53 protein-coding genes and 1 other RNA gene (1 of these 54 running past the window's edge) are annotated in these 55,337 nt (G+C 65.0%); 25 read left to right on the forward strand and 29 right to left on the reverse strand.

What is annotated here, in order from left to right; translation table 11 throughout:
- Positions 1-209: 209 nt before the first annotated feature.
- The 4 genes from def to truA are packed head-to-tail and all read left to right on the forward strand — an operon-like array spanning position 210 to position 2,912.
- The gene (def, locus tag AC0QTX_RS06970; RefSeq protein WP_474603105.1) at positions 210-728 is read left to right on the forward strand and encodes a peptide deformylase; all 519 of its coding nucleotides are present in this window, start codon (positions 210-212) and stop codon (positions 726-728) included.
- Positions 725-1,657, forward strand: coding sequence for a methionyl-tRNA formyltransferase (gene fmt / locus AC0QTX_RS06975; RefSeq protein WP_474603106.1), 933 nt, complete (start codon positions 725-727; stop codon positions 1,655-1,657). Before def ends, fmt begins: the two co-directional genes overlap by 4 nt.
- Before the next feature lie 8 nt (positions 1,658-1,665).
- The gene (locus AC0QTX_RS06980; protein WP_474603107.1) at positions 1,666-2,160 is read left to right on the forward strand and encodes a GNAT family N-acetyltransferase; all 495 of its coding nucleotides are present in this window, start codon (positions 1,666-1,668) and stop codon (positions 2,158-2,160) included.
- Between the two features lie 2 nt (positions 2,161-2,162).
- The gene (gene truA / locus AC0QTX_RS06985; RefSeq protein WP_474603108.1) at positions 2,163-2,912 is read left to right on the forward strand and encodes a tRNA pseudouridine(38-40) synthase TruA; all 750 of its coding nucleotides are present in this window, start codon (positions 2,163-2,165) and stop codon (positions 2,910-2,912) included.
- On the opposite strand, the gene AC0QTX_RS06990 is transcribed toward truA, so the two are convergent.
- The 3 genes from AC0QTX_RS06990 to dapD form a co-directional block, all read right to left on the reverse strand.
- Positions 2,904-3,494 carry a hypothetical protein gene (locus AC0QTX_RS06990; protein WP_474603109.1) on the reverse strand — a complete coding sequence of 197 codons (591 nt, stop codon included), beginning with the start codon at positions 3,492-3,494 and terminating at the stop codon, positions 2,904-2,906. The genes truA and AC0QTX_RS06990 overlap by 9 nt on opposite strands.
- 103 nt (positions 3,495-3,597) lie before the next feature.
- Positions 3,598-4,761, reverse strand: a complete 1,164-nt coding sequence (gene dapE / locus AC0QTX_RS06995) for a succinyl-diaminopimelate desuccinylase (protein WP_474603110.1) — start codon at positions 4,759-4,761, stop codon at positions 3,598-3,600.
- Between the two features lie 4 nt (positions 4,762-4,765).
- The gene (gene dapD / locus AC0QTX_RS07000) at positions 4,766-5,611 is read right to left on the reverse strand and encodes a 2,3,4,5-tetrahydropyridine-2,6-dicarboxylate N-succinyltransferase (RefSeq protein ID WP_474603111.1); all 846 of its coding nucleotides are present in this window, start codon (positions 5,609-5,611) and stop codon (positions 4,766-4,768) included.
- Positions 5,612-5,763: 152 nt separating this feature from the next.
- Between dapD and AC0QTX_RS07005 the strand changes: the two genes are divergently transcribed.
- Positions 5,764-7,350 carry a sensor histidine kinase gene (locus AC0QTX_RS07005; RefSeq protein WP_474603112.1) on the forward strand — a complete coding sequence of 529 codons (1,587 nt, stop codon included), beginning with the start codon at positions 5,764-5,766 and terminating at the stop codon, positions 7,348-7,350.
- On the opposite strand, the gene recR is transcribed toward AC0QTX_RS07005, so the two are convergent.
- From recR to ffs, 4 genes are all read right to left on the reverse strand, one after another.
- Positions 7,351-7,956 (reverse strand): recombination mediator RecR, encoded by a 606-nt coding sequence (recR, locus tag AC0QTX_RS07010; RefSeq protein ID WP_474603113.1) that lies wholly within the window; start codon positions 7,954-7,956, stop codon positions 7,351-7,353.
- Between the two features lie 69 nt (positions 7,957-8,025).
- Positions 8,026-8,346: a YbaB/EbfC family nucleoid-associated protein gene (locus AC0QTX_RS07015; RefSeq protein WP_474603114.1), complete on the reverse strand. Its 321-nt coding sequence runs from the start codon at positions 8,344-8,346 to the stop codon at positions 8,026-8,028.
- 15 nt (positions 8,347-8,361) lie between these two features.
- On the reverse strand, positions 8,362-10,197 hold the full coding sequence (locus AC0QTX_RS07020; protein ID WP_474603115.1) for a DNA polymerase III subunit gamma/tau: 1,836 nt from the start codon (positions 10,195-10,197) through the stop codon (positions 8,362-8,364).
- A 29-nt stretch (positions 10,198-10,226) separates the two neighbouring features.
- An RNA gene (gene ffs, locus AC0QTX_RS07025) (signal recognition particle sRNA small type) lies at positions 10,227-10,323 on the reverse strand.
- Positions 10,324-10,572: 249 nt separating this feature from the next.
- On the opposite strand from ffs, the gene AC0QTX_RS07030 reads away from it, so the two are divergent.
- Both AC0QTX_RS07030 and nudC read left to right on the forward strand, forming a co-directional pair.
- Positions 10,573-10,983: an HIT domain-containing protein gene (locus tag AC0QTX_RS07030; RefSeq protein WP_474603116.1), complete on the forward strand. Its 411-nt coding sequence runs from the start codon at positions 10,573-10,575 to the stop codon at positions 10,981-10,983.
- Positions 10,984-10,986: 3 nt separating this feature from the next.
- A complete protein-coding gene (gene nudC, locus AC0QTX_RS07035; protein ID WP_474603117.1) occupies positions 10,987-11,889 on the forward strand; it encodes an NAD(+) diphosphatase in 903 nt (300 codons plus the stop codon).
- An 841-nt stretch (positions 11,890-12,730) separates the two neighbouring features.
- Here nudC and AC0QTX_RS07040 read toward each other — a convergent pair.
- The 3 genes from AC0QTX_RS07040 to AC0QTX_RS07050 are packed head-to-tail and all read right to left on the reverse strand — an operon-like array spanning position 12,731 to position 14,855.
- Entirely contained in the window at positions 12,731-13,264 is a 534-nt protein-coding gene (locus tag AC0QTX_RS07040) for an N-acetyltransferase family protein (protein ID WP_474603118.1), read from the reverse strand.
- The gene (locus tag AC0QTX_RS07045; RefSeq protein WP_474603119.1) at positions 13,261-14,115 is read right to left on the reverse strand and encodes a prephenate dehydratase; all 855 of its coding nucleotides are present in this window, start codon (positions 14,113-14,115) and stop codon (positions 13,261-13,263) included. The genes AC0QTX_RS07040 and AC0QTX_RS07045 overlap by 4 nt, the downstream gene beginning before the upstream one ends.
- Positions 14,112-14,855, reverse strand: coding sequence for a 3-deoxy-manno-octulosonate cytidylyltransferase (locus AC0QTX_RS07050; RefSeq protein ID WP_474603120.1), 744 nt, complete (start codon positions 14,853-14,855; stop codon positions 14,112-14,114). Before AC0QTX_RS07050 ends, AC0QTX_RS07045 begins: the two co-directional genes overlap by 4 nt.
- Positions 14,856-15,144: 289 nt before the next feature.
- On the opposite strand from AC0QTX_RS07050, the gene AC0QTX_RS07055 reads away from it, so the two are divergent.
- The 15 genes from AC0QTX_RS07055 (at position 15,145) to AC0QTX_RS07125 (ending at position 33,345) form a co-directional block, all read left to right on the forward strand.
- Complete coding sequence (locus AC0QTX_RS07055) at positions 15,145-15,762, forward strand: c-type cytochrome (RefSeq protein WP_474603121.1); 618 nt, start codon at positions 15,145-15,147, stop codon at positions 15,760-15,762.
- 227 nt (positions 15,763-15,989) lie between these two features.
- Positions 15,990-17,873 carry an extracellular solute-binding protein gene (locus AC0QTX_RS07060; protein ID WP_474603122.1) on the forward strand — a complete coding sequence of 628 codons (1,884 nt, stop codon included), beginning with the start codon at positions 15,990-15,992 and terminating at the stop codon, positions 17,871-17,873.
- The gene (locus tag AC0QTX_RS07065; RefSeq protein ID WP_474603123.1) at positions 17,870-19,735 is read left to right on the forward strand and encodes an extracellular solute-binding protein; all 1,866 of its coding nucleotides are present in this window, start codon (positions 17,870-17,872) and stop codon (positions 19,733-19,735) included. The genes AC0QTX_RS07060 and AC0QTX_RS07065 overlap by 4 nt, the downstream gene beginning before the upstream one ends.
- Before the next feature lie 39 nt (positions 19,736-19,774).
- Positions 19,775-20,143: a DUF4260 domain-containing protein gene (locus AC0QTX_RS07070; RefSeq protein ID WP_474603124.1), complete on the forward strand. Its 369-nt coding sequence runs from the start codon at positions 19,775-19,777 to the stop codon at positions 20,141-20,143.
- Entirely contained in the window at positions 20,143-21,255 is a 1,113-nt protein-coding gene (locus AC0QTX_RS07075) for a microcin C ABC transporter permease YejB (RefSeq protein WP_474603125.1), read from the forward strand. The genes AC0QTX_RS07070 and AC0QTX_RS07075 overlap by 1 nt, the downstream gene beginning before the upstream one ends.
- 1 nt (position 21,256) lies before the next feature.
- Positions 21,257-22,420 carry an ABC transporter permease gene (locus tag AC0QTX_RS07080; protein ID WP_474603126.1) on the forward strand — a complete coding sequence of 388 codons (1,164 nt, stop codon included), beginning with the start codon at positions 21,257-21,259 and terminating at the stop codon, positions 22,418-22,420.
- Positions 22,417-24,045 (forward strand): ABC transporter ATP-binding protein, encoded by a 1,629-nt coding sequence (locus AC0QTX_RS07085; RefSeq protein ID WP_474603127.1) that lies wholly within the window; start codon positions 22,417-22,419, stop codon positions 24,043-24,045. The genes AC0QTX_RS07080 and AC0QTX_RS07085 overlap by 4 nt, the downstream gene beginning before the upstream one ends.
- A gap of 17 nt (positions 24,046-24,062) precedes the next feature.
- Complete coding sequence (locus AC0QTX_RS07090) at positions 24,063-25,046, forward strand: cation diffusion facilitator family transporter (protein ID WP_474603128.1); 984 nt, start codon at positions 24,063-24,065, stop codon at positions 25,044-25,046.
- A gap of 70 nt (positions 25,047-25,116) precedes the next feature.
- A complete protein-coding gene (locus AC0QTX_RS07095; protein WP_474603129.1) occupies positions 25,117-26,337 on the forward strand; it encodes a phosphopentomutase in 1,221 nt (406 codons plus the stop codon).
- Positions 26,338-26,610: 273 nt separating this feature from the next.
- Positions 26,611-27,873, forward strand: coding sequence for a GTP cyclohydrolase II (locus AC0QTX_RS07100; RefSeq protein ID WP_474603130.1), 1,263 nt, complete (start codon positions 26,611-26,613; stop codon positions 27,871-27,873).
- Between the two features lie 145 nt (positions 27,874-28,018).
- On the forward strand, positions 28,019-29,272 hold the full coding sequence (locus tag AC0QTX_RS07105) for a URC4/urg3 family protein (protein ID WP_474603131.1): 1,254 nt from the start codon (positions 28,019-28,021) through the stop codon (positions 29,270-29,272).
- A 36-nt stretch (positions 29,273-29,308) separates the two neighbouring features.
- On the forward strand, positions 29,309-29,938 hold the full coding sequence (gene upp, locus AC0QTX_RS07110) for a uracil phosphoribosyltransferase (RefSeq protein ID WP_474603132.1): 630 nt from the start codon (positions 29,309-29,311) through the stop codon (positions 29,936-29,938).
- Positions 29,939-29,986: 48 nt separating this feature from the next.
- Positions 29,987-30,889, forward strand: coding sequence for a 2-dehydro-3-deoxygalactonokinase (locus AC0QTX_RS07115; RefSeq protein ID WP_474603133.1), 903 nt, complete (start codon positions 29,987-29,989; stop codon positions 30,887-30,889).
- A gap of 158 nt (positions 30,890-31,047) precedes the next feature.
- Positions 31,048-32,430: a leucyl aminopeptidase family protein gene (locus AC0QTX_RS07120; RefSeq protein WP_474603134.1), complete on the forward strand. Its 1,383-nt coding sequence runs from the start codon at positions 31,048-31,050 to the stop codon at positions 32,428-32,430.
- A gap of 63 nt (positions 32,431-32,493) precedes the next feature.
- Positions 32,494-33,345 (forward strand): C40 family peptidase, encoded by an 852-nt coding sequence (locus AC0QTX_RS07125; RefSeq protein WP_474603135.1) that lies wholly within the window; start codon positions 32,494-32,496, stop codon positions 33,343-33,345.
- A 161-nt stretch (positions 33,346-33,506) separates the two neighbouring features.
- Here AC0QTX_RS07125 and AC0QTX_RS07130 read toward each other — a convergent pair whose 3' ends face one another.
- From AC0QTX_RS07130 to AC0QTX_RS07175, 10 genes are all read right to left on the reverse strand, one after another.
- The gene (locus AC0QTX_RS07130; protein WP_474603136.1) at positions 33,507-34,448 is read right to left on the reverse strand and encodes a 2-hydroxyacid dehydrogenase; all 942 of its coding nucleotides are present in this window, start codon (positions 34,446-34,448) and stop codon (positions 33,507-33,509) included.
- On the reverse strand, positions 34,445-35,767 hold the full coding sequence (gene deoA / locus AC0QTX_RS07135; RefSeq protein ID WP_474603137.1) for a thymidine phosphorylase: 1,323 nt from the start codon (positions 35,765-35,767) through the stop codon (positions 34,445-34,447). Before deoA ends, AC0QTX_RS07130 begins: the two co-directional genes overlap by 4 nt.
- Before the next feature lies 1 nt (position 35,768).
- Positions 35,769-36,530: a deoxyribose-phosphate aldolase gene (gene deoC, locus AC0QTX_RS07140; RefSeq protein ID WP_474603138.1), complete on the reverse strand. Its 762-nt coding sequence runs from the start codon at positions 36,528-36,530 to the stop codon at positions 35,769-35,771.
- On the reverse strand, positions 36,523-37,344 hold the full coding sequence (locus tag AC0QTX_RS07145; RefSeq protein WP_474603139.1) for a purine-nucleoside phosphorylase: 822 nt from the start codon (positions 37,342-37,344) through the stop codon (positions 36,523-36,525). Before AC0QTX_RS07145 ends, deoC begins: the two co-directional genes overlap by 8 nt.
- Before the next feature lie 57 nt (positions 37,345-37,401).
- Positions 37,402-37,806 carry a cytidine deaminase gene (locus AC0QTX_RS07150; protein WP_474603140.1) on the reverse strand — a complete coding sequence of 135 codons (405 nt, stop codon included), beginning with the start codon at positions 37,804-37,806 and terminating at the stop codon, positions 37,402-37,404.
- 2 nt (positions 37,807-37,808) lie between these two features.
- Positions 37,809-38,714 carry an ABC transporter permease gene (locus AC0QTX_RS07155; RefSeq protein WP_474603141.1) on the reverse strand — a complete coding sequence of 302 codons (906 nt, stop codon included), beginning with the start codon at positions 38,712-38,714 and terminating at the stop codon, positions 37,809-37,811.
- A 4-nt stretch (positions 38,715-38,718) separates the two neighbouring features.
- Entirely contained in the window at positions 38,719-39,822 is a 1,104-nt protein-coding gene (locus AC0QTX_RS07160) for an ABC transporter permease (RefSeq protein ID WP_474603142.1), read from the reverse strand.
- Positions 39,823-39,825: 3 nt separating this feature from the next.
- Positions 39,826-40,254 carry a VOC family protein gene (locus AC0QTX_RS07165; RefSeq protein ID WP_474603143.1) on the reverse strand — a complete coding sequence of 143 codons (429 nt, stop codon included), beginning with the start codon at positions 40,252-40,254 and terminating at the stop codon, positions 39,826-39,828.
- Positions 40,254-41,777, reverse strand: a complete 1,524-nt coding sequence (locus AC0QTX_RS07170) for an ABC transporter ATP-binding protein (RefSeq protein WP_474603144.1) — start codon at positions 41,775-41,777, stop codon at positions 40,254-40,256. Before AC0QTX_RS07170 ends, AC0QTX_RS07165 begins: the two co-directional genes overlap by 1 nt.
- A 127-nt stretch (positions 41,778-41,904) precedes the next feature.
- Complete coding sequence (locus AC0QTX_RS07175; RefSeq protein ID WP_474603145.1) at positions 41,905-42,909, reverse strand: BMP family lipoprotein; 1,005 nt, start codon at positions 42,907-42,909, stop codon at positions 41,905-41,907.
- Positions 42,910-43,172: 263 nt separating this feature from the next.
- On the opposite strand from AC0QTX_RS07175, the gene AC0QTX_RS07180 reads away from it, so the two are divergent.
- Positions 43,173-43,952 carry a HesA/MoeB/ThiF family protein gene (locus AC0QTX_RS07180; RefSeq protein WP_474603146.1) on the forward strand — a complete coding sequence of 260 codons (780 nt, stop codon included), beginning with the start codon at positions 43,173-43,175 and terminating at the stop codon, positions 43,950-43,952.
- A 132-nt stretch (positions 43,953-44,084) separates the two neighbouring features.
- Here AC0QTX_RS07180 and pheT read toward each other — a convergent pair whose 3' ends face one another.
- The 6 genes from pheT to AC0QTX_RS07210 all read right to left on the reverse strand — a co-directional run bounded on the left by pheT (position 44,085) and on the right by AC0QTX_RS07210 (position 50,481).
- Positions 44,085-46,508: a phenylalanine--tRNA ligase subunit beta gene (gene pheT / locus AC0QTX_RS07185; RefSeq protein WP_474603147.1), complete on the reverse strand. Its 2,424-nt coding sequence runs from the start codon at positions 46,506-46,508 to the stop codon at positions 44,085-44,087.
- Between the two features lie 13 nt (positions 46,509-46,521).
- Positions 46,522-47,604, reverse strand: coding sequence for a phenylalanine--tRNA ligase subunit alpha (gene pheS / locus AC0QTX_RS07190; RefSeq protein WP_474603148.1), 1,083 nt, complete (start codon positions 47,602-47,604; stop codon positions 46,522-46,524).
- Positions 47,605-47,794: 190 nt separating this feature from the next.
- Entirely contained in the window at positions 47,795-48,163 is a 369-nt protein-coding gene (gene rplT, locus AC0QTX_RS07195) for a 50S ribosomal protein L20 (protein WP_036356571.1), read from the reverse strand.
- Positions 48,164-48,204: 41 nt separating this feature from the next.
- The gene (gene rpmI / locus AC0QTX_RS07200; RefSeq protein WP_036356568.1) at positions 48,205-48,405 is read right to left on the reverse strand and encodes a 50S ribosomal protein L35; all 201 of its coding nucleotides are present in this window, start codon (positions 48,403-48,405) and stop codon (positions 48,205-48,207) included.
- 203 nt (positions 48,406-48,608) lie between these two features.
- Positions 48,609-49,130, reverse strand: coding sequence for a translation initiation factor IF-3 (gene infC / locus AC0QTX_RS07205; protein ID WP_246742485.1), 522 nt, complete (start codon positions 49,128-49,130; stop codon positions 48,609-48,611).
- Positions 49,131-49,266: 136 nt separating this feature from the next.
- Entirely contained in the window at positions 49,267-50,481 is a 1,215-nt protein-coding gene (locus AC0QTX_RS07210; RefSeq protein WP_474603149.1) for a glycosyltransferase family 4 protein, read from the reverse strand.
- Between the two features lie 100 nt (positions 50,482-50,581).
- On the opposite strand from AC0QTX_RS07210, the gene AC0QTX_RS07215 reads away from it, so the two are divergent.
- Positions 50,582-51,337, forward strand: a complete 756-nt coding sequence (locus AC0QTX_RS07215; protein WP_474603150.1) for an alpha/beta hydrolase — start codon at positions 50,582-50,584, stop codon at positions 51,335-51,337.
- A gap of 79 nt (positions 51,338-51,416) precedes the next feature.
- On the opposite strand, the gene AC0QTX_RS07220 is transcribed toward AC0QTX_RS07215, so the two are convergent.
- From AC0QTX_RS07220 to argH, 3 genes are all read right to left on the reverse strand, one after another.
- Positions 51,417-51,683 (reverse strand): BQ00720 family protein, encoded by a 267-nt coding sequence (locus AC0QTX_RS07220; protein WP_474603151.1) that lies wholly within the window; start codon positions 51,681-51,683, stop codon positions 51,417-51,419.
- Between the two features lie 24 nt (positions 51,684-51,707).
- A complete protein-coding gene (locus tag AC0QTX_RS07225; protein WP_201862276.1) occupies positions 51,708-52,142 on the reverse strand; it encodes an Hsp20 family protein in 435 nt (144 codons plus the stop codon).
- A 176-nt stretch (positions 52,143-52,318) separates the two neighbouring features.
- Entirely contained in the window at positions 52,319-53,683 is a 1,365-nt protein-coding gene (gene argH / locus AC0QTX_RS07230; RefSeq protein WP_474603182.1) for an argininosuccinate lyase, read from the reverse strand.
- 241 nt (positions 53,684-53,924) lie between these two features.
- On the opposite strand from argH, the gene AC0QTX_RS07235 reads away from it, so the two are divergent.
- On the forward strand, positions 53,925-55,337 hold the 5' portion of the coding sequence (locus tag AC0QTX_RS07235; RefSeq protein ID WP_474603152.1) for an ABC transporter substrate-binding protein. The gene runs 183 nt beyond the window's last position; 1,413 of the gene's 1,596 nt are visible here — the first part of the coding sequence; its start codon is at positions 53,925-53,927; the stop codon falls past the right edge of the window.

Below are 55,337 nucleotides of genomic sequence, written 5' to 3' on the forward strand. Positions count from 1 at the left end.
GAGGGTGTTTTTAGGGGGGGTAAGGGTTCGGGTGGGGGGAGCAATAAAAAAAAAGTGTTTTGGGGAAGAAGGTGGGCCTCTCTTTTTCCCCACGAGGCACTTATGAATGATAAGCATCGGATCAGCCCCAAAAGTGGACCCACTTTTGGGTCCGATGCCTGAGACGAACGATTTGACCATCCTGACCCAAGCGCTTATCTCCCGCGATCATGACCATCAGACCTCTCGTCATCATCCCCGATTCCAAGCTCCGCCTGGTTTCCGAGCCCGTTAAGGAAATCACGGGCGAGATCCGCCGGCTTGCGGACGACATGCTGGAAACCATGTACGACGCCCCTGGCGTCGGCCTCGCGGCCATTCAGATCGGCGTGCCGGTCCGCATGGTGACCATGGACGTGTCGAAGTCGGAGGAGGAGCATCAGCCGATGGTGCTCATCAACCCCGAGATCCTCTGGTCCTCGGAGGAGAAGAGGGTTTACGAGGAAGGCTGTCTCTCGATCCCCGAATATTACGAGGAGGTCGAGCGGCCGGACCGGGTGCGCTTCCGCTACATGACCCTGCAGGGCGAAACCGTCGAGCAGGACGCCGACGGCCTTCTGGCAACCTGCGTCCAGCACGAGATCGACCACCTGAACGGGGTTCTGTTCATCGACTATCTGTCGAAGCTGAAGCGCGACCGGGTCATGACCAAGTTCAAGAAGGCAGCCAAGCGCGAGGCCGGCGCATGAGTCTGCGCGTCGTCTTCATGGGCACCCCCGATTTCGCGGTCCCCACCCTGTCTGAGATCGTCGGACAGGGTCATGACGTGGTGGCCGTCTACACCCGCCCGCCTGCGGCCGCAGGCCGGGGCATGGAGCTGAAACCCTCCCCCGTTCACAAGATGGCCGACCGGTTCGGCCTGCCCGTGCTGACGCCGAAAACCCTGCGCACGGATGAGGCCGCGGAGATTTTCCGCAGCCATGACGCGGATGTGGCGGTGGTGGTGGCCTATGGGATGCTGCTGCCGAAGGCCATTCTCGAGGCGCCGGAACTCGGCTGCCTCAACCTTCACGCCTCCCTGCTTCCCCGCTGGCGCGGCGCGGCACCGATCCAGCGTGCGATCATGGCCGGCGACAGGGAAACCGGTATAGCCGTCATGAAGATGGAGGAGGGCTTGGATACAGGCCCTGTTGCCATGGTCGAGAAGGTGGCGATCGCGCCTGATATGAACGCAGGCGAATTGCACGACAAGCTGATGGTGCTCGGCGCCGACCTGATGGTGCGGTCCCTCGCCGCCCTCTCGCGCGGCGGCTTGAGCTTCACGCCCCAACCGGAGGAGGGCGTCACATACGCCCACAAGATCAAGAACGAGGATGCCCTGATCGACTGGTCGAGGCAGGCGCAGGCGGTGCACGATCACATCCGCGGCCTGTCCCCCTTCCCGGGAGCCTACTTCACCGCCGATTTCGGCAAGGGGCAGGAGCGGGTGAAGGTATTGCGCGCCACCTTAGGAAAAGGCTCAGGTTCCCCAGGGACAATTCTGGACAATAATGGTATAATATCCTGTGGCGAGGGGGCCATCCGTCCCATACTGGTTCAACGAGCCGGCAAGGGCCCGGTGGCTTTTGAGGAATTTCTGCGCGGCGTGAGGCTTGGTCCGGGCGCCCGCCTTGGGTGAGGCCGCCTATGACGATCCGTCTGAAGGAATCCGCAGACTGGCAGGCGATCTATGCGATCTATGTCGCGGCCTTCGGACAATCGGCGGAAGCCGATATCGTGCGGATTATGCACAATGACGGAGACCTTCTCCTTTCCCTGATGGCCTATAACGATCAACCGGCAGGGCACATCGCCTATTCCCATCTGAGGCTGCTCGAGGCTCCTACCATCAAGGCCTGCGTTCTGGCGCCGCTGGCGGTGGTCCCTGCCTTTCGCCAGCAGGGCATCGGGGCACAGCTTGTGCGGCACAGCCTGGAGCGGCTCAGGAATGATAGCTACGATCTGGTCGTCGTTCTCGGCGAACCGCACTACTATGGGCGCTTCGGCTTCGACGCGAAGCTGGCGGAAAGGCTGAAAACACCCTATGACGGGCCTTATCTTCAGGCCCTTGCGCTTTCCGACCATGGGAAAGGCGCCCATGGCCCGGTCTCCTATGCCCGGGCCTTTGCAGAACTGAACTAGACATGCCTCGCTACAAGCTTGTCGTCGAATACGACGGCACGCCGTTCACCGGTTGGCAGCATCAGGCGAACGGCCTTTCCGTGCAGCAGGCGGTGGAGGATGCCATCGCGCGCTTCGCCGGCGCGCCGGTGCGCATCCACTGCGCCGGGCGCACTGACTCGGGTGTGCATGCCACCCATCAGGTCGTGCACGTGGACCTGGAAAAGGAATGGCGGCCGGATACGGTGCGTGATGCCACCAATTCCCACCTGAGGCCTGCACCCGTTGCGATCATCTCGGCACAGACCGTGCCCGAGACGTTCAATGCCCGCCTGTCCGCTGTGAAGCGCCATTACGTCTACCGCATCCTCAACCGGCGCGCGCCGCCGGCCCTCGAGGCGAGCCGGGTCTGGCACGTGGCATGGAAGCTCGATGCGGATGTCATGCACGAGGCTGCGCAGACGCTGATCGGGCGGCACGACTTCACCACGTTCCGGGCCGCCGAATGCCAGGCCAACAGCCCGATCCGCACCCTCGACCGTCTCGACGTGGAGCGGATCGGCGACGAGATCCGCATCCATGCCTCCGCCCGCTCGTTCCTGCACCATCAGGTGCGCTCGATGACCGGAACCCTGGAGCGGGCCGGCGCCGGGCGCTGGTTGGTGGAGGATGTGCGGGCGGCCTTGGAGGCGCAGGACCGCAAGCGCTGCGGACCCATGGCTCCGCCGACGGGCCTCTACCTGATCGGCGTCGATTATCCCGAGCTAGCCTAGGAGGCCCCGCATCGCGGTGCCGATGAAGGCATTGAGAACGATGCCGAGCACGACGATGCCCAGCGCCGGCAGGCTCGCGAGGCCCAGGGTCGACTTGGTGGCGAACCATTGCAGCCGGACGATGATGACCGCAAACGCCAGGCTGAAGAGGCTGGCGAGACCGGGCGGCGCCCAGCCCAGCAGCATGAGCATGGCCGGCACCGAGAGCACCATCATGCCGATGACGGAGATCCAGTTCGTGACGATCACGAACGGCACATAGGCCTTCTCGAGCCGGAGCCAGCGGGCGATCCAGATCATGGCGACCGGAGGCGCAAGGAAGCCCGCCACATGGCCGAAGGCTACGACGAGATCGAGCCAGACATTGTCCAGCAGCGGCCGGTCGGGCTGGAGCAGGCCGAGACGCAGGCGCTCGAAGGCCAGGGACACGATGTAGGCCGGAAGGGTCAGCCACAGGGCCGCGAAGGAGTGCCAGAAGCCACGCTCGCTCATGTCGAAGGCCTTCAGCCCCTCCGCCCTGCTGTTGAGCAGGTCCAGGGTTCCCCGGAACGACCGATTGACCTCATCCGCCGTGACGATCATGAGCAGCCTCAATGTGGAAGACGCTTGCTCACGAAAATGGATGGGCCTTGTCAAACGTTCCGCCCATTTTCCGACTTTAGTCTAAATAGTCAGGCTTCGTCTTTCAGGAGGCAGCGGCGAAGTAAGCGTCCAGCACCTTGCGGTAAATCCCTGTCAGACGAATCAAATCGGCAACCGGCACCCGCTCGTCGATCTGGTGCATGGTCTGTCCCACGAGACCGAACTCCACCACCGGGCATTCCTTCACAATGAAGCGAGCGTCCGACGTGCCGCCCGTGGTGGACAGCTTCGGCTGAAATCCGGTCTCGGCCTTGATGGCATCGGCGATGAAGCCCACGAAGGCGTTCGGCGGCGTCAGGAAGGCGACCGCATTGGTGGGGTCCATCGTGAGGCGGAAGCGTACCGTGTTGCCGGCGGCCTCGCGCAGGCGGCGGTCGATCTCCTCCTCCAGGCTTTGGGGCGTCCAGAGATCGTTGAAGCGGATATTGAAAGTCGCCCGCGCCTCGGCCGGGATGACGTTGGAGGCCGGATTGGCCACGTCGACCGTGGTGACCTCCAGGTTCGAGGCGTCGAAATGCTCCGTGCCATGATCGAGCGGCTCGCTCAGAAGCCCTGAGAGCAGGCGCAGCATGCCGGGGATCGGGTTATCCGCCAAGTGAGGATAGGCCACGTGTCCCTGCTTGCCCTCGACGACGACACGGCCCGTGAGCGACCCGCGCCGGCCGATCTTGATCATGTCGCCGAGCTGGTTGGGGTTGGTGGGCTCGCCCAGGATGCAGTGATCGAACCGCTCGCCCCGGCCCTTCGCCCATTCGAGGAGCTTGACCGTGCCGTTGATGGCGGGACCCTCCTCGTCGCCTGTGATGAGGAAGCCGATGGAGCCTTTGAAATCCGGGTTGTCGCGGATGAAGTCGAGCGCCGCCGCCATCATGCAGGCGATGCCGCCCTTCATGTCGACCGCGCCGCGTCCGTAGAGTTCGCCGCCATGGATCTCGCCGCTGAAAGGGTCCTGGGTCCAGCGGGTCGCATCGCCCGGCGGAACCACGTCGGTGTGGCCGGCGAAGAGCAGATACGGCCCGCCTTGGCCGTACCGAGCATAGAGGTTTTCCACGTCGGGCGTGCCGAACTCGGAGAAGACCGGCCGGTGCACCTCGAACCCTACCTCCTTCAGCACGCCCTCGATGAAGGCGAGCGCCCCGCCCTCCTCCGGCGTCACGGAGGGGCAGCGCAGGAGGGACTGGGTGAGAGCGAGGGGGGAGTGTTCCATCGGATCAGTCGCGCAACAACTCGTTGATCCCAGTCTTGGCCCGTGTCTGCGCGTCGACGCGCTTCACGATGACGGCGCAGTAGAGGGACGGTCCAGGGCTACCGTCCGGCAGGGGCTTGCCGGGAAGAGAGCCGGGCACGACGACCGAGTACGGCGGCACGCGGCCAACAAAAACCTCACCGGTGTTGCGGTCGACGATCTTGGTGGAGGCGGACAGAAACACGCCCATGGAGAGCACCGAGCCCTCGCCCACGACCACGCCTTCCACCACCTCGGAGCGGGCGCCGATGAAGCAGTTGTCCTCGATGATGGTGGGATTGGCCTGGAGCGGCTCCAGAACGCCGCCGATGCCGACGCCGCCGGAGAGGTGCACGTTCTTGCCGATCTGGGCGCAGGAGCCCACCGTCGCCCAGGTGTCCACCATGGTGTTCTCGTCCACATAGGCGCCGAGATTGACGAAGGACGGCATCAGCACCACGCCCGGCGCGATATAGGCGCCGCGGCGCACGGTGCAGTTCGGCACGGCGCGGAAGCCTGCGGCGCGGAAGCGGTTCTCGCCCCAGCCGGCGAACTTGGACGGCACCTTGTCCCACCAGGTGGCCTCCCCCGGCCCGCCGCCGATGACCTCCATATCATTGAGGCGGAAGGAGAGCAGCACGGCCTTCTTGAGCCATTGATGCACCTGCCACTCGCCGCCGGCGGCCTTTTCGGCCACGCGAGCCTTGCCGGAATCGAGCAGGCTCATGGCCTCCTCCACGGCCTCGCGCACGGCACCCGTCGTGGTGGGGCTGACATTGGCCCGGTCCTCCCAGGCGGCGTCGATCGTTCGGGCGAGGTCGGTGGTGGACATGAACAGCTCGGGGCAAGGGTTTCGTTGCCGTCTGATTAGCAACGGCGCTCCGGCCTGTCACCTGATCTATGTTGTGGACCGGCATAACGGCCTAGAATAGGGTCCTGTCTGCACCCGTTCCGCCCACAGCCTCGGACCTGAGCTCCCGCCGCATGATTCCCGTCCGCGATATGCGCAGCGTTCTCTACGCCACGGCGATCCTGTTCGCCGTAGCGGTGATCGGGATCAGAGGGGCGTTCCTGTGGCTTGAGTACCGCAGCGCCTTGAATCGCGCCGAGGCTTCAACGCAGGATCTCGCTCTTCTGATGGAGGAGTATGCCAAGCGGACGTTTGAGACGAGCGACCTCCTCCTCAATGACATCATCGCCTATGTGCGCCTGAGAGGCGGCGTCGGCGCCTTGAGCGAAACGACCGACGCCAGCCAGTACCTCGCCGGATTGACGCTGAGGTCCTCCGCCAGCGATCTGTTCCTGATCATCGACCGGGATGGCAAAGTGGTTGGGGTATCGATCCCGCAGTTGGGGGAGTCGGTGGGCTTTGCGGACCGGTCCTGGTTCAAGGCCCATCGAGCCGGTGCTGAAAGCTTTGTGGGCGGCGCCATCGTCGGCCGGCTTACCAAGGAAATCCTCTACACCTATTCCCGCCGCATTCCCGATCTGAACGGCGATTTCGACGGCGTGGCGCAAATTGCTCTCCGTCCGGCCTTCCTGCAGGAGATTTCACGGCCCGACATCGAGGACGACAACATCATTCTCGGTCTCTGGGGCCGGGATGGGCGCGTCATTGCACGCACCGGCCTCACGCCGAACCAGACGGACATGGGCGTCAGCCACACGGCGCTCTTCAACGAGATGGAGGGACAGCGCAGCGGAACCTACCGCGCCAACGACATGGGCGATGGAATCGAGCGGATCATCTCCTTCCGCCGGCTGGAACGCTGGCCCGTGACCGTCACGGCCAGCGTGCCGGTCGCAACGGCCTTGGCAGCCTGGACGACCGGCTTCTACTGGAGCGCCGGAATCACAGCGCTGGTGCTGGTCGCTCTCTGCTGGCTCACCTGGATCGGCGTCAGGCTCAGCCATCAGACCGAAACCACCCAGAAGGAGCTGCAGCGCGCCAACGAAAGCCTAGGCACCGCCCTTTCCGACAAGGTCATGCTGCTGCAGGAAATCCATCATCGGGTGAAGAACAACCTGCAGGTCACATCGAGCCTGCTGCAGATGCAGGCCCGCCGCTTCTCGGATCCGAGTGTGAAGTCTGCCTTTCAGGAAACGCAGGACCGCCTGCGCTCCATCGGCCTCATCCACGACATTCTGTATCGAAAGGACACGGGCGGGACGATCGATCTGCAGGACTACCTAGGCCGGCTGGTTCATGAGCTGTCTGCGACCTACGGGGCGGCGGCTCGGGGGATCGCCGTCGACCTCGAGGCCGAACCGATCATGATCGACCTCGACCGCGGCGCTCCCCTGGCGCTCGCTGTCACCGAGGCGATTTCCAATGCCTTCAAGCATGCCTTCGGACCGGGCGAAGGCGGGAGCATTCTCGTCTCGGCGCGACGGATCGACGGCCGTATCGAAATCGTCGTGCGCGATACGGGCAGAGGGGTATCGGACGCGCCCGAAAGCGCCTCGTCTCTCGGCATGAAGCTGATCCGGTCCTTCGCGCAGCAACTCGGCGGCCAGTTCAGCCTCACGGCGGATGGCGGCACGGTGTTCCGGCTCGAGATACCGACCTGATCAGAAAGACGTGCGCTGGCGGATCGCCGCCGAGAGGGTGCCCTCGTCGAGATAATCGAGCTCACCGCCGACCGGCACGCCATGGGCGAGCTTCGTCACCTTGAGGGGCAGGTGTGCGAGCAGCTCGGTGATGTAATGGGCCGTAGTCTGCCCATCCACCGTGGCGTTGAGCGCCAGGATCACCTCCGTGACGCCCGCCTCCGAGGCACGGGCAACGAGGCGCTCCAGGTTCAGGTGCTCGGGACGGACGCCGTCGAGCGGCGAGAGCACGCCGCCGAGCACGTGGTACTTGGCGCTGACCGCGCCCGAGCGTTCGAGCGCCCAGAGGTCGGACACGTCTTCCACCACCACGAGGATCGAGGGGTCGCGCTTGGCATCCCGGCAAACGGTGCAGGGATCCGACGTATCGACATTGCCGCAGGACGTGCACACGACGATGCGCTCGTTGGCGATGCGCATGGCATCGCTCAATGGGTTGAGCAGCGTCTCGCGCTTCTTGATGAGATGAAGCGCCGCGCGCCGCGCCGAGCGGGGACCTAACCCTGGCAGGCGGGCCAGCAGCTGGATCAGGCGCTCGATCTCGGGGCCGGCAACGTGCTGGGCCATTCAGGTTCTCTTTTGCTTGTGTCGCATCCTCTGATGCGAAGAACCGGTATCCACTTCTTAGCGCGATGCTCAGAACAGCTTGAGGCCGGGAGGCAGCGGCAGGCCCTTGGTGATGCTCTCCATGCGCTCCTGGGCGGCGCGCTCCGCCTTGCCGCGGGCGTCGTTCATGGCAGCCACGATGAGATCCTCGAGGATCTCCTTCTCGTCCGGATTCATGAGCGAGGGATCGATGCTGATCGCCTTCAGGCTGCCCTTGCCGGTCACCTTCACGGTCACGACACCGCCGCCGGCCGTGCCGTCGACTTCGAGGGTGTCGAGCTCGGCCTGGGCATCCTGCAGCTTCTGCTGCATCGCCTGAGCCTGCTTCATCAGTCCCATGATGTCCTTCATGACCGCATCCTTGTTCTAAAACAGATCGTCGTCTTCTTGAGTCTCGTGCGCAGCCGCCGCATCCTCTTCGCCGAGGATCTCGGTCTCCGCATCCTCGCCTGCCTTGTCGGAACGCTCGATGACGTTCACGATCTGCGCGCCGGGAAACTTGGACAGCACCGCCTGCACCAGGGGATGATTGGCCGCTCCTTCCTTGCGCTCGCGCTCGGCGGCAACCGCCTTCTCGTGCAGGGTCGGAGCGCCCTCCTCGGAGGAGAGCGCCACCATCCAGCGCTCGCCGGTCCATTGCTGGAGGGCGCGGGTGAGATCGTTGGCGATGGTGCGGCTGCCGGTCTCGGTGAGGCTGAGCTCGATCCGGCCCTCCTCGAAGCGCACGAGTCGCACGTCCCGCTCGAGCGCTGCCTTCAGGACGATCTCGCGCTTCTCGCCGGCGAGCGCCACCACATCCTCGAAGCGCCGCAGGCGCATGGTCGGCTCTGCCGGTGCCGCCTGAGCGCGCGGCTGCGGCTGGGCTTGAGACGTCGCGAGAGCCATAGTGCCCGACGTGGCGGGGCCGGAAGGCCTGCTTGACGGCGCAGGCGCCGGCCCGCCTGCAGGCAAGGGGGCCCCGTCCTTCAGGGCGCGCAGAGCCTCGTCCGGCGTCGGCAGGTCGGCCGCATAGGCGAGGCGCACGAGCACCATCTCGGCCGCCGCGATCGGGCGGTTTGAAGATTGCACCTCGGGAATGCCCTTCAGCAGAATCTGCCAGGCTCGCGACAGGGTCCTGACCGAGAGCTTCCCGGCGAAGTCGGTGCCGCGGGTGCGCTCGATTTCGGAGAGAGCGGGATCCCTGGCGGCTTCGGGAATGAGCTTGAGGCGGGTGACGATGTGCGAAAAGGCCGCGAGGTCGGACAGGACCACCGCCGGATCCGCGCCGGCATCGTACTGCGAGCGAAGCCCCGCGAAGGCTGCCAGCACGTCGCCGCGCATGACCGCTTCGAAAAGATCGATGACCTGGCTGCGGTCGGCGAGACCCAGCATGTCGCGCACCGTGTCGGGCGTGACCACGCCGGCACCGTGCGCAATGGCCTGATCCATCAGGGACAGGGAATCGCGCGCTGAGCCTTCCGCCGCACGGGCGATCCCCGCGAGTGCTTCCGGATCGGCCCGCACGCCCTCGGCCTCGCAGATGCGGCTTAAGTGAGCCACGAGCTTGTCCGCCTCGATGCGGCGCAGATCGAAGCGCTGGCAGCGGGACAGGATGGTGACGGGCACTTTCCGGATTTCGGTGGTGGCGAAGATGAACTTCGCGTGCGGCGGCGGCTCCTCCAGGGTCTTCAGGAAGGCGTTGAACGCCTTCTCCGAGAGCATGTGGACCTCGTCGATGATATAGACCTTGTAGCGGGCCGAGACCGGCGAGTAGCGGATGCCGTCGATGATCTGGCGGACGTCATCGATGCCGGTGTGCGACGCCGCGTCCATCTCCAGCACGTCCACGTGCCGCGATTCCATGATCGCTTCGCAATGGACGCCCAGTTCCGGCATGTGGATGGTGGGAGCACCGGCCCCGTCGGGCCTCTGGTAGTTGAGCCCGCGGGCCAGGATCCGGGCCGTGGTGGTCTTGCCGACGCCGCGGACGCCGGTGAGCATCCAGGCCTGGGGAATGCGGCCGGTCTCGAAGGCGTTCGAGAGCGTGCGGACCATCGCCTCCTGGCCGATCAGGTCGTCGAAGGTGCGCGGGCGGTATTTGCGGGCAAGAACGCGGTAGGGCGAGGCCGGCGCTGCGGCAGCAGCCGCTGAAGCAGGCGCGGCGGGGAAGCCAGGCAGGGCCGGCTCGTCGTTCAGGGGCGTGCCGGCTGTGGTATCGTCCATCGACTGCAGGGCTTTGGAGAAACTTGTAAGGTGGGAGGCTGGACGAAGACCCGTTCGGTCTCGTTAGGGCTGCTTCCTTCCGGACCTGACCCGGTTGGCGAGTGAGACGTCCCTCGCCAACCTCCCACCGGCTATATGAGGGCATCGGCCCCGAAACGCAAGTTGGAAACGGGCCACCTCTCCGGTCATCCCCGCTGTCCACTGCGCCCCGTGTCATTCCCGGCCGGAGCAAAGCGGAGGGGAAGGGAATCTATGGCGCTGCACCCAGTCGCGGATCCCCTTCCCTCGCTCCGCTTGGCCTGAGGATGACACTGGGAACAGGGATAATACAGGAGCGATGCTGACACGCTGCGGCAGGCTCGGTTACATAGCACCATGACATTCCAGCTCGATTCCCGGCTCGAAGCCGACACGATCCCGGTCGGCGACCTCGCCCTCTCCTCGGTCCTGCTGCTGAACGACGCACGCTTTCCCTGGTTCGTCCTGGTGCCGCGCGTCGCGGGGGCAAGCGAACTGACGGACCTGTCCGAGGAGCAATCCGGCCAGCTCATGCAGGAGATCCGCATCGCCACCAAGGTCATGCTGGAGCTCTCCAAACCCGACAAGGTGAATGTGGGGGCCCTGGGCAACATCGTGACGCAGCTTCATGTTCACGTGGTCGGGCGCTTCCGCTCCGACCCGGCCTGGCCCGGTCCCGTCTGGGGGCACGGCGCCCGGATGCCCTACCCTCTTCACGCGGCCTCCGCCCTGATCGAGCGCGCCGCCACTCTTTTCGCGGCGGCCTGACCCATGACCCGACCCATTGCCTACATCACAAACCCGCTCGTCCGGCACAGCGCGGAGCGGGACCCGGAGGCGATCGCCAACGCGATAGCCAACCCCTGGACCGCCCTGGTCGTCCTGGCGGGCGACCTGCCCATCCTGCAGACGGGCGAGCCGGGCACGAGTCTCTTGCCCGCCACGATCCTGGGGCGCCTGCCCGCCCATCAGGAACAGGTGTTCCTGGGCACCCTGAACGACCGTCCGGTGGTGGCGACCCTGGCCGCTCCCGAGGCGGCCGAGCTGTTTCAGGACGACCCCGTCTTCGCCGCAATCGACCTGCGGTCCATCGCCATGCGCGGCCTCGTGCCCGCGGAGGAGCTCGGGCTCCTCGCCATGGCGAAATCCCTGCTCGACTGGCATCGGCGCCACCGCTTCTGCGCCAATTGCGGTGCGCCGACACAACCCGCCCAGGCCGGCTTCCGGCGCGACTGCGCCGCCTGCAGCGCCCAGCATTTTCCGCGCACGGATCCGGTTGTCATCATGCTCGTGACCCGGGGCGGGAAGTGCCTCATGGGCCGCCAGCCGCGCTTCCCGGAAAAGATGTACTCCTGCCTCGCCGGTTTCTTGGAGCCGGGGGAGACCATCGAGGACGCAGTGCGCCGGGAAACCTTCGAGGAGGCCGGCATTCGGGTCGGCGCAGTGCGCTACCTCGCCTCCCAGCCCTGGCCCTTTCCGTCGAACATTATGATCGGCTGCATCGGGGAGGCCCTCACGGACGACATCGCCTTCGACGGCGAGGAGCTGGAGGACGCCCGCTGGTTCACCAAGGACGATATCCGGCGCATGCTGGAGGGCACCCACGAGGAATTCCTGGCGCCCGCCCCGATCGCGATCGCGAACCACCTCATCCGGGAATGGGTGAAGGATTAGGAGAGCTTCTCCCTCGACAGCGTCATCCGGACGGCGGAGCCGATCCGGGATCGGGTGCATGATAAAGTACCAAAACCTCAGCGCTGTCATCCCCACGCAGGTGGGGATCCATAACCGCGATCTTGCACCAGTCCGGCACTGGCAACGGTGATGGATCCCGGGCTCGGCTATGCCGCCCCGGGATGACAGGGCCGGCTGGTTTGCACGATCTTGATCTGCGCTGACGCTCCGTCCGGGATGACGTTCGCTGTCAAAGAGCCAGCGCCTTCGGGCCCGCAGCCTGAGCTGCGAGCCTGAAGGTCAGTCGAGGGTGGCGCGATGGGCAGCCCGGCTCGATGGGTGTGGTGGGAAGTGAGAGCCGAACTGCTCGTCACGCGCGGTTTGTTTCAGCGGACCTGGAGGCATGCCAGATCGGCCACCCGCGAGCACAGGCGTGCGCGACCTGCGGCAGGACCGCTCCCCGTCCCACTCTTGCGACGCCTCGCGAGCGCGCCCCTCGTCGGGCGAGGATGTGCAATGATATAGCTGATCTTAGCAGAACTGTCAAGGACAAAGTGAGAACGTTACACCGCTCCCCTCTCTCCTCCGTCCTCATCCTGAGGAGGTCGCTTAAGCGACCGTCTCGAAGGATTGTCCAGAGAGCCCTGGAACCTCCTTCGAGACGCAGCCTCACGGCTGCTCCTCAGGATGAGGTCAGAGTGTGTGAAGACACAGATCCCCGGGACAAGCCCGGGGATGACGTGGAGGGTGGCAGTGGGGGTGTCATTCCCGCTGGAGCACAGCACCATGGATCCTCTTCCCGGCCTCGCGGCCACCAGGGTGACAAGCGGGTGAAGCGGGTTCAATCCCGTGAGGCGAGCTCGAACCGATACGCGACCTCGGTGAGCATCTGACCACGCACATCGAAGGACTGCTCGGGCCCCGGCTGTCCGCCGAGTGCCTCGTAGAAGCGGCGAGCCCCGAGGTTCTCCTTCAGGGCCCACAGGCCGACTGAGCGGATTCCGTGGGCAGCGAGGTGGTCGAAGACTCCGGCCATGAGCGTGCGGCCGATCCCCTGCCGCTTGACCTTGTCGAGAAGGTACATTGCGAAGATCTCGGCCTCGGTCCCGAGCAGGTCGGCCCCCTTGCCCCAGATCGGCCCGCCTCGAATGAAACCGACGATCTCGCCGTCATCCGTTTCTGCCACGAGAAGCCTGGCCCTGGGCTCCGGCTCAGCCAGAGCCCTTTGCCACATCTTCATTCGCTCTTCGACGGAGAGGCCCGCGAGTGCCTCCGGCGTGAGGAAGCTCTTGTAGGACTCGCGCCAGCCCTGAACGTGGGCCCTGGCGATGCCCTCCACATCAGCCTCGACGGCATCGCGGATGCGGATCGTCACTCCGCCGCTTCCTTGATCTTCGCCCGGAACGGATCGGCCGTGTAGACGCCGAGGATGCGCAGCTCGCGGGAGAAGAACTCCAGTTCCTCCAGGGCGCGCTTGAGGTTGGCGTCCTCCGGGTGGCCGTCCACCTCGGCGTAGAACTGCGTCGCCAGGAACTCGCCTTCGAGCATGTAGCTTTCGAGCTTCGTCATGTTGATGCCGTTGGTGGCAAAGCCCCCGAGCGCCTTGTAGAGCGCCGCCGGCAGGTTGCGGACGCGGAACACGAAGGACGTGACGGTGGGCTCGCTTCCAGGCGGAGCCCATTGCGGCGTCTTGGACAGGATGACGAAGCGGGTTGTGTTGTGCGCCTCGTCCTCCACGTTCTCGGCCAGGATCTTCAGACCGTAGATGTCGGCCGCCATGCGCGGCGAGAGCGACGCCCGAGTGGGATCCTTCCATTCCGCCACCTCCCGCGCAGAGCCGGCGGTGTCGCCGGCCACGTGCGCTTTCAAACCCAGCTTGCGGATGATCTTGCGGCATTGACCCAGCGCGTGGACGTGGCTGTAGACGTCCTTGATAGTGCCGAGATTGGCCTCAGGCGTGGCCATCAGATGAAAATGGATCGGCAGAAAATGCTCGCCGACGATGTGCAGACCCGAGGTCGGCAGCAGGTGATGGATGTCGGCCACACGGCCCGCGATCGAGTTCTCAATCGGGATCATGGCAAGGCTCGCCGGGCCCTCGTTCACGGCGGCAAAAGCATCCTCGAAGGTCGGGCATGGCAGAGCCTCCCAGTCGGGGCGCGCCTCCGAGCAGGCGGTGTGGGAATTGGCGCCCAGCTCGCCTTGGAACGAAATAAGCTTGCTCATGATGTCCTCCGGGCCGCAATGATCTCGCGCGCCCTTTCCAGATCGTCAGGGGTGTCGACGCCCAGCGGCACGTCGTCTACGACGACGGCATCGATGCGCATGCCGGCCTCCAGCGCGCGCAACTGCTCCAGCTTCTCGCGCAGCTCCAGGGACGACGGCTTCAAGCTGACGAAACGCTGCAGCGCTCTGCGGCGGTAGGCGTAAAGGCCGATGTGATGATAAAGCGGGCCGTCCCCGTAGGGTGCGGTCGTCCGGGTGAAGTAGAGCGCCCGGAAACGGCCCTGGGCAACCTCGCTCCCCACCATCTTCACCACATTGGGGTTGGTCTTCTCCTCTTCCCGCTTGATCACGGCCACGAGCGTCGCCAGATCGACCTCAGCATCCAGGAGCGGGGTGATCGAAGCCGCAATGGCCCGGGGATCGACGGTCGGCAGGTCACCCTGCACGTTCACGATCACGTCGTGCCGCCCCTCCGGGTCGAGCTTTTCCACAGCCTCGAAGATGCGGTCGGAGCCGGAAGCATGGTCGGCCCGCGTCATGACGGCCTGACCGCCTGCCCGTGTTACGGCGTCGGCGATCTCAGGCGCATCGGTGGCGACCGCCACCGGCCCGATTCCCGCCTCCATGGCCCGGCGCCACACATGGACGATCATGGGCTCGCCCGCGATATCGGCGAGCGGCTTGTTCGGCAGGCGCATCGCCGCAAGGCGGGCTGGAATGAGGACGAGGGGGTCGGACATGGCGCGATCTTCAGGGCAGAGGGTCTTCAAGGGCGGAGGTCTTGAGCGTCCTTAGCAAGGCGGGTCCTGTTTGTCATGGGTGCGTGCGGCACTCTATCTGGGACCTTGAGCGGCCCGAATTCGTTGCAACCCAGAACTGCGACCATGAGAACGGCGAAAACTCCCGGAAACCCCATTGTCAAACCCCCATGACAACGGCTAAGCAACGCCCCGACGCGGGCACCCGCCCGCGGGTCCTTTCTGCTGCGCTGGTTTCGCCGCTTGTCCGAAGGCGAGGAGAGCCTCATTCATGAATATCGAGACCAATAAGATCGCGGGTGCCGTGTTCGCCTCGCTTCTCTTCGTGGTCGGCGTCAACGTCATCGCCGGCGGCCTGTTTTCCCCCCATAAGCCCGCTGTACCGGGCTATGACCTGCCGGCCCCCGAGGAAGGCGCTACCGCCGATGCGGGCGCCGCCGCTCCGGCCGAGCCGCTTCCGGTTCTTCTCGCCAGCGCGGACATCGCCAAGGGTCAGGCCGCGGCCAAGAAGTGCGCCTCCTGCCACACCTTCGAGGAGGGCGGCGCCAACAAGGTCGGGCCGAATCTCCACGGGGTCGTCGGACGTGCTCTCGCCTCTCATGCGGGCTTCAATTATTCGGGAGCCCTCAAGGGCAAGGGCGGGGATTGGAATTATGAGATCCTGAACGCCTTCATCCAGAACCCCAAGCAGGCCGTCCCCGGCACCATCATGGCCTTTGCAGGCATCGCCCAGGCCAAGGAGCGGGCCGATATCATCGCCTATCTGAAGTCGATCTCCCCCAGTGCTCCTCCGTTCCCCGAGGCATCCGCCGCGGCGGCTCCGGCCAATGCCGCCGCTCCTGCGGCGCCCGCCGCTGGCGGAGCTCCTGCGGCTCCTGCGGCCCAGTAAGGCTCTTCACCCTCGCATTTCCGAAAGCCGGGCCTGAAAGCCCGGCTTTTTCTTTTGAGCCGCCTCCCCTTTCAGGCGTTGTCCCTTGCGCTCGCCCCCCAGCGCCCAAAAATGTAGCTAGCGCATCGTGCGGAAAAGCGGACCCGGTTTTCCGCCTCGAACGATGCGCCAGTATAGATAAGATGCATCGGATGGATCCCAAAAGTGCAAATCCACTTTTGGGTCCGATGCTTAAGACAGACGCCTCACATCCTAGGAGACGCCGTGTGATCCGTACCCTTCTGCCGAGCCTCCTGGCTGCCTGCCTTGCCTTCAGCCCCCTCGCAGCCCAGGAAGCGCCATGGCGGCACGGATCGGTCCTGCTGGACGAACCGAAATACCCTGAAGCCTTCAAGCATTTCGACTACGTGAATCCAAATGCTCCGAAAGGAGGGCTGGTCCGCCTCGGCGCCCAGGGCACCTTCGACAGCTTCAACATCGTGGTGGCCGGCGTGAAGGGATCCCCCGAACAGGGCCTGGGCCTCGTCTACGAGACGCTCACCACCTCCGCCCTCGACGAGCCGAACTCGTCCTATGGCCTCCTGGCCGAGGCCTTTTCCTACCCGGAGGATTATTCCTCCGTCACCTTCCGCCTGCGCCCGGAAGCGCGCTGGCACGACGGGAAGCCGGTGACGGCGGATGACGTGATCTTCTCCTTCGAAGCCCTCAAGGCCAACAGCCCCACCTATGCCTTCTACTACGCCAACGTGACGAAGGCCGAGAAGGTGGCTGAGCGGGAGGTGAAGTTCACCTTCGACGAAAAGGGCAACCGGGAGCTGCCGCAGATCATGGGACAGCTGCTCGTCCTGCCCAAGCACTGGTGGGAAGGCACCACGCCGGACGGGCGCAAGCGCGACATTACCCAGACGAGTCTGGAGCCGCCGCTGGGCTCAGGCCCCTATCGTCTCAAAAGCTTCGAGGCGGGCCGCACCGCTGCTTACGAGCGCGTGAAGGATCATTGGGGGGCCAACCTCAATGTGTATGTAGGCCAGAACAATTTCGACGAGATCCGCTTTGAATATTACCGCGACGCAACGGTGCTGCTCGAAGCCTTCAAGGGCGACCGCATCGATTTCCGTTCCGAGAACAGCGCCCGCAACTGGGCGGTCGGCTATGACTTTCCAGCACGCCAGGAAGGACGTGTGATCCGTGAGGAGTTCCCCTTGCGGGCGAGCGGACGGATGCAGGCCTTCGTTCTCAACCTCCGGCGCGATCAGTTCAAGGATCAGCGCGTCCGCCGGGCCTTCAACCTCGCTTTTCCGTTCGAGGAGCTGAACAAGACGATCTTCTACGGGCTCTACGAGCGGCCCTCGAGCTACTTCTACGGATTGGATCTCGCATCGTCGGGACTGCCCGAGGGCAAGGAGCTGGAGATCCTGGAATCCGTCCGCGACAAGGTTCCGCCCGCCGTCTTCACGACGCCTTACAAGAACCCGGTCAACGACTCCCCCGAAGCCATCCGCAACAACCTGCGCGAGGCCGACCGCCTGCTGAAGGAGGCGGGCTGGGAGGTGAAGAATGGCCGCCGCGTCAACGCCAAGGGTGAGGTTTTCAGCGTCGAGCTTCTCGGCAGCAGCCCCAACGACGAGCGCATCTTCCTGCCCTATGCGGATGTTCTCAAGCGTCTCGGCATCGCCGCGACGGTGCGCACCGTGGACGACGTTCAGGAAACCAACCGCACCCGCGCTTTCGACTTCGACATCACCACCGGCCTCTGGCCTCAGTCGTCATCGCCCGGCAATGAGCAGCGTGAATTCTGGGGCTCGCAGGCAGCAAGCCGCGAAGGGTCGCAGAACCTCGCCGGCATTGCGGACCCTGCGGTCGACGCACTGATCGATCGCGTGATCTTCGCCAAGGATCGCGACGAGCTGGTTGCCGCCACGAAAGCCCTCGACCGCGTGCTGCTGGCGCACGACTACGTGGTTCCGCAATGGACGTCGCTCAAGCAGCGCACCGCCCGCTGGGACCGCTACAGCCATCCCGAGAACATGCCGCGCTACGGCGCCGCCGCCTTCCCGACAATCTGGTGGTACGATCAGGCCAAGGCCGCCAAGACCGGAGCACCGCGATGAGAGCGTTCAGCCGCCGCAGAATCCTTCAGACGGGGGCGGCGGCCGCCGCTCTCTCGCTCCTCCCTCGCACGGGTTGGGCACAGGAAGGCAACGGGATTGAAACCCATGGCCTCTCCAGCTTCGGCGAGCTGAAATACGCGCCGGACTTCAAGCTTTTCGACTACGTGAACCCGGCGGCACCGAAAGGCGGCACGCTGGCGATCCAGATCAAGCAGACCTACGGCAACCAGAACTTCGACACGTTCAACACGCTGAACATCTTCGTGCTGCGGGGCGACGGCGCTGCCGGGATGACCAGCACCTTCGACAGTCTCATGGTGGGCTCGGGCGACGAGCCGGATGCGCTCTACGGGCTTGTGGCGAAAAGCGTGCGCATCTCCGACGACAAGCTGACCTACCGCTTCGCCCTAAGGCCGGAAGCGCGCTTCCACGACGGCTCGAAGCTGACGGCGAGGGACGCGGCCTTCTCCCTGAACATCCTCAAAACCAAGGGGCATCCGCTCTATTCGCAGCTCCTGACGCAGGTCGCTACAGCCGAGGCGGAGTCGGACGAAGTCCTGCGCGTGCAGTTCACGCCCCAGCGCAGCCGCGATCTGCATCTGGTCGTTGCCGGCATGCCGATCTTCTCCGAGCGCTACTGGCAGGGCAAGGATTTCGAGGCCTCGACCCTGGAGGCGCCGCTCGGCTCCGGCCCCTACAAGGTCGGGCATTTCGAGCAGGGCCGCTTCATCGAGTTCGAGCGCGTGCCCGACTACTGGGCCAAGGACCTGCCCGTGAATGTGGGGCAGAACAACTTCGACCGCGTCCGCTACGAGTATTTCCGCGACCGCACGGTCGCGTTCGAGGCCTTCAAGAACGGCACCCTGAACTACAACGAGGAATACACGTCCCGCATCTGGGCGACCGGCTACGACTTTCCGGCCATGCGCGAAGGCCGCGTGAAGAAGGAGGAGATCGAGAGCGGCGCCCCCTCCACCATCCAGGGCTGGTACTTCAACATGCGGCGCGACGCCTTCAAGGACCCGCGCATCCGCGAGGCCATCGGGCTCGCCTTCGATTTCGAATGGACGAACGCCAACATCATGTTCGGCCTGTTCAAGCGCACAGGCTCGTTCTTCGAGAACAGCGACATGAAGGCGGCAGGCAAGCCCTCGCCTGAGGAGCTTGCGCTGCTGGAGCCGTTCCGCGACAAGCTGCCGGCCTCCGTGTTCGGTGAGCCTCCCGTGCCGCCGGTTTCCGACGGCACGGGTCAGGACCGGCGCCTGCTGCGACGGGCGGACGAGCTTCTGCGCGAGGGCGGGTGCAAGCGCGACGGCGGCGTGCTCAAGCTGCCGAGCGGACAGCCGTTCCGGATCGAGTTCCTGGACTTCCAGCCCTCGCTCCAGCCCCATACCCAGCCTTTCCAGGCCAACCTGAAGCGGCTCGGCATCGATGCGGTCTCGCGCATCGTGGACGCCGCCCAGTATCAGCGCCGGATGGAGGAGTACGATTTCGACATGGCGAGCCGGAACCTGAGCGGCTCCTCCACGCCGGGCGACAGCCTGCGGCTGGTCTACGGCTCGGCCGCGGGACAGCGGCCTGGCTCGCAGAACATCGCCGGGATTAACGATCCGGCCGTCGACGCGCTGATCGAGACCATCGCCACCGCCAAATCGCGCCGGGAACTCACCATCGCGGCCCGCGCCCTGGACCGGGTTCTCCGTTCGGGCCATTATTGGGTGCCCATGTGGTACAGGGCCAGCGAATGGCTCGCCTATTGGGACCAGTTCTCGCGCCCGGCGACGAAGCCGAAGCTCAGCTCGGGCGCGCCGGGAACCTGGTGGTACGATGCCGAGAAGGCTAAGCGGATCGGGCGAGGATAAGGCTTGGATACAGTTGTGACGACGCGAAATGAGGCGGACATGCCCCGCCTGCTTCTGCGCCTCGAGGGCCTGGCTCTCTTCATCCTGGCCACATGGGCCTTTGCCTATACCGGCACCTCCTGGTGGCTCTATGCGGTTCTCTTCCTGACGCCCGATCTGAGCTTTGCAGGCTATCTCGCTGGTCCCCGGCTGGGCGCCGTGGCCTACAACGCCCTGCACTCCACTCTTGGCCCTGCTGGCCTGGTGGGGCTTGGTCTTTTCCTCGATCACTCTATGCTGCTCGGGCTCGCCTCGATCTGGGCGGCGCATATCGGGTTCGACCGCATGTTGGGATACGGCTTGAAATACACCTCCGGCTTCAACGACACCCATCTCGGCCGCATCGGCCGGCAAGCAGCAGGCGCTTGATGCTGGCCTATATCGCGCGTCGCGTCCTCCTCATGATCCCCACCCTCCTGGGGATCATGCTCATCTCCTTCGTGCTCGTTCAGTTCGCCCCCGGCGGTCCCGTGGAGCGCATCATCGCCCAGATCCAGGGGCAGGATTCCGGCGCGACGTCGCGCATCTCCGGCGGAGGCGGCGATATGGCGGGCGGAGGCCAGTCACCCGGGGGCGGCGCAGGCGATGCCTCCTCGTCCCGCTATCGCGGCGCTCAAGGGCTCGATCCGCAATTCATCAAGCAGCTCGAAACGCAGTTCGGCTTCGACAAGCCGGCCCATGAGCGCTTCCTGAAGATGATCTGGGATTATGCGCGCTTCGATTTCGGCAAGAGCTATTTCCGCGACATCTCGGTGCTGGAACTCATCAAGGAGAAGCTGCCGGTCTCGATCAGCCTTGGCCTCTGGATGACGCTTCTGTCTTACGCCATTTCGATCCCGCTCGGCATCAAGAAGGCGGTGCGGGACGGCTCCACCTTCGACATCTGGACCTCGGCCGTCGTCATCATCGGCTATGCGATCCCGGGCTTTCTCTTCGCGATCCTCCTGATCGTGCTGTTTGCCGGCGGTTCGTTCTGGCAGTTCTTCCCCCTGCGCGGGCTCACCTCCGAGAACTGGGCCTTCATGCCCTGGTACATGCAGATCGCGGATTACTTCTGGCATCTCGTTCTGCCCATCACGGCCATGGCGCTCGGAGCGTTTGCCACCTCGACCCTGCTCACGAAGAACTCCTTCCTCGACGAGATCCGCAAGCAATATGTGCTCACCGCACGCATGAAAGGCCTGTCCGAGCGCCAGGTGCTTTACGGCCATGTCTTCCGCAATGCCATGCTCATCGTCATCGCGGGCTTTCCCGGCGCCTTCATCGGGGCGTTCTTCGCAGGCGCGCTCCTCATCGAGACGATCTTCTCCCTCGACGGGCTGGGGCTCCTGTCCTTCGAGTCCATCGTGAACCGCGACTATCCGGTGGTCTTCGCCAACCTCTACATCTTCTCGCTGGTGGGCTTGGCGGTGAACCTCGTGTCCGACCTCACCTATACCTGGATCGATCCGCGGATCGATTTCGAGACCAGGGAGGCGTGAGATGAACGAGAACGTGCCCGTCGTCTCTCCTGCCTCCTCGCCCGTTGCGCCGCCCCTGCCGCGCCAGGGCTTCATCAAGCTGTCGCCGCTCAACCGCCGGCGGCTGGAGAACTTCAAGGCGAACCGTCGCGGCTACTGGTCGTTCTGGATCTTCATGATCCTGTTCGTGCTCAGCCTGTTCGCCGAGCTCATCGCCAACGACAAGCCGATCCTCGCCTCCTACAAGGGCGAGATTCTCTACCCTGCCTTCGTGAATTATCCGGAGGAGAAGTTCGGCGGCTTTCTCGCGGTCACGGATTATCGCGATCCGGTGATCGGCAAGGAGATCCAGGACAACGGATGGCTGCTCTGGGCTCCCGTCCGCTTCTCCTACACCACGCACAACCTCGACCTTCCCGTTCCGGCCCCCGCGCCGCCCACCTGGATGCTCACGGACGATCAATGCCGGCCCATTGCGGAGCGCAACGGCGGCACGGGCTGCAACGACATCGAGTGGAACTGGCTCGGCACGGACGATCAGGGCCGTGACGTGGTCGCGCGCCTCATCTACGGCTTCCGCATCTCGGTCCTGTTCGGCCTGACGCTCGCCGGCATCTCCTCCATCATCGGCATCCTGGCCGGCGCCGTGCAGGGCTATTACGGCGGCTGGACGGATCTGCTGTTCCAGCGCTTCATCGAGGTCTGGACGGCCATTCCCTCGCTCTACCTGCTCATCATCATTTCGGCGGTGATCACGCCGAGCTTCTTCGTGCTTCTCGGCATCCTGCTGCTCTTCTCCTGGGTGTCCCTGGTCGGCGTGGTGCGGGCCGAGTTCCTGCGCGCCAGAAACTTCGAGTATGTGCGCGCGGCGCGGGCTTTAGGCCTCTCCAACGCCACCATCATGTTCAAGCATCTCCTGCCGAACGCCATGGTGGCGACGCTCACCTTCATGCCGTTCATCATCAACGGCTCAATCACGACGCTGACCTCCCTCGACTTCCTCGGCTTCGGTCTGCCGCCGGGCTCGCCATCGCTCGGCGAGTTGCTGGCACAGGGCAAATCGAACCTTCAGGCTCCCTGGCTCGGCCTTGCAGGCTTCTTCGTGATCGCCCTGATGCTCAGCCTTCTCATCTTCGTCGGCGAAGCGGTCCGCGACGCCTTCGATCCGCGGAAGACGTTTCGATGACAGAGCCCCTCCTCTCCGTTCAGGACCTCTCCGTCGCCTTCCGCCAGGTCGGGCGGGACATGCTCGCGGTCGATCGCGTCTCCTTCGACGTCATGCCGGGCGAAACGGTGGCGCTGGTGGGCGAGTCGGGCTCCGGCAAGTCCGTCACGGCGCTCTCGGCCCTCAAGCTTCTCCCCTATCCGTCCGCGCATCACCCCTCTGGCCGCATCCTGTTCAAGGGCAGGGACCTGATGCCGGCGGACGAGAACGAGATGCGCAAAGTCCGCGGCAACGACATCACCATGGTGTTCCAGGAGCCGATGACCTCGCTCAACCCGCTCCACACCATCGAGCGGCAGGTGGGCGAGATCCTGAGGCTGCATCGCGGCCTCAGCGAACGCGAAGCGCGCGCCCGCACGCTGGAGCTTCTCGACCTCGTGGGCATCCGCGATGCGGAGAGCCGGCTTGGCGCCTATCCGCACCAGCTGTCCGGAGGCCAGCGCCAGCGCGTGATGATCGCCATGGCGCTCGCCAACGAGCCCGACCTCTTCATCGCCGACGAACCGACGACGGCCCTCGACGTGACGGTGCAGGCGCAGATCCTCAAGCTGCTTGCCGAACTGAAGAGCAGGCTCGGCATGTCGATGCTGTTCATCACCCATGATCTCGGCATCGTGCGCAAGATCGCCGACCGCGTCTGCGTGATGCTCAAGGGCAAGATCGTCGAGCAGGGAACGGTCGAGGAAGTCTTCGGCAATCCGCAGCATCCCTACACGCAGCGGCTGCTGGCAGCGGAGCCCAGGGGCCGCGCCAATCCCGTTTCGCACGATGCGCCTGTCATCGTCGAGGCAGGTCCCATCAAGGTCTGGTTTCCGATCAAGCGCGGCTTCTTTCAGCGCACAATCGGCCATGTGAAGGCCGTCGACGGCGTGTCCGTGCGCGTGCGTCGGGGCGAGACGGTCGGGGTCGTGGGAGAATCCGGCTCCGGCAAGACGACACTGGGGCTCGCGATCCTGCGCCTCGTTCAGTCGGAAGGTCCCATCGTGTTCCTTGGCAACCGCATCGACGGCATGCGCGCCAAGGACATCCGCCCGATGCGCAAGAACCTCCAGGTGGTGTTCCAGGATCCTTACGGCTCGCTCTCGCCGCGCATGTCGATTGCCGAGATCGTGGAGGAAGGACTGCTCGTCCAGAACAAGAATCTCACCTACGCGCAGCGCCGCGACGTTGTGGCGAAGGCCCTGCAGGATGTGGGGCTCGATCCCGCTACCATGGACCGCTACCCGCACGAGTTCTCCGGCGGCCAGCGCCAGCGCATCGCCATCGCCCGCGCCATGGCGCTGGAGCCTCAGTTCATCATGCTCGACGAGCCGACCTCGGCCCTCGACATGTCCGTGCAGGCGCAGATCGTCGAGCTCCTGCGGGATCTGCAGAAGCGGCGCGACCTCGCCTACATGTTCATCAGCCACGACCTGAAGGTCGTGCGGGCGCTCGCCAACCACGTGGTGGTGATGCAGAACGGCCAGATCGTCGAGGAGGGATCGGCCGAGAGCATCTTCGCGGCACCCCGCACCGATTACACCAAGGCGCTCTTCGCCGCCGCCTTCAATCTCGAGACGGCCGCCTCGAATGCGGTCCGGGAATAGGACGCCGCTTTTCGACCATGCCCGCGCATCGCCATTCGGCCGGCCATTCCCAACACGGGCATTCCCATGCTCCCCAGGCCGGTCACGGACGCGCCTTCGCCATCGGCATCGTTCTCAACCTGGGCTTCGTCATCATCGAGGCCGGATACGGTCTCTGGGCCGGTTCCATGGCCCTGCTCTCCGATGCCGGACATAACCTGAGCGACGTGCTGGGCCTCGCCATCGCGTGGGGCGCGGCGCTGCTGGCGAGACGAAGGCCCACGGAACGCTTCACCTATGGCCTGCGCTCCAGCTCCATTCTGGCGGCGCTTTTCAACGCGCTGCTTCTGCTCGTCGCCGTTGGCGGCATCGTTTGGGAATCGGTCCAGCGCCTGATCGAGCCTGCTCCCGTGGCAGCCCTTACCGTGATGGTCGTAGCAGCCGTCGGCATCCTCGTGAACGGCTTCACGGCCCTGCTCTTCATGAGCGGCCAGAACGATCTCAACATCCGCGGCGCCTTCCTGCACATGGTGGCGGACGCAGCCGTGTCCCTCGGCGTCGTGCTCGGCGGGCTCGTCATCCTCTGGACGGGCGCGGACTGGATCGATCCGGTCTTGAGCCTCGCCATCGCGGCCGTGATCGTCTGGGGCACATGGAGCCTCCTAAAGCAGTCCCTGACCCTCTCCCTTCACGGCGTGCCGCGAGGGATCGCGGTTCCGGATGTCAGGAGGACTCTCGAGCGGCTGCCCGGAGTCGCCCGCGTCCATCACCTGCATGTCTGGGCGGTGAGCACCACCGAGTCGGCGCTCACCGCCCATCTCGTCATGCCGGACGGACATCCGGGCGACGACTTTCTGGCGGCGGCCCAACGGGAGTTGAAGGAGAATTTCGGCATCGGGCATGCGACCCTTCAGATCGAAATCCACCGGCCCGTGGTCCATGAGCACGGCCCGGATTGCCCTCTGGAAGGCTCCGAGCACCCTCGCCAGGGCGGCGGCCATGAAGGGCACCACCATCGTTAGAAGCCATCGCATCTTTTGCCGCAATGACTTATCAGTCGTGATTCTCGTGCTCTGAAGGACTTAGCAAACGATGCCTCGCGCTCTTCTCATCGTGCTCGACTCCGTCGGAATCGGCGGGGCGGAGGATGCGGACGCCTATGGCGATGTTGGTGCCGACACGGTCGGGCACATTGCGGAGGCTTGCGCCGAGGGGCGCGGTGACCAGGCAGGCCTGCGTCAGGGGCCGCTGCATCTGCCGCATATGACGGCGCTGGGTCTCGGGCTTGCCGTCGAGGCCTCGACCGGGCGCATGCCGCCGAACCTCGCACCGCAGGGGCCGCTGAAAGGCGCCTGGGGCTATGGCGTCGAGACCTCCAAGGGCAAGGATACGCCCTCGGGCCATTGGGAAATCGCCGGCGTGCCTATCGCCTTCGACTGGGGCTATTTCCCCAATACCGTTCCGGCCTTCCCTGACAGGCTGACGGCGGAACTCATCAAGCGCGGCAACCTTCCGGGCATTCTCGGGAACAAGCACGCCTCGGGCACGGCCATCATCGAGGAGTTTGCCGCGGAGCATCTGCGGACCGGAAAGCCCATCTGTTACACCTCCATCGACAGCGTGCTGCAGATCGCCGCCCACGAGGAGAGCTTCGGACTGGAGCGGCTCTACGAGCTGTGCCGCATCGGACGCGAGCTCTGCGACGAGTACAAGATCGGCCGCGTGATCGCGCGCCCGTTCCAGGGCACGCCTGAGACGGGCTTCAAACGCACCGGCAACCGCAAGGATTTCGCTACGCCGCCGCCAGCCGACACGATCCTCGACACACTCAACAAAGCAGGCCGCTCCGTCGTCACCGTCGGCAAGATCGGCGACATCTTCGCCCATCGCTCAACGGGCCGGGAGATCAAGCCCAACGGCAACGACGCCTGCCTGTCGGCCGCCATCGAGGCGATGAAGGATCTGCCGGACGGCGGCTTCGTCTTCGCGAACCTCGTCGATTTCGACAGCGAGTTCGGCCACCGCCGCGACATTCCCGGCTATGCAGCCGCGCTCGAAGCCTTCGACCGACGCGTTCCGGAGATCGAGGCCGCCCTGCAGGAGGGCGACCTTGTCATCATCACCGCCGATCACGGCAACGACCCCTCCTGGCGTGGCTCCGATCACACCCGCGAGCATGTGCCGATCCTGAGCTTCGGAACGGGCGTGCCGCAGGGTTTCATTGGGCGGCGGGAGAGCTTTGCCGACATCGGAGCCAGCGTGCTGGCTCATCTGGGGATGAGGAAGCCGGGCAAGGGTACGCCCTGGCTCTAGCCCTCCCGTCATGGCCGTCCCGGGCTCATTCCGGGGATCGATCCCGGCCATCCCGGTCCACTTAAGCGCTTCGTTGTTCTGATCGGGATCACCGGCACAAGGCCGATGATGACGGGGAGGATTACGCCCAAGCTTCAAGGCAAGCCAAGCCGCCGCACCCTCCCCTACGCCATTGACGGCCCCGCAACTTTAGATCAGTCTCCCATAGATCGTATGGAGGCTCTCCGGCGATCGGTCGAGGGAGTCTTCCCGTTCTCGCGTGGAAGATTGTTCATGAGCTCGCCCAACCGCTCGACCCATATCCGGCTCACATCCCACCCGGAGCCGAACACCGGCACCATCAAGCATCCAATCAAGTGGGGAGCCAAGGCCCCCAAGGAACGCGGACCGATCATCGGCAGCGTGACCAATCCGGCCGACCGAAACGTGATCGGCGCCCATGGCGGCTCCTATTCGCTCTACAGGGCGCTCGCCATCTCCGCCCGGGCCATGAACCCGCTGGCGCGGCCCGACCTTCACAACACGCATCCCACCGCCGAGATCGGTCCGCATCCGCAATGGTTCGAGCCGGGCAGGATCGTGTCCCTCGATCCTTGGGGGCACATGGTTGGGGACGTGTTCAGGGACGATATCGCCAGCGGGATCGACATCCGCCCCAGCATCGCGGTCACCAAGGCACGCCTCAACATGCCGGAGATCCTGTCTGCCATGGGGTCGAAGCGCTTGCAAGCCGACGGCGGTTTCCTGCATGAGTCGGGCGACATCTCGGTCACCAAGATCGCGGTCGATCCGGTGTGGTACCTGCCCGGCATCGCCGAGCGCTTCGGCTGCTCGGAGGGCGAGCTGCGGCGCACCCTTTTCGAGCAGACCGGCGGCATGTTCCCGGAGCTCGTCACGCGGCCCGACATGAGCGTGTTCCTGCCGCCCATCGGCAACATCACGGTCTATGTGGTGGGTGACGTGTCGCGCCTGAGCGATCCGAAAACCCGCATCGCCTGCCGCGTCCACGACGAGTGCAACGGCTCCGACGTATTCGGCTCCGACATCTGCACCTGCCGGCCCTACCTCGTGCACGGCATCGAGGAATGCGTCAGGGAGGCGCAAACAGGCGGTGTCGGCGTGATCGCCTACAACCGCAAGGAAGGGCGCGCACTCGGCGAGGTGACCAAGTTCCTCGTCTACAATGCGCGCAAACGGCAGGAGGGCGGCGACCAGGCCTCTACCTATTTCGAGCGCACGGAATGCGTGGCGGGCGTTCAGGATGCGCGCTTCCAGCAGCTCATGCCCGACGTGCTGCATTGGCTCGGCATCCGCCGCATCGACCGGCTCATGTCCATGTCGAACATGAAGTACGACGCCATCACGGGTTCCGGCATCGAGGTTGTGGAGCGCGTGCCGATCCCGGCCGAGTTGGTGCCGCCGGATGCCCAGGTCGAGATCGAGGCGAAGAAGGCCGCCGGCTACTACACGCCGGAAGGCGCTCCGGACGCGGACGCCCTGAACCAGGTGAAGGGGCGCGACCTCGGACGCTTCTGATGCGCAGGATCACGAAGCGGGTGCCGGCTTGTCGCCGGGGCCCGCTTCGTTTTTAACCTTTCCGTCAAGCCGCCTTGTCCAGCGATGATGTGTTGCCTGAAGACTGTGCTATCGCATTCTAAGCCGGAGATCATCGGAGCCTTGAGTGACCGACCAGCCTGACCTGTCTTCCGAAACCAGAGCCGCCCGAAGCCTTCTCTCCGCCGCTGCGGTGCGGGAGCGGTCGCACCAGCTTCTGCAGGCGGGCCTCGAAGGCCGTCTTCAGCACTTCACGGTCGATCTCGGACGGCTCGACGCCTGCGCGGACGAGGTCGTGACCACGATCCGCTCGGCCTACCCTTCCCTCGATATTCCGTTCCATGCCCGCTGGCGCCACTTCGCCGCCGGAGGGCATGAGCGTTGGGGCGCAGTCATGCACGGCGCGCCCTGGGAAACTGCGGCAGACATGGCCCGCGCTGCCTTCGATCTTGCCATCGTGTCCGTGCTGCTCGATGCGGGCGCCGGGGCGCAATGGCGGTACGAGGAGGGCCGCACGGGCGAAACCTATATCCGCTCCGAAGGGCTTGCCGTGGCAAGCTTCGACATGTTCGTGAGCGGCGCGTTTTCCAGCAGGCCCGAGGATCCCTTCCGCGTCGATGCGGATGTGCTGATGACGCTCACCGCCGACGATCTGTCTGAAGGCTTCCAGGTCTCGGCCGACAACCCGCTCGTCGGGCTCGAAGGCCGTGCCGCGCTCCTCAACCGCCTCGGGCGTGTGGTTGCAACGAACCCGGACATCTTCGGGCAGGTGGACGATCCTCGTCCCGGCGGCCTCTTCGACGTCATCGCGGCAACCGCCGAGGACGACCGCGTCAGGGCGACCGCGATCCTCGAGGCGCTGCTCACCCATCTTGGCCCCATCTGGCCCGGCCGCATCACGCTCGGGGGCGTGGATCTCGGCGACACCTGGCGCCACCCCCTCGTCAAGGCACCCGATGCCACGAAGGGGCTGGTTGCCTTCCACAAGCTGTCCCAGTGGCTCTCCTATTCGCTGATCGAGCCGCTCGAATGGGCGGACTTCACCGTGGTCGAGATCGACGGGCTCACCGGTCTGCCCGAATACCGCAACGGCGGCCTCTTTCTCGACAGCGGCGTGATCGCCCTGAAGGATGCGGGCGACGCGAGCCGTGCCCATGCGGTGGATTCGCAGCTCGTGGTGGAATGGCGGGCCTTGACGGTTGCCCTTCTCGATCGCATTGCCGAACCGATACGGGCAAAGCTGGGATTCGCGGCCGCAGACTTTCCCCTGGCCAAGGTGCTCGAAGGCGGCACCTGGGCGACGGGGCGGAGACTGGCGAAGGAGAAGCGCGGCGACGGCTCGCCCCCTCTCAACGTGATCAGTGACGGGACAGTGTTTTAGATGAATCAGCACACGGCAATCCAAGAGGGGACAAGCATGCAGGGCGTCACTGTGGTCGATCATCCGCTGGTTCAGCACAAGCTGACGCTGATGCGGGACAAGGAGCGCTCGACGAAGGGCTTCCGCCAGCTCCTCAACGAGATCGGGATGCTGCTCTGCTATGAAGTGACCCGCGATCTTCCCATGGAGCGCATCCAGATCGAGACGCCGATGACCACCATGGAGGGTGCGCAGATCGCCGGCAAGAAGCTCGTCTTCGCCCCGATCCTGCGGGCAGGCGTCGGCTTTCTCGACGGCATGCTCACGCTGGTTCCCGCCGCGCGCGTGGCTCATATCGGCCTTTACCGCGATCCGGAATCGCTCCAGGCCGTGGAATACTACTTCAAGGCTCCCTCCGATCTTGCCGACCGCATGGTTCTCGTGCTCGACCCCATGCTGGCGACCGCCAACTCCGCGGTGGCCGCCATCGACCGTCTGAAGGAGCGCGGCGCGAAGGATCTTCGCTTCGTGTGCCTGCTGGCGGCGCCAGAGGGCATCGAGAAGCTGCGCGGCTCGCATCCGGACGTGCACATCTGGACCGCCTCCATCGACGAGCGCCTCAACGATCACGGCTACATCGTGCCGGGCCTGGGGGACGCCGGCGACCGCATGTACGGAACGCGCTAGAGTTCGCGCGACTTAACCCTTCGCTTCTCACAACAGGGGTCATCGGCCTTGCGCTTCATCGTCGCCGACTGGGGAACGACCCGATTTCGCGGCTATCTGATCGAGAACGAAACCATCCTCGATCAGGTCTCGTCGGATGAGGGCGTCTCAGCCCTGCAAAAAGGCCAGCATCGCGACGTGTTCCTGCGTCAATGCGGCCCCTGGCTTCAGGCCGAGCCTGACGCGCCGGTGCTGCTCGTCGGCATGGTGGGCAGCCGCGAGGGCTGGGTGGAGGCGCCTTACGCCTTCTGCCCCGCAGGTCCGGCGGAAATCGCCCAGTCACTCGTGCCGGTTGATCTGGAGAACGGCCGCAAGGGCCATATCATCCCGGGTCTCTTCTGCGAACCTGCTCCCGGAGCCGCGGACGTGATGCGCGGCGAGGAGACGCTGGTCCTGGGCGCCGGAGTCGGGGATGGTCTGATCTGCTCGGCCGGCACCCATCCCAAGTGGATCCTGATGAAGAACGGGCGCATCGAGCGCTTCGCCACCTACATGACAGGCGAAATGTATGCACTCCTGCGCGAGCATTCCATGATCGGCCGCCCGGCCACTCAGCCGGAGGATCCGAAAGGCTTCGATCTCGGCCTCGAGGCAGCCGAGCGCAACAGCCGCGAGAACAGGGTCGGCCTGCTGCACCTGCTCTTCAGCGCCCGCGCGGCCGTGGTTTCCGGCCGCATGAACAGCAGCCTGCTTGCGCCCTATCTGTCCGGTCTGCTCACCGGCGACGAGATCAACGGGGCGCTGTCCCAGTTCGGCCGCCCTGCCTCCGTGACCATCCTGGCCGCACCGGAGCGCGCGGAACTTTATATCCACGCTCTCAAGCGCCACGGCATCGAGGCCGAGATCAAGGACACGCAGCAGGCCCTGATCGCAGGCCTTGCGCGAATCGTGCGCCAGCATTCCAGCGCCTGAATGCAAGCGTCATCGCGGACGCAGCGAAGCGAAGATCCAAGATCGTAAGACCAGCAAAGACTGTCATCCTGGGGCCGCGTAGCGGAGCCCGGGATGACACATACGGTCCAAGCGCTTAAAACTGCTTGCAACCTTCCCTATTGTTCAGGTCACCATCCATGCCCCATCCCCTGCTCGCCTCTGCGAATGAAGCCTCGAAGCCCATCTGGCTCGTGACAGAACAGACCTGGCCCGAGACCATCGGCAGCCTGCCGCTGCTGGCGCAGGGCTTCGCGAAGGCGCAAGGATTTGCAGGCAAGGCCGGTAGCCATTGCCTGCTGCCGGATGCGGAAGGAAATCTCCTGGGCGTCGCTTTCGGCGTCAACGGAACGGATGCCAGGCACAGCGATCCGTTCCTCCCCGGAAAGCTCTCCACCCTGCTGCCGGAAGGCGTCTATCGCTTCGAGACCGAAGCCACGAACCCAACGCTCGCCACGCTCGCCTGGCTGCTTGGCGCCTACAGCTTTGGCCGCTACCGCAAGCGCAATGGGAAGGCCGTGCGCCTTGTGGTGCCGAACGGCGTCGATGGTGACGATGTGGCGCGCATTGCGAATGCCGTTGTGGCAAGCCGTGATCTCGTCAACACGCCCACCAACGACCTCGGTCCCGACGGCATCGAGGCGGCGGCGCGTCAGCTGGCGGACCGCCATAGCGCCTCTTTCACCAGCATCGTCGGTGACGATCTGCTGGAGCAGAATTTTCCGATGATCCATGCGGTGGGCCGCGCCTCCATCACGCCGCCGCGACTCATCGACTTCACCTGGGGCAAGGCCGGTGCGCCGCGTGTGACGCTCATCGGCAAGGGCGTCGCCTTCGATACCGGCGGCCTCGACATCAAGCCCGCCTCCTCCATGCTGCTCATGCGCAAGGACATGGGCGGCGCGGCCGCGACCCTTGCCTTGGCGTCCATGATCATGGACGCCAAGCTTCCGTTACGCCTGCGCGTGCTGATTCCCGCCGTCGAGAATGCGATCTCCAGCAACGCCTTCCGCCCCGGCGACATCCTGCCGAGCCGCAAGGGCATCTCGGTCGAGATCGGCAACACGGACGCGGAGGGCCGGCTCATCCTGGCCGATGCGCTGGCGCTCGCCGACGAGGAGAGCCCCGACCTTATCGTGGATTTCGCGACGCTCACGGGCGCGGCCCGTGTGGCGCTCGGCCCCGAGCTGCCGCCCTTCTACACCGACGACGATGCGCTCGCCGCCGACATCGCCCGTCACGGCATGATTGTGAACGATCCCGTCTGGCGCCTGCCCCTCTGGTATCCTTACCAGAGCCAGCTCGATTCCAAGTTCGCCGACATGAACAATACCGGCGGGCCGATGGGCGGCTCGATCACGGCGGCTCTGTTCCTACGCCGCTTCGTGGAGGCTGCGAAGGCCCATGTGCATTTCGACATCTTCGCCTGGAACAACTCCACCAAGCCTGGTCGCCCCGAGGGTGGCGAGGTCCAGGCCGCCCGTCTGATGTATGCTCTCCTGCAGGAGCGCTATGGGGCTTGAGCCGCTGGCGCTTCGACCCCGAAGCGACTAGGAGATCTGGTTACAGACTAAGGAGCTGCCCTGATGAGTTTCGACCGCCGCATTACGCCCGTCCGCACGGATCTTGCCGATGAGCGCCTGCGTGGGCAGGTCGAAGCAGAACGATTCACGACCGGCAGGGTCAAGCGCGTCGCTGTCACCTTCTCCGCCCTGCACCGCCACCCCTCCCGCGAGGCGCCCGTGGACACGCAGGCGATCTTTGGGGAAAGCGTGACCGTCTATGACGAGCACGAGGGCTGGGCCTGGGTGCAGCTGCACGACGATGGCTATGTGGGCTACCTGCCGAGCGAGGCGCTGGGCGAGGCCGGAGCGGAGCCGACCCACAAGATCCGGGCCATCCGCACCTTCGTGTATCCGGGCCCGAACCTGAAGCTTCCCTTTCAGGAATATTTGACCCTGAACTCCAAGATCGCCGTCACGGAGAGTGAGGGCGATTACGTTCGGCTTGCCACCGGCGGCTGGGTCTTCGCCGCGCACGTGAGCGGCCTCGATGCCTTCGAGACGGATTACGCCACCGTGGCCGAGCGCTTCCTGCACACGCCCTATCTTTGGGGCGGTAAGACGAGCCTCGGCATCGATTGCTCGGGTCTCGCCCAGACCGCGCTGACGGCCGCCGGCATCAGGGCCCCGCGCGACAGCGACATGCAGGAGCGCGAGCTCGGCACGCCTGTCGAGGTGACACCGAGCTTGGGCGGCCTCAGGCGCGGCGATCTCGTGTTCTGGAAGGGGCATGTGGGTCTGATGATAGACGAGACGAACCTCATCCACGCCACCGGCCACAGCATGACCGTGATGATCGAGCCGCTGGCGGTGGCTGAAGAGCGCATTCGCCTGCGGAGCTACGGGCCGATCACGTCGATTAAGCGGCTTGGCTGACACACGTCATCACTCCGGGGCTGCGCAGCAGAACCCGGGATGGCTGAACGAGAGTGGCTCCTTTCACCTCTCCCTGTGGGAGAGGGAGGCCCGAGCCATACCTGCACGCGATCCCGGATCGGCTCACGCCGCCCGGGGTGACAGAGAAAATAAGCAGCGCCTCAGTATCCCCGGCTTTTATCCACCACGGCCTCGAACGGCTCTCCGGCCTCATGGCGGCGGATCTGCTGCGCGATATAGCGCGCCGTCGCCTCCGGCTCGCTCGTCGCCGAGTTGTGAGGCGTGACCGTGACGCGCGGATGGGTCCAGAGCCGTGAATCGTCCGGCAGGGGCTCCGTCTCGAACACGTCGAGGGTTGCCGCCCTCAAGGTGCCGTCGTCGAGGCAGGCGAGAATATCCGCCTCCACCTGCAGCTTGCCGCGGCCTGCATTAATCAGGATCGGCCCGCCGAGCTTGCCGTCGCGGGCGAGCTTCTCGAACAGGGAGCGGTTGAGAATGCCCTTCGTCTCGGGCGTGAGCGGCATGAGGGCGATGAGGATGTCGGTGCGGTTGAGAAACGGCGTCAGCCCCTCCTGCCCTGCATAGACCTCGAAGCCTTCAACGGGTTTCGCCGTGCGGCTCCAGCCGGCCACATCGAAGCCCATAAGTTTAAGCTTGCGGGCGGAATCCTGCCCCAGCACGCCGAATCCCATGATGCCGACGCGCACTTCGCCGGCAATCGGCGGCGCGCGATCGGGCCTCCAGCGCCTTGCCTTCTGGTCCTCGTCGAAGCGGCGCTGATCGCGCAGATACATGAGGCAGTGCAGCACCATGTATTCGCTCATGCGGTGGGTGAGATCGTCCTGCGCGACGCGCACGATCGGCACGTCCGGCAGGTCGGGATAGCTCATCAGGTGATCGACGCCGGCGCCGAGCGAAAAAAGCGCTTGGAGATTGGGCAGATCCGAGAGGCTTCCGGGCTTCGGCCCCCAGGTTGCCACATAATGGATGGTGCTTCTGTCGAAGTCTTCGCCGAGCACCACGATGTCGCGGTCCGGCAGAAGCCGCCTGAAGCGCTCGACCCATGGCTGCGTCTCCCATGTGACGGCAACGAGAAGGCTCATGTCGTGGCTCCGATGCGCTCGAGGATGCTCGGGCCGGAAGCAGCTTGCCCTTCGCCAAGGGTGTAGGCGGCGCGCACGGCGCGCGCTGCCGCTTCCGCTGCCTCCTCGCTGGGTGCATGAACGATGGCGAGCGGGCGCGACGTATCGACCGTCTCGCCGAGGGTCGCGAGTTCCGTGAGGCCGACGGCGTGATCGATCGGATCCTGAGGCCGCGTGCGGCCACCGCCGAGAGCGACGACCGCCACACCCACATCGCGCGTGGCAACCTTCTGCACGATACCGGTTGTCTCCGCATGAACGGCACGCACCACGGGCGCCGCCTGAAGATGCTGTTCAGCATTCTCCATGAAGTCGGCAGGACCTCCGAGGGCGGACACCATGCGCTGGAACACCTCGGCGGCTTTGCCGGATGAAATCGCGTGCTCGATCCTGGCACGTGCCTCCTCAATGCCGGACGCGAGCCTGCCGAGCACCAGCATCTCGGCGGAAAGCTCCACCGTCACCTCGTGAAAGCGCTTCTCGCGTCGCCGGCCTGTCAGGTAATCGACGGCGTATGCCATCTCGACCGCGTTGCCGGCGGCCGACGCGAGCGGCTCGTCCATGTTCGTCAGCAATGCGCTCGTGGGCAGGCCTGCCCCATTGGCGACGAGCACGAGGCTCTCGGCGAGCTTTCGCGCGTCGGCGGCATTGTCCATGAAGGCGCCGGAGCCGAACTTCACGTCCATCACGAGGCCCTGGAGACCTGCCGACAGCTTCTTCGACAGGATGGAGGCGGTGATGAGATCGATGGACTCCACCGTCGCCGTCACGTCGCGGATGGCGTAGAGGCGCTTGTCGGCCGGTGCGAGATCCGCCGTCTGGCCGATGATGGCGCAGCCCACCTCCCGCGTGACGCGCCGGAACGTGTCGATGTCGGGCTGCGTGACATAGCCCGGAATGGAATCGAACTTGTCTAGCGTGCCGCCCGTGTGGCCGAGGCCGCGGCCGGAGATCATCGGCACGTAGCCGCCGCAGGCCGCCACCGCAGGTCCGAGTGCAAGGCTCACCGTGTCGCCTACGCCGCCGGTCGAGTGCTTGTCCAGCACGGGGCCGGGCAGATCCCAGGTCAGCACCGTGCCCGAATGCATCATGGCGCGGGTGAGCGCCACGCGTTCCGGAACGGAGAGGCCTTGGAAGAAGATCGCCATGGCGAAGGACGCCGCCTGTCCCTCGGTGACGCGGCCGGCGGTGAGCCCTTCGATAAAGTGCTCGATATGCTCAGGATCAAGCGTGCCGCCGTCGCGCTTGCGGCGGATGATTTCCTGCGGGAGAAGCGTCATGTCAGTAGGTTCCCGTGGCGGCCGTGCCGGCACGTCCTTCGATGGCGGCAATCAGCGCGTCGTAGACGCTGCTCGCGCCGATCCGGAAGGTTCGCGGCGTGGCCCAGTCAGGTCCCATGATGCGGTCGGCAAGATCGAGATAGATCTTTGCGTCGGCCAATGTGCGAATGCCTCCCGAAGGCTTGAGGCCGACGGTTCTGCCTGAAGCCTTGATGGCGTTGAGCATGATCTCGGCCGCTTCCGGCGTGGCGGAAACCGGGGTCTTGCCGGTGGACGTCTTGATGAAGTCGGCACCGGCATCGATGGCGATGCGGCTTGCCGTCTCGATCAACTTTGCATCCTTGAGCTCACCCGTTTCCAGGATCACCTTCAACAGGCGATGCTGATCGACGAGGTCGCGCACCGCTTCCACCATCTCGGCCGCAGCCGCGAGATCGCCGCGGCGGGCAGCCTCGTAGGGCAGCACGAGATCGATCTCGTGCGCGCCGTCGGAGAGCGCCTCCTGCGTGTCGTCGACGACGCGGCTCACATCCTCGCCGCCGGCAGGAAAGTTCACCACCGTCGCGATGCGCACAGGAGAACCTTTCAGGTTCTCCTGGGAGCGCTTCACGAATTGCGGCCATACGCACACGGCTGCCACCGGCCCGCGCGGATCGAGCGCCTTCTTGCACAGGGCATCGATGGCCTGATCGGTGCAGGTCTCCGTCAGGTCTGTGAGATCGAGGCTGCGCAGGGCGCGCGCGGCAATTTCCGCTTCAGTCATGGGACAGCTCCGCGATGAAGGATCGGACGAGACGCTTGAACTTCTCGGAGGCTTCCGCCGCCGTATCCTTGGTCTCCTGATGCGAGGGCGACGCGCCCTCGATACCGGCCGCGAGATTGGTCACGACGGAAATGGCCGCGACCCTCAGACCGTAATAGCGCGCGAGGATCACCTCCGGCACGGTCGACATGCCGACGAGATCGCCGCCGAGGATCTGCACCATTCTGATCTCGGCCGGGGTCTCGAAGCTCGGGCCCGACAACCAGGCATAGACGCCTTCCGGCAGCTCGATACCGGTCTTCTGCGCGGCGCGCTGCAACGTCTGGCGCAAGCCCTCGTCATAGGCCCCCGTGAGCGAGACGAAGCGGTTTTCCGTATGGTCCCGCAGCAGCGGATTGGCGCCCGACAGGTTGAGATGATCATTGATGGCGACAAGGCTTCCGGGACGGATGTCGGCGCGCACGGAACCGGCGGCGTTTGTCGCCACGAGGACCGGAACGCCAAGCTCCTTCACGAAGGCCACGGGCAAGCGCATCGCGCCCGCGTCGCCCGTCTCGTAGTAATGCGCCCGCCCCTGGAACAGCAGAACGCGCTTGCCCTCGAGCATGCCGGCGACGAGCTTGCCCGCATGGCCGGAGACGCCGCTTCTCGGGAAATGCGGGATCTCCGCGTAAGGGAGGCTCACCGCATCGCTCACCTCGTCCACCAAGGGCCCGAGCCCCGTGCCGAGCACGAAGGCTGCATCGAAGGGCCCGTCGAAGCCGCGGCTGCGCACGAAGGCGGCCGCCTCTTGAGTCATCTGCTGCATCGTCATCTCAGGCCTTCAACCGCAGGCCTGCCTTTCATCAAAGCACTCAGCTTCCGATCCGCCTCAGCGGTCGGTCAAATTGTTGGGTCCGAAGGAGAAGGGCAACAGCTCGTCAAGGGTAAAGCTCTTGCGGATGCCCTCGGGACCGGCAATGTGAATTGGCGTCTCGGGCGCAGCGAATTCGCGGATGCGCTGGCGGCAGCCGCCGCAGGGCGTGACGAGATGCTCGCCCTCGCCCATCACGACGATCTGCGCGATCCGGCTTGCGCCGCCTGCGATCATGGCCGAGATCGCACCGGCCTCCGCGCAGGAGCCTACCGGATAGGCGGCGTTCTCCACGTTGCAGCCGGTAAAGACCTGGCCGTCCACCGTCACGATGGCAGCGCCGACCTTGAAGCGGGAATAAGGCGCATAGGCCTTGGCCTGGATCGCCTTGGCCGCTTCGAACAGAGTGTCCAGCGATGCCATGATCAGCGCTCCTTCACATAGGGCAGGCCGGAGGCCCGCGGCGGGGTCGCCTTGCCGATGACGCCTGCGAGCAGGATGACCGTCATGAGATAGGGCATTGCCTGGATCGCCTGCACCGGCACCTCTCCGATGCCGGGCAGCGACAATCCCTGCAGCTGGTTGGCGCTGGCATCGAGCAGGCCGAAGAGGAAGCAGGCCCCGAGAGCAGGCCACGCCCGCCACTTGGCGAAGATCAGGGCGGCGAGTGCGATGAAGCCGCGTCCGGCCGTCATGTTGGGCAGGAAGCCTGCCGCCTGCCCGACGGAGAGATAGGCGCCTGCCAATCCGCACAGAACGCCGGCGATGATGACGGCGGTATAGCGCAGGCCCGTCACAGAGATGCCCGCCGTGTCCACCGCAGCCGGGTTCTCGCCGACGGCCCGCAGGCGAAGGCCGAAGCGCGTATGTCCGAGAACGAACCATGTCACCGGCACGGCAAGCAGGACCACATAGACGAGAGCCGAATGGCCAAAGAGCACGCTGCCGAAACGCTGATCGCCTTCGAGCGGCGGCGTGCGCCCGCCCTGTCCGTACCAGGCATTGCCGACAATGGCCGTGAGGCCCGCGGCCAGCATGTTGATGGCGACGCCGGAGACGATCTGGTTGCCGCGCTGGCTAATGGAAGCGAAGCCGTGGATGAGCCCGATGGCTATGGAAGCCACGATGCCGACGAGAAGGCCGGCCCAAGCAGAGCCGAACGCGTAGGCCCCTGCAGCGCCAGCAAAAGCCGCCACCAGCATCTTGCCCTCGAGGCCGATATCCACCACGCCGGAACGCTCGGACCAGAGGCCGGCAAGGCAGGCGGCGAGAAGCGGGATCGAGAGCCGCAGGGCCGAGTCGAAAATCGTGACGAGAATGCCGAGATCCATGGCGTCACACCCTCGCCAGCTTCTGACGCGCGAAGAGGTGCGCCACGAAGCGCCGGAACAATCCGTCGAGAGCGCCCGCAAACAGGATGATGATGCCGCCGATCACCACCACCATATCGCGGGTGATGGCCGGCTGCTCGAAGGCCAATTCCGCGCCGCCCTGATAGAGGATCCCGAACAGGAGCGAGGCCAGGATGATGCCGGCCGGATGGGCGCGGCCCATGAGCGCCACGGCGATTCCGACGAAGCCGTAGCCCGAGGTGAACTCCAGAAGCAGACGGTGCTGGTAGCCCATAAGCTCATTCACCGCGAGGCCTCCGGCCAATGCGCCGGACAGCACCATGGCGATGATGATGATGCGCGCCGGCGAAATGCCGGCATAAACCGCAGCGCTCGGGTTCGATCCGACGACGCGGATCGCGTAGCCGAGGCGCGAACGGTAGATGAGAAGCCAGACGAAGTAGGATGCGGCCAGCGCCAGCACGAGCGTGAGGTTGAGCTGCGAATTCGGGATCTCGATGCCGACGGCGCCGAGGACGTCGTGCATGAATGGAATGTACGACTGCTCAGGAAACGCGCGTGTCTCCGGGTTCATGGATTGCGGCTCACGCAGCACGTTCACCAGCAGATAGACGATCAGCACGCTGGCGAGCCAGTTGAACATGATCGTGGTGATCACGATGTGGCTGCCGCGCTTCGCCTGCAGATAGCCAGGAATGGCAGCCCACAGGGCGCCGAACGCCGCAGCACCCAGGATGCCGAGCGGGATGAGCAGGAAGCCCGGCAGGAAGGTGAGATTGTTGAGCACCAGCGCAATGCCGAGACCCGCCAGCGTCGCCTGTCCCTCACCGCCGATGTTGAACAGTCCGGCATGATAGGCGACGGCGACGGCGAGCCCGACGAAGATGAAGTCGGTCATGTAGAACAGGGTGAAGCCGAGCCCCTCCCCGGTGCCGAGACTGCCCTGGAGCAGCCAGCGGGTAGCCGTCAGCGGGTTTTCACCGATGGCGAGCACCACGAGACCGGCGACAAGAAAAGCCGCCACCACGGAGATGGCGGGCACGAGAACCGTATCAGCCCATCTGGGCAGGTCGAGAGGAGCACTCACGTCTTAAGCATCCGGCAGGAACATGTGGCCCTGCTCATCGAGAGGAAAGGATGGATTCCAGGCGACTTCCCAGAGGTGCCCGTCAGGATCGGCGAAATAGCCCGAATAGCCGCCCCAGAAAACATCCTGCAGCGGCTTGACCGGTTTTGCGCCCGCCGTCACGGCCAGAGCATAAACCTCGTCGGCTTCCTCTCTGGAGCGGGCATTGTAGGCGAGCGTGATGGCGGCAAAGCCGGTGGGCCTATCCTCGACGCCCGCATCCTTGGCGAGGTCGGCACGCCCGAAGAGAGCAAGCGCCAGGCCGTTCGCCTGGTAGAACGCGACGCTGGGCTGGCTTGCGGAAGAAGCCTTCCAGCCCCACGCCTCGTAGAAGGCGCGGGCCTTCGCCAGATCAGCGACGCCGAGGGTGACAAGGGTCAATCGCGGCTGCATCACGCGGCCTCATCCACGACGCCGGCCATGAGCAGGCCGAGATCCTGCTCGTTCGTCTCGGAGGCCTTGCGCTCGCCGGTGATCTTGCCGCCGCACATGGTGAGGATGCGGTCGGAGAGATTCATGATCTCGTCGAGTTCCACCGAAACCAGCAGGATGGCGACGCCTGCGTCCCGCAGGGCGATCAGGCGTCGATGGATGAACTCGATGGCTCCGATATCGACGCCGCGGGTCGGCTGTCCCACGAGCAGCACCTTCGGGTTGCGCTCGATCTCGCGCGCCAGCACGATCTTCTGCTGGTTGCCGCCGGAGAACTTCGACGATTTCAGTCGCGGCGCAGGCGGGCGCACATCGTACTGCTCCATCTTCTTCGCGAGGTCCGCGACGAGGCGGTCGTGATCGAGGATGGGTCCATGGCCGAGATGCGGCTCGTGGCTGAAGCCTAGAATGGCGCTCTCGAAGGCCGGAAATGCAGGCACAAGCCCCGTGCGCAGCCGATCCTCCGGCACGTGGAGCAGGCCGAGATGGCGCATACGGTGCGGGTTATGCTCCGAGGAGTGAATGGCCATCCCCTCGAGCCGGATAGACCCCAGCACCGGCTGGCGCATGCCGGCAATGGCTTCCAGCAATTCGCTCTGTCCGTTGCCGGCAACGCCCGCGATGCCGACGATCTCGCCCGCGCGAACGGTGAAGGAGGCACTGGCCACCCGGAGAACGCCGCGGCCATCCACGACGGACACATTGTCGACCTCGAGCAGCGGCGCGCCGGGCGTCTTCTCGGCTTTCTCGACGCGCAGGAGCACGCGCCGCCCCACCATCAGCTCGGCCAGTTCCGGCGGCGAGGTGTTCGCCGTCTCGACGGTCGCGACCATTTCGCCGCGGCGCATCACCGACACGCGATCGGTGATCGCCATGATCTCGCGCAGCTTGTGGGTGATGAGAATGACGATCTTGCCCTGCTCCTTGAGCGAACGCAGCAGGCCGAACAGCGCATCGGCCTCCGGCGGCGTAAGCACGGCGGTGGGCTCGTCGAGAATGAGAATATCCGCGCCGCGATAGAGCGCCTTCAGGATCTCGACGCGCTGCTGCAGCCCGACGGACAGATCGCCCACGGTGGCATCCACATCGATCTCGAGGCCGTAATCTCGTGCGAGCCGCGCGAGTTCCGCGCGCACCTTCGCCTCGCCGGCGCGCAGCATGGCGCCGCCTTCGGCGCCGAGCATCACGTTGTCGACCACGCTCAGGGGCTCCACCAGCATGAAGTGCTGATGCACCATGCCGATGCCGGCCTGGATGGCATCATTGGGCGAGCGGATAGCGATGGGCTTGCCGTTGACCCGGACCTCGCCGGAATCCGCCTCATAGAACCCGTACAGGATCGACATGAGCGTCGACTTGCCGGCGCCGTTCTCGCCGACGATGCCATGGATCGTGCCGCGCTCGACGGAGAGGTTCACATCCCTGTTGGCGTGAACGGCGCCGAAGCTCTTGTTGATGGCAATGAGTTCAATGGCGGGGGACATCGGCCTCAAGGTGGTTGTCCGGCATAGGAAAAAGCAGGGGGATCTTATCGGAAAAAGCACGAACCTAAAAACGGAAACGGCCGCAGGCCCTTCCTAGAGGAGCCTGCGGCCGGATCGATGAGTCAGATTACATCGGGCACTTGGAATCCGACATGTAGTCGTGGACCTTGATGGTGCCGGACTTGATGTCGGCGGCGGCCTTGTCGGCGGCGGCCTTCATCTCGGCGGTCACAAGCGACTTGTTGTTGTCGTCGAGCGCCCAGGCCACGCCATCCTCGGCCAGGCCCAGAACCGAGACACCAGCCTTGAAGGTGCCCTTCTTGGCCTGATCGAAGGCGTTGTAGGTGGCGACATCCACGCGCTTGACCATGGAGGTCAGCACCTTGCCCGGATGCATGCTGTTCTGGTTCGAGTCGACGCCGATGCCGAGCTTGCCCGCGTCGGCAGCAGCGCGCAGGACGCCCACGCCGGTGCCGCCGGCCGCATGATAGATCACGTCCGCGCCACGATCGATCTGGCTCTTGGCGAGCTCGCCGCCCTTCACAGGGTCGTTCCAGGCCGCACCCGTGGTGCCGGTCATGTTCTGGAACACCTCCGCGTCCTTCTTGGCGTGCTTCACGCCCTGGACGTAGCCGCAGGCGAACTTGCGGATGAGCGGGATGTCCATGCCGCCCACGAAGCCGACCTTGTTGGTCTTGGAGGCCTGGGCCGCCAGGAGACCGACCAGGAACGAGCCCTCATGCTCCTTGAACACGACCGACTGCACGTTCGGCTTCTCGATCACGGCGTCGATGATGGCGAACTGGGTCTTCGGGAACTCCTCGGCGACCTTCTTCAGCGCGGTCTCCTGGGAGAAGCCCACGGCCAGGATGGGGGAGAAGCCGTCGCGGGCGAAGCGGCGCAGGGCCTGCTCGCGCTGGGCGTCGTTCTGCGGCTCGAAATCGCGGTAGTCGGTGCCCGTGTCCTTCTTGTACTTCTCGGCGCCGGTGTGGACGCCTTCGTTGAAGGACTTGTCGAACTTGCCGCCGAGATCATAGACGATGGCGGGTTTGAAGGCCGGAGCCTGGGCGAAGGCGAAGGAGGCGGAAAAGGCGAGGCCCGCGAGTGCGAGGCCGGACTTGGTGACTGTCATCGGCTTAGTTCCCTGTTAGACGCCGGCTTTTTCGCCGGTTGCCCCATGACGATGGCATGGCAAGGGTCACAACGCCAAGGCCTCTGTCAAGGCGGCATGTTATTTCCTTCACGCATCGTGCGGAAAAGTGGCTCCGGTTTTCCGCAGGAACGATGCGTCAACCTTAATCGAAGCATCCGGCGAACCCCAAAAGTGCCTTCCACTTTTGGGTCGGATGCTGACGGAATGGTTGATGACAGACGCCATTCCCGTAAGGTCACAGCATGTCTTTGAACCCTGACGAAATCGACCGCTATGCCCGTCACCTCGTCCTGCGGGACGTAGGCGGCCCGGGGCAGCAGAAGCTGAAAGCCGCCCGCGTCCTCGTGATCGGCGCCGGCGGCCTTGGCGCCGCCCTGATCCAGTACCTCGCCGCAGCCGGGATCGGCACCATCGGCATCGTGGACGACGATGTGGTGAGCCTCTCAAATCTGCAGCGGCAGGTGATCCATGGAACTCCGGATGTCGGACGTCCCAAGGTCGAGAGCGCCACGGATGCGGTGCGACGGCTCAATCCGCATGTCGCGGTCGAGACCCACGCGGTCCGCCTGACATCCGAGAACGCGCGGGAACTGGTCCGCCGCTACGACCTCGTGGCCGACGGCTCGGACAACTTCGAGACCCGCTATGCGGTCTCCGATGCCTGCTTCTTCGAGAAGAAGACCTTGGTGACGGCGGCTTTGGGGCAGTTCGACGCCTCGCTCACCACGATCCGAGCCCATGAGAGCGGCCCGGACGGGCGGCCGAACCCTACCTACCGCTGCCTCTTCCCCTCCCCGCCTCCGCCCGGGGCGATCCCGGCCTGCGCGGAGGCCGGTGTCCTCGGGGCGCTTGCCGGGGTCATAGGGAGCCTGATGGCCATGGAGGCGATCCGGGAGATCGTCGGCTTCGGCGAGAGCCTCGTGGGGCGACTGCTCATGGTCGATGCCCGCTCGGTGCGGTTCGACACGTTCCGCTACGGGTGGGATGAGGGAAATCCGCTGAGTGGGCGCAACACCCAATAACCCTCTCCTCTCCGCGGGAGAGGGTGACCTGCGGAGCAGGTCGGGAGAGGGGAGGTCAGACGTCGAGCACCGCCCCTCTCCCGGCTCACTCCGTTCGCCACCCTCCCCCGCAAAGGGGGAGGGTTAAGCGTTTTATCCCCGCAGCACCGCGCCGGTCTTCTTCGACACCTCGCCGACGATCTTGGCCGACACCGCCTCGATCTCCACGTCGGTGAGGGTCTTCTCCGTAGGCTGGAGGATGACGGCGATGGCCACGGACTTCTTGTCCGGGTCGATGCCGATGCCCTCGTAGATATCGAACACGTCGACGCCCACGATCAGCTGGCGCTCGGCCCCTTGCGCCGCCTTCACGATGTCGCCGGCCGCCACCTCGCGGCTGACCACGAAGGCGAAATCGCGGGTGAGCGGCTGGAAGTCGGGCAGGTTCAGCTTCGGCTTCATCTTGGTGGGCTTCGCCTTGGGCGGCGGAAGCGCATCGAGGTTGAGCTCGAAGGCCACGAGCGGCCCCTTCAGGTCGAGAGCCTTCAGGACCTTCGGGTGAACCTCGCCGAAAGCGCCGACCACGTTCTTCGGCCCGAACTGCAGGGTGCCCGAGCGGCCAGGATGGAACCAGGCCGGGCCGCCGGCCACGATCTGGAGACCACCGGACGGAATGCCGAGGGCCGCCAGCAGGGCCAGCACATCGGCCTTGGCGTCGAAAGCATCGACGGTCTGCGCTCCGCCGTTCCAGTGACGGCCCACGCCCTCGGCCCGCGCCGTGCCGCGGCGGACGGCAGCCGCCTTGATCGACTGGCCCTCCGGCTCGTCCGACGCGAAGGTCTGGCCGACCTCGAAGAGGGCGACGTCGCCGAGACCGCGATCCGCATTGCGCTGCGCCGCCTTCAGGAGGCCGGGCAGCAGGCTCGGACGCATGTCGGAGAGCTCGGCCGCGATGGGGTTGGCCAGCGACAGGCGCGCATCGCCTCCGCCGAACAGTTCCGCCTCGCTCCTGGCGATGAAGGACCAGGTGACGGCCTCCACCAGCCCGCGCACGGCAAGCGAGCGGCGAGCCAGGCGCGTGCGCTTCTGGATCAGGGTCAGGATCGGCTTGGCCACCACGTCTTCGAGGCGGGCTAAGGGCTTCGGCTCGATGCGGTCTACCCCGGCGATGCGGATGACCTCCTCGACCAGATCCGCCTTGCCTTCGATGTCCGGGCGCCATGACGGAGCCGTGACGCTGACGCGCTCGCCCGAGCCCTGAACCTGGAAACCCAGCTTCTTCAGGATCTGCTCCGATTCAGCAGGCTGCACGTCGAGACCCGACAGGCGCGGAACCTCGCTCCAGGGGAACTCGATGACTTTGCGATCCTCGGGCACCTTGCCGGCTACGACTGCCTCGCTTGGCTCGCCGCCGCAGAGGTCGACCACCATCTTGGTGGCAAGATCGAGACCCGGCACCGTGAAGGCCGGGTCGACGCCGCGCTCGAAGCGGTAGCGGGCATCGGTGATGATCCCGAGCTTGCGGCCGCTCTGCGCGATGTTGAGCGGATCCCACAGGGCGGACTCGATCAGCACGTCCGTAGTGGTCTCGTCCGATCCGGAATGTTCGCCGCCCATGATGCCGGCGATGGATTCCACGCCGCTCTCGTCGGCGATCACCACGTTGCCGGGATCGAGCCTGTAGGTGCGCCCGTCGAGGGCCAGCACCGCCTCGCCCTCCTTCGCCCGGCGCACGGTGAGGTTGCCCCTCACCTTCTTGAGGTCGAACACGTGGAGCGGACGGCCCCGGTCGAAGGTGACGTAGTTGGTGATGTCCACCAGCGCGTTGATCGGCCGAAGCCCGATGGCGAGCAGCCGGCGCTGCATCCAGTCCGGCGACGGGCCGTTCTTCACGCCGCGCACGAGGCGCAGGGCGAAGGCGGGGCAGAGCTTCTCGTCACCCGGCGCGAATTCGAGCGTGACCGAGACCGGGCAGGCGCCTTTGCCCTGAACGGGCGCAACCGCATCGCCCTTGAGCGTGCCGAGGCCGGCTGCCGCCAGATCGCGGGCGATGCCGTGAATCGACGTGCAGTCCGGGCGGTTCGGTGTCAGGTTGATCTCGATCACCGGATCGTCGAGACCGGCATAGGCCGCGTAGGGTTGGCCGACCGGCGCATCCTCGGGCAAGTCGATGATGCCGTCGTGATCGTCGGAGATCTCAAGCTCGGATCCTGAGCACAGCATGCCCTTGCTCTCAACGCCGCGGATGGTGCCGACGCCGAGCGTGATGTTCTTGCCCGGTATGTAGGTGCCGGGCGGCGCGAACACGCTCTTCATGCCGGTGCGGGCGTTGGGGGCGCCGCACACCACCTGGATCGGGTCCCCCTCGCCCGTATCGACCATGCACACGCGCAGGCGATCGGCATTGGGGTGCTGCACGGCGGAGACCACATAGGCGACCTTGTAGGGCGCCAGCGCCTTCGCCTTGTCCTCGACGCCTTCGACCTCAAGGCCGATGCGGGTGAGCGTCTCGACGATCTCGTCGAGGGAAGCCGTGGTCTCGAGGTGATCCTTGAGCCAGGAGAGGGTGAATTTCATTGTTGCTCTCCGCTTAGGAAGTCAGGCCGCTGACGAGGCTTGGGATGTCCAGCGGGCGGAAGCCGTAATGGTTCAGCCAGCGCACATCCGCCTCGAAGAAGGGGCGCAGGTCGGGCATGCCGTATTTCAGCATGGCGATGCGGTCGATGCCCATGCCCCAGGCGAAGCCCTGATACTCGTCCGGATCGAGCCCGCAATTGCGCAGCACGTTCGGGTGGACCATGCCGCAGCCAAGGATTTCGAGCCAATCCGTGCCCTCGCCGAAGCGGATCTCGCCGCCTTTTCGGGAGCACTGGATGTCGACCTCGGCCGAGGGCTCGGTGAAGGGGAAGAAGGACGGCCGGAACCGCATCTTCACCTGCTCGACCTCGAAGAAGGCCTTGCAGAACTCTTCCAGGATCCATTTGAGGTGCGCGATGTTGGCCTGCTTGTCGATGACGAGGCCTTCCACCTGGTGGAACATCGGCGTGTGGGTCTGGTCGGAATCGTGCCGATAGGTCCGGCCCGGAATGATCACCCGGATCGGCGGCGCCTTGGACGTCATCGTGCGGATCTGCACCGGCGAGGTATGGGTGCGCAGCACCTTGCGCTCCCCCTTCTCGTCGGGGGCGAGGAAGAAGGTGTCGTGCATCTCGCGGGCCGGATGGCCTTCGGGGAAGTTGAGGGCCGTGAAGTTCAGATAATCCGTTTCGATGTCCGGCCCCTCGGCCACAGAGAAACCCATATCGGCGAAGATCGCCGTCAGCTCCTCGATCACTTGGCTGATCGGGTGGATGCGGCCGCGGGCTTCGGGCGCCTCGGGAACGGGGAGCGTCACGTCGATGCGCTCTGCGGAGAGCCGGGCTTCGAGGGCCGCCTCCCCCAGCGTCTCCTTCTTGGCGGAGATCGCACCCTGGACCTTATCGCGCAGGCCGTTGATGAGCGGTCCGCGTTCTTTCCGCTCCTCCGGGGTCATGGCACCGAGCGTCTTCAGGAGTTCGGACACGGAGCCCTTCTTGCCGAGCGCGGAGACGCGCACGGATTCAAGAGCCGCCTCGTCGCCGGCGGCTTCGACCTGGGTGAGCAGGTCACGTTCGAGATGGTTGAGATCGGTCATCGGTCCCTGGCCAGATGCAAGCGCCAAATTCAGGCGCCTTGAGTGAAGCGCGGCGCGGGAACCGTCAAGTCGTCCGAGCCGCGAAATGGCAACCGACAGCGTGAGGGCCGTCAGGCGGGTGGTCTCGGAGAAGGGGGAGTTAGGCGGTGCGGCTGAATGCCAGCCGCACCGAAAGCTAGTCTATCCGGCTTTAGGCGGCCTGCTGCGGCAGGGCGGCCTTGGCAGCTTCCACGTAAGCGGCGAAGGCCGCCGGCTCGTGGATGGCCAACTCGGACAGGACCTTGCGATCGACCTCGATCCCAGCCTTGCCGAGACCGTCGATAAATCGGGAATAGGTCATGTCATGCATCCGGACCGCGGCGTTGAGGCGCTGGATCCAGAGAGCGCGGAAGGTGCGCTTCTTGTTGCGACGGTCGCGCGTCGCATACTGCATGCTCTTCTCGACCGCCTGCTTGGCGATCCGGATGGTATTCTTGCGGCGGCCATAGAAGCCCTTGGCTGCCTTGAAAACCTTCTTGTGCTTGGCGTGGGATGTTACGCCACGTTTGACGCGGGCCATTGAAAAACTCCTTCAAAATCCGGGATGTGGGAAGAACCGTCTCAGCCGTTGGGCAGGAAGTACTTCTTCACGTTGTAGGCATCGCCCTCGAACATGGTGGTGGTGCCGCGCAGATTACGGATCTGCTTGTTCGACCGCTTGATCATCCCGTGGCGCTTGCCGGCCTGGGCGTAAACGACCTTGCCGGTGCCAGTGATCTTGAAGCGCTTTTTCGCGCCCGATTTCGTCTTCAGCTTGGGCATTTGGCTCTCCTTGGGTCAGGCCTCGGGAGCGGCTCAAACCGCTCTTCGGCCTTTTCATTGCTGCATTGAGCAAAACAAACCGCCACGGCAGCCCTAACAGCCGGGCGGTTCGATGAAGGCGCGCTTATGGCAGAAGGCCATCTAAAAAGCAATGGCCGCCGGCGCCCCGACGGCCATGAATTTCTCAGTCTTTAAGGAGCGCCCTACCGCGGGGCCAGCACCATGACGACTTGACGGCCCTCGAAGTTCGGCTCCATCTCGACCTTGGCGATATCGCCTACATCGGCCTTGACCCGGTCCAGGACCTTCAGGCCGAGGGACTGGTGAGCCATTTCGCGACCGCGGAAGCGCAGGGTGATCTTCACCTTGTTGCCTTCCTCGAAGAAGCCCTTCATGGCCTTCATCTTGACCTCGTAATCGTGGTCGTCGATGCCGGGACGCAGCTTGATTTCCTTGACCTCGACCGTCTTCTGCTTCTTGCGCGCCTCGGCGGCCTTCTTCTGCTCCAGGAAGCGGAATTTGCCGTAATCGAGGATCTTGCACACGGGAGGGGTTGCGTTCGGCGAGATCTCCACGAGATCGAGGCCCGCGTCTTCAGCAACCTTCAGGGCATCGAAGAAGGGGACCACGCCCCGGTTCTGCCCTGCATCGTCGATCAGCTGCACTTCGCGAACACCGCGAATGTCTCGGTTGGCGCGCGGTCCGTCCTTCTGCGGCACCGGCATGGCTCTCATTGGTCTGCGAATGGCTCGTATCTCCTGTTGAGGGCTAGGCCGAGGATCGGAGATCCCAACGGATCCCTGCTGTGCATGCTCAGCCTTGCCACGAATGATTCGACATTTCGCGCAAACGCGCGGGAAGTCAACTTGTTCTATGGCTAAAACGGCCCTCAAGAAGGGCGGAATAGACATCCAGAGTGCCGGAAACCATGTGCTCGAGCGAGAAATGACGCTCCACATGGGCCCTGGCCCTGGCACCTAGAGCGATTCTCGCGCTGGCCCCGAGATTGAGCGCAGCGCCGACCGCCTCAGCCAGCGCGTCGGCATCACCGGCCGGGATGCGCCAGCCTGTCCGCTCATGCGGCGGGACAGCCGGCGGGGACAGCACCGTCTCCGGCACGGCCCCGAGGTCGGAGACGACAACGGGCGTGCCCATAGCCTGCGCCTCCACGGCCGAACGCCCGAAGGCCTCGGGTTCGGTGGACGGCACGGTCACCACCGAAGCCGCCAGGAAGGCGGCTGGCATGTCGGTGCAATGGCCAACCCGGCGCACGATGCCTTTCAGCTTCTTCGCCTCGATCAGGTTGTCGAGATCCTTCACATACGAATCCCGCCCCTGCGGGTCGCCGGCGAGGATATAGGCGACATCGGTCAGGCCGGCATCACGCAGCCTGGCCGCCGCCTCGATCAGCACCTTCTGGCCCTTCCAGCCCGTCAGGCGGGCAGCGAGCAGCACCACGCGCTCGTGGGGCGCCACCTCCCAGGCCTTGCGCAGGGCCTCGATCCGCTCCGGCGCCACCGCGTGCGGGGAGAACACCGAGAAATCCGTGCCCCGATGGATCACCCGAATGCGCTTGCCCGCCTGGGGATACACGGAACGGATCAGCTCGCCCGTGTAATGGGAATTGGCGATCACCGCATCGCCGCGGGCCATCACGGAGTTGTAGAGAACCTTCACCGAGGAGCGGCCGGAATAGCTGCCGTGATAGGTGGTCACGAACGGGATGTTGAGCGAGCGGGCGGCGCCCAAACCCACCCAGGCCGGGGCCCGCGAGCGGGCATGAACGAGGGCAACCCGCTCGTCATGGCAGATCCGGGCGAGCTTTCGCACGTTGAGGACCATGGAGAACGGGTTCTTCGACGCCGCCGGAAAGGGAATCCAGATGCCGCCCTTGGTCTGGAGCTCGCCCACGAGCCGACCGCCTTCCGTTGCGACCAGCGCCCGGGCGCCGGCATGGACCAGCCCCTCGGCGATGTCGACGGTGGTGCGCTCCGCCCCTCCCGCCTCCAGTTCAGGGACGATCTGAAGAATGGTCCGGCCCGCCAGCGGGTGCACGTGAGAGGACGGGAACGCCATCCCTCCGCCGGGTCGCGATGAAAAACTCACGGAAGTAAGAGCCTTCTGAAAAGAATCGTCTATGAACGCTTGCTTCAAAGCAGTTGAGGATGAGTTAACCATGCCGCAAAGCGTCACGGTCGGCCAGGATGCCCGCTCCATCGCCGTTCTCGCCCGAGAGGGCAATGGTCCTCCCGTAGTGTGGCTCGGAGGCTTCAAGTCGGACATGCGGGCCACCAAGGCGGCTGCCTTGAACGAGTGGGCGGAGACGAACGGCCGCGCCTTCGTGCGCTTCGATTACAGTGGCCATGGCGAGTCGGACGGCCCCTTCGAGGAAGGCACGATCTCGCGCTGGCTGGAGGATGCGCTCACCGTGATCGAGCGTTTCGTGCGGGAACGTCCGATCTTCGTCGGCTCCTCCATGGGCGGCTGGATCAGCCTTCTGGCGGCATGCCATCTCATGGACAAGCGGCCGGATCTCGCCCCGGCAGGCATCGTGCTCGTTGCGCCTGCCGTGGACATGACCGAGCGGCTGATGTGGGGGCGCTTCCCCGAGGAGCTGCGGCGCAGCGTCCGGGAGACGGGGGTCTATCACCGGCCCTCCGCCTATTCCGACGATCCTTACCCCATCACCCTGAACCTGATCGAGGACGGCCGACGGCACCTGCTTCTCGACCGGCCGATCCAGACCGGCTGCCCGGTCCATATCCTGCAGGGGATGGAGGATCCCGATGTCCCCTGGAGCCATGCGCTGGAGCTGGTGGAGCACCTGCCGGGAGACAGCGTCTCGCTGACCCTGATCAAGGACGGCGATCACCGGCTATCCCGGCCGGAAGACATCGAGCGGCTGATCGCAGCGGTTGCGGCTATCGCTTAAGGAGCAGTAGGACGATGCGAAGCTTATAGACTGAGCATCAAATGGGTCCCAAAAGTGGGACCCATTTGGGTTCAACGCTCTAGTGCAGGCTCACCATCGTCAGGTCATGCGCCCAGGCATTGGCCACGGCAGCGTCATGATTGTCGGTCAGCAGGATGGGCTCGCCGCTGGCGGACAGAAGCGCAAACAGGCGCATGCCGGGCTGGAGCTTGGGCGCCTGCGGGAACAGCCGGGCGACCTCGTCGGACTCGATCGGCTTCACATAGGCCATCTGGCCCAGGCCCAGGCTGGCGAGCTCGGACACATCGAGGACCGGCTCATGATGGTTCTTGATCTCGAAGTTCATGGACATCTCCTTTTGCGGATGCCGTCACACTTTGTCCGGGGCGCTGATGTCGATCTTGCGGACGATCCGCTCCGGCTCGGGGCGGACGAGATCGATCGACAAAAGCCCGTTGGACAGGTCCGCACCCATCACCTCCATGCCGTCGACGAGGAGGAAGGTGCGCTGAAACTGACGGGCGGCGATGCCGCGATGAAGGAAGTGCCTTGTCTTGTCGTCGGACTGGCGTCCCCGGATGACGAGCTGGCTTTCCTCCAGGGTCACCTCCAGCTGGTCCCGGGTGAAACCGGCAACGGCCAGGGTGATGCGGAGGCGCTCGGGGGCGCTTTCCGTGCGAGCCAGACGCTCGATGTTGTAGGGCGGATAGCCGTCCCCGGCCGCCTTGGCGACCCGATCGAGCGCCTGCTCGATCTCATCGAAGCCTAACAGAAACGGATGCCCGAAGGGCGACTGACGCGACATGTTCGAAGCCCAAGGTTAGAAGGCACTTCGGTTGGTTCTTGAGCCCGCTCATGCGGCACTCAAGCGGCCCGAAACCGAGCCGCTGTCAGGAATATGGATACGGCGCCCAGCCCCATCAAGACCCAGGCCAAGCCGCCTCGGCAGGGGTCTGCGCTACGGTAAATGCAGGGTTTCGGCTAGACCCGCTCCCGCCACCAGGCGACCTGCTCGGCCACCCGGACGGGCGAGGTGCCGCCGAAGCTCGTGCGGGAGCGGACGGAGTTCTCGACGCCCAGCACGTCGTAGATGCCCTGGTGGATCCTGGGCTCGGCCGCCTGCATAGCCTCGAGCGGCAGCTCCTCCAGGGTGCAGCCGCGCTTCTCCGCCTCGGACACGATGCGCCCGGTGATGTGATGAGCATCCCGGAAGGGGATGTTGAGGCTGCGCACGAGCCAGTCGGCCAGATCCGTCGCCGTGGAGAAGCCGGCGCCGGCCACGGCCGCCATGCGCTCCGGCACCGGCTCCAGATCCTGGATCATGCCGGTCATGGCCGCGAGCACCAGTTCGATGGTGTCCGCGGCGTCGAAGAGCTGCTCCTTGTCCTCCTGCATGTCCTTGGAATAGGTGAGAGGAAGCCCCTTCATCATGGTGAGCACGGCCACCAGGGAGCCGATGACGCGCCCGCTCTTGCCGCGCACCAGCTCGGCCGCATCCGGGTTGCGCTTCTGCGGCATCATGCTGGAGCCGGTGGTCCAGCGGTCCGGCAGGCGCACGAAACCGAAAGGCGCCGACATCCAGATGATGATTTCCTCCGCCAGCCGAGACAGGTGCATGGCGCAAATCGAGGCCGCGGCCATGAATTCCAGCATGCTGTCGCGATCCGATACGGAGTCGAGCGAATTACGTGTGGGACCATCAAAGCCGAGCGCCTTGGCGGTCATGTGCCGGTCGATGGGGAAGGACGTGCCGGCGAGCGCGCCGGCCCCAAGGGGGCACTCGTTCAGGCGCTGGCGGGAATCGCGGATGCGGCTGCGGTCGCGACCGAACATCTCCACATAGGCCATCAGGTGGTGCCCGAAGGTTACCGGCTGAGCGCTCTGAAGGTGGGTGAAGCCCGGCATCACGGTTGCGGCATGGGCTTCCGCCTTGTCGAGAAGCGCCTTGATCAGACTGGTGAGTTGCTCGTCGGTCCGGTCATGGGCCTCGCGCACCCAGAGCCGGGCGTCGGTGGCCACCTGATCGTTGCGGCTGCGGGCCGTGTGGAGGCGGGCCGCCGGATCGCCGACGATCTCGCGCAGGCGGCTCTCCACGTTCATGTGGATGTCCTCCAGCGCCGGGGAGAAGGTGAAGGAGCCGGACTCGATCTCGCCCAGCACCCGCTGAAGTCCCTGGTGGATGGCGTCCCGGTCGCTCTCGGCAATGATCCCCTGCTTGGCCAGCATGGCGCTGTGGGCGATGGAGCCCTGGATGTCCTGGGCAGCCAACCGCTTGTCGAAGTCGATGGAGGCGTTGATGGCTTCCATGAGCGCGCTCGGCGAGGACGAGAACCGTCCGCCCCACATGCTGTTGGCACCCGGCTTTTTGGCTTCTTCAGACACTGTGCTTCATCCGATCGAGAGGGTCGGGCAGCCTTTGCCACAGTTTGCGCCCGGACGCCAAGCCGGATCTCCCCTGCCCGCCTTTCGAGCATGCTGCGCAATGTTTACCAGTTAGTAACCAGTTGCTAGACTCGACAGAACCTGTGTGATTTGCATTCATACGGGCGCACAAGAAGCGCACCCAGCGCTGCAAGGGAACTGGCCTATGAAAAGTCTTCCGAAATTTATCCTATCCGCCGCCATGGTCACCGTGATGGCGACCTCTTTCTCTGCCGTAAAGGCAGCCACGCCGCCGGACACGCTGGTCCAGGCTTGGCAGAGCGACGACATCATCTCGCTGGACCCGGCCGAGGTGTTCGAGTTCAGCGCCTCCGAGATCATCGGCAACACCTATGAGCGCCTGATCTCGTACGACATCAAGGACGTGTCCAAGATCTCCGGGCAGGTCGCCGAGTCCTGGACCGTCTCCCCGGACGGCAAAACCTTCACGTTCAAGCTGAAGCCGAACAAGAAGTTCGCCTCCGGCAGCACCATCACGGCCGAGGACGTGGTCTATTCGCTCCACCGGGCCGTGTCGCTCGACAAGTCCCCGGCCTTCATCCTGGGCCAGTTCGGCCTGACGAAGGACAATGTGAAGGACAAGATCAAGCAGACCGGGCCGCTGGAGCTCACCGTAGAGGTCGACAAGGCCTACGCCCCGACCCTGGTTCTCTACTGCCTCGGCAACTCGGTCGCCTCCATCGTCGAGAAGAAGGTGCTCGTCCAGAACGAGAAGGACGGCGACTGGGGCTATAACTGGCTGAAGACCAAGTATGCCGGCTCCGGCCCGTACATCATGCGCGATTGGAAGGCCAACGAGGTTCTCGTCCTCGAGCGCAACCCGCATTATGAGAAGCCGACCCCCCTCGCCCGCGTGATCTTCCGCCACATCAAGGAGACCGCGAGCCAGCGCCTCCTGCTCGAGAAGGGCGACATCGACGTGGCCCGCAGCCTGAACCCGGAAGAGATCGCAGCGGTGTCCAAGAACCCGGACATCAAGATCCAGAGCGGCCCGAAAGGCACGGTCTATTATCTCGGCCTGAACCAGAAGAATCCGAACCTGGCCAAGCCCGAGGTTCGCCAGGCCCTGAAGTACCTCGTCGACTATCAGGCGATCGCGGACACGATCATGAAGAACAAGGGCGACGTTCACCAGAACTTCCTGCCCAAGGGCTATCTCGGCGCCGAGACCTCCAACCCCTACAAGCTCGACGTCGCCAAGGCGAAGGAACTCCTGGCCAAGGCTGGTCTGAAGGACGGCTTCTCGGTCACGATGGACACCCGCTCCACCGCCGAGATCACCGGCGTCGCCCAGGCGATGCAGCAGACCTTCGCGCAGGCCGGCATCAAGCTCGAGATCCTGCCGATGGACTCCAAGCAGGCCCTGACCAAGTACCGCGCCCGCCAGCATGATATCTATATCGGCAACTGGGGCTCGGACTATCAGGACCCGAACTCAAATGCGGACACCTTCGCGGCCAACGACGACAACTCGGACAACGCGAAGGCAAAGCCGCTGGCCTGGCGCAATGCCTGGGATCCGGGCCCGCTGACCGCCAAGACCCGCGCGGCCGTGATG

The sequence above is a fragment of the Microvirga sp. jy35 genome (genome assembly GCF_056148915.1).

Excerpts from the sequence above, each read along its gene's own strand:
- def (WP_474603105.1), top strand. The coding sequence starts at position 210 with ATGACCATCAGACCTCTCGTCATCATCCCCGATTCCAAGCTCCGCCTG.
- fmt (WP_474603106.1), top strand. The coding sequence starts at position 725 with ATGAGTCTGCGCGTCGTCTTCATGGGCACCCCCGATTTCGCGGTCCCC.
- AC0QTX_RS06980 (WP_474603107.1), top strand. The coding sequence starts at position 1,666 with ATGACGATCCGTCTGAAGGAATCCGCAGACTGGCAGGCGATCTATGCG.
- truA (WP_474603108.1), top strand. The coding sequence starts at position 2,163 with ATGCCTCGCTACAAGCTTGTCGTCGAATACGACGGCACGCCGTTCACC.
- AC0QTX_RS06990 (WP_474603109.1), bottom strand. The coding sequence starts at position 3,494 with ATGATCGTCACGGCGGATGAGGTCAATCGGTCGTTCCGGGGAACCCTG.
- dapE (WP_474603110.1), bottom strand. The coding sequence starts at position 4,761 with ATGGAACACTCCCCCCTCGCTCTCACCCAGTCCCTCCTGCGCTGCCCC.
- dapD (WP_474603111.1), bottom strand. The coding sequence starts at position 5,611 with ATGTCCACCACCGACCTCGCCCGAACGATCGACGCCGCCTGGGAGGAC.
- AC0QTX_RS07005 (WP_474603112.1), top strand. The coding sequence starts at position 5,764 with ATGATTCCCGTCCGCGATATGCGCAGCGTTCTCTACGCCACGGCGATC.
- recR (WP_474603113.1), bottom strand. The coding sequence starts at position 7,956 with ATGGCCCAGCACGTTGCCGGCCCCGAGATCGAGCGCCTGATCCAGCTG.
- AC0QTX_RS07015 (WP_474603114.1), bottom strand. The coding sequence starts at position 8,346 with ATGAAGGACATCATGGGACTGATGAAGCAGGCTCAGGCGATGCAGCAG.
- AC0QTX_RS07020 (WP_474603115.1), bottom strand. The coding sequence starts at position 10,197 with ATGGACGATACCACAGCCGGCACGCCCCTGAACGACGAGCCGGCCCTG.
- AC0QTX_RS07030 (WP_474603116.1), top strand. The coding sequence starts at position 10,573 with ATGACATTCCAGCTCGATTCCCGGCTCGAAGCCGACACGATCCCGGTC.
- nudC (WP_474603117.1), top strand. The coding sequence starts at position 10,987 with ATGACCCGACCCATTGCCTACATCACAAACCCGCTCGTCCGGCACAGC.
- AC0QTX_RS07045 (WP_474603119.1), bottom strand. The coding sequence starts at position 14,115 with ATGAGCAAGCTTATTTCGTTCCAAGGCGAGCTGGGCGCCAATTCCCAC.
- AC0QTX_RS07050 (WP_474603120.1), bottom strand. The coding sequence starts at position 14,855 with ATGTCCGACCCCCTCGTCCTCATTCCAGCCCGCCTTGCGGCGATGCGC.
- AC0QTX_RS07055 (WP_474603121.1), top strand. The coding sequence starts at position 15,145 with ATGAATATCGAGACCAATAAGATCGCGGGTGCCGTGTTCGCCTCGCTT.
- AC0QTX_RS07060 (WP_474603122.1), top strand. The coding sequence starts at position 15,990 with ATGCTTAAGACAGACGCCTCACATCCTAGGAGACGCCGTGTGATCCGT.
- AC0QTX_RS07065 (WP_474603123.1), top strand. The coding sequence starts at position 17,870 with ATGAGAGCGTTCAGCCGCCGCAGAATCCTTCAGACGGGGGCGGCGGCC.
- AC0QTX_RS07070 (WP_474603124.1), top strand. The coding sequence starts at position 19,775 with ATGCCCCGCCTGCTTCTGCGCCTCGAGGGCCTGGCTCTCTTCATCCTG.
- AC0QTX_RS07075 (WP_474603125.1), top strand. The coding sequence starts at position 20,143 with ATGCTGGCCTATATCGCGCGTCGCGTCCTCCTCATGATCCCCACCCTC.
- AC0QTX_RS07080 (WP_474603126.1), top strand. The coding sequence starts at position 21,257 with ATGAACGAGAACGTGCCCGTCGTCTCTCCTGCCTCCTCGCCCGTTGCG.
- AC0QTX_RS07085 (WP_474603127.1), top strand. The coding sequence starts at position 22,417 with ATGACAGAGCCCCTCCTCTCCGTTCAGGACCTCTCCGTCGCCTTCCGC.
- AC0QTX_RS07090 (WP_474603128.1), top strand. The coding sequence starts at position 24,063 with ATGCCCGCGCATCGCCATTCGGCCGGCCATTCCCAACACGGGCATTCC.
- AC0QTX_RS07095 (WP_474603129.1), top strand. The coding sequence starts at position 25,117 with ATGCCTCGCGCTCTTCTCATCGTGCTCGACTCCGTCGGAATCGGCGGG.
- AC0QTX_RS07100 (WP_474603130.1), top strand. The coding sequence starts at position 26,611 with ATGAGCTCGCCCAACCGCTCGACCCATATCCGGCTCACATCCCACCCG.
- upp (WP_474603132.1), top strand. The coding sequence starts at position 29,309 with ATGCAGGGCGTCACTGTGGTCGATCATCCGCTGGTTCAGCACAAGCTG.
- AC0QTX_RS07120 (WP_474603134.1), top strand. The coding sequence starts at position 31,048 with ATGCCCCATCCCCTGCTCGCCTCTGCGAATGAAGCCTCGAAGCCCATC.
- AC0QTX_RS07125 (WP_474603135.1), top strand. The coding sequence starts at position 32,494 with ATGAGTTTCGACCGCCGCATTACGCCCGTCCGCACGGATCTTGCCGAT.
- AC0QTX_RS07130 (WP_474603136.1), bottom strand. The coding sequence starts at position 34,448 with ATGAGCCTTCTCGTTGCCGTCACATGGGAGACGCAGCCATGGGTCGAG.
- deoA (WP_474603137.1), bottom strand. The coding sequence starts at position 35,767 with ATGACGCTTCTCCCGCAGGAAATCATCCGCCGCAAGCGCGACGGCGGC.
- deoC (WP_474603138.1), bottom strand. The coding sequence starts at position 36,530 with ATGACTGAAGCGGAAATTGCCGCGCGCGCCCTGCGCAGCCTCGATCTC.
- AC0QTX_RS07145 (WP_474603139.1), bottom strand. The coding sequence starts at position 37,344 with ATGACGATGCAGCAGATGACTCAAGAGGCGGCCGCCTTCGTGCGCAGC.
- AC0QTX_RS07150 (WP_474603140.1), bottom strand. The coding sequence starts at position 37,806 with ATGGCATCGCTGGACACTCTGTTCGAAGCGGCCAAGGCGATCCAGGCC.
- AC0QTX_RS07155 (WP_474603141.1), bottom strand. The coding sequence starts at position 38,714 with ATGGATCTCGGCATTCTCGTCACGATTTTCGACTCGGCCCTGCGGCTC.
- AC0QTX_RS07165 (WP_474603143.1), bottom strand. The coding sequence starts at position 40,254 with ATGCAGCCGCGATTGACCCTTGTCACCCTCGGCGTCGCTGATCTGGCG.
- AC0QTX_RS07170 (WP_474603144.1), bottom strand. The coding sequence starts at position 41,777 with ATGTCCCCCGCCATTGAACTCATTGCCATCAACAAGAGCTTCGGCGCC.
- AC0QTX_RS07175 (WP_474603145.1), bottom strand. The coding sequence starts at position 42,909 with ATGACAGTCACCAAGTCCGGCCTCGCACTCGCGGGCCTCGCCTTTTCC.
- AC0QTX_RS07180 (WP_474603146.1), top strand. The coding sequence starts at position 43,173 with ATGTCTTTGAACCCTGACGAAATCGACCGCTATGCCCGTCACCTCGTC.
- pheT (WP_474603147.1), bottom strand. The coding sequence starts at position 46,508 with ATGAAATTCACCCTCTCCTGGCTCAAGGATCACCTCGAGACCACGGCT.
- pheS (WP_474603148.1), bottom strand. The coding sequence starts at position 47,604 with ATGACCGATCTCAACCATCTCGAACGTGACCTGCTCACCCAGGTCGAA.
- rplT (WP_036356571.1), bottom strand. The coding sequence starts at position 48,163 with ATGGCCCGCGTCAAACGTGGCGTAACATCCCACGCCAAGCACAAGAAG.
- rpmI (WP_036356568.1), bottom strand. The coding sequence starts at position 48,405 with ATGCCCAAGCTGAAGACGAAATCGGGCGCGAAAAAGCGCTTCAAGATC.
- infC (WP_246742485.1), bottom strand. The coding sequence starts at position 49,130 with ATGCCGGTGCCGCAGAAGGACGGACCGCGCGCCAACCGAGACATTCGC.
- AC0QTX_RS07210 (WP_474603149.1), bottom strand. The coding sequence starts at position 50,481 with ATGGCGTTCCCGTCCTCTCACGTGCACCCGCTGGCGGGCCGGACCATT.
- AC0QTX_RS07215 (WP_474603150.1), top strand. The coding sequence starts at position 50,582 with ATGCCGCAAAGCGTCACGGTCGGCCAGGATGCCCGCTCCATCGCCGTT.
- AC0QTX_RS07220 (WP_474603151.1), bottom strand. The coding sequence starts at position 51,683 with ATGAACTTCGAGATCAAGAACCATCATGAGCCGGTCCTCGATGTGTCC.
- AC0QTX_RS07225 (WP_201862276.1), bottom strand. The coding sequence starts at position 52,142 with ATGTCGCGTCAGTCGCCCTTCGGGCATCCGTTTCTGTTAGGCTTCGAT.
- argH (WP_474603182.1), bottom strand. The coding sequence starts at position 53,683 with ATGTGGGGCGGACGGTTCTCGTCCTCGCCGAGCGCGCTCATGGAAGCC.